Raw genomic sequence first — 56,911 nt, 5'->3', positions numbered from 1 at the left:
GTGGCGCTTTATGTATCGCAACCGTCTGGAAAAACTGCACTGGGAAGTGCTGGAGCAAGATCGCGTGGTGCTCGAAAGCCTGGCGCCGAACGCCCGCGATCACGAATACCTGTATCAGCATGACGTCGGCCTTTCCCGTCTGCGGCGGATGATGCAAAAAGCGGCGAAAGAGCAGCTGGCCGCGCGCGAAGAGCAGCAGGGAGCGGCCTGATGAACGGGCTGTTAACCGGCAAACGTATCGTGATTACCGGCGCGGCGCGCGGTCTGGGCTTTCATTTTGCCAAAGCCTGCGCGGAGCAGGGCGCTGACGTCGTGATGTGCGACATCCTGCAGGGCGAACTGGCGGAGAGCGCTCATCGTCTATGCGAGCAGGGTTATCGCATTGAATCACAGGCGATCGATCTGGCCGATGCTTCATCCATCGAGGGGGCGTTCCTCGCGATCGGCGAACGAGGAAAGATCGACGGCCTGGTCAATAACGCGGCGATGGCCACCGGCGTCGGCGGTAAAGACATGATCGACTACGATCCGGATCTGTGGGATCGGGTGATGTCGGTAAACGTCAAAGGCACCTGGCTGGTGACCCGGGCGGCGGTACCGCTGCTGCGCGAAGGGGCCGGGATCGTCAACGTCGCCTCCGACACCGCGCTATGGGGCGCCCCCCGGCTGATGGCCTACGTTGCCAGCAAAGGGGCGGTGATCGCCATGACGCGCTCGATGGCCCGCGAACTGGGCGAGAAGCGCATACGTATTAACGCCATCGCGCCGGGGCTAACCCGCGTGGAGGCAACGGAATATGTCCCTGCCGAGCGCCATCAGCTGTACGAGAACGGGCGCGCGCTAAGCGGCGCCCAGCAGCCGGAAGATGTGACCGGCTGCGTGGTGTGGCTGTTAAGCGACCTGTCGCGGTTTATCACCGGACAGCTGATCCCGGTCAACGGCGGATTTGTTTTTAACTAAAGAGGCGAGGCGGTATGGCAAACGTTCAGGAAGTGAAATACCTGGTGCCGGGGCTGGAGCGGGGACTGCAGCTGCTGCTGGCATTTGGCGAGCAACATCGCGATCTGACCTTTGCCGAGCTGCATCGGCTGGTGGATATGCCGAAAGCGACCGCCTATCGCGTGGTGCAAACGCTGGAGTATATGGGGTTTCTCGAGCGCAACGCGCGTACCAATACCTTCTCGCTGGGGATGAATGTCCTGCGTCTGGGTTTTGAATATATTGCTTCACTGGATGTGGCGCAGGTCGGCCAGCCGGTGATAGAGCAGCTGCGTGATACCAGTCAGTGCAGCAGTCATCTGGCGATCCGCGACGGTCGGGACATTATTTACATCGCCCGCGTCAGCGCCGCCGGCTCACGGATCAATCAGGTCAGCATCGGTACCCGCCTGCCGGTTCACTGCACCTCGCTGGGCCGCATGTTGCTGACCGATGTCTCGCGCGGCGAGTTTGAGCAGCTGTTTCCCGATGAGCGGCTGCCGGGCAATACGCCGGGGCAACTTCACGATCGCGAAGCGCTATGGCAGATGGTGCAGCAGGATAAAGCGCGTGGCTATGTGATTGGCGAATCTTTCTACCGCCACGGCATCTCCTCTATTGTTTACCCGGTCTACGATCGCAGCGGTCGGGTAGCGGCGGTGGTCAGTATTCTGGTGCCGTCGGATGAGATCCCGCAAAGCGATCGGGAACGGCTGCAAAGCGACGTCAGCCTGGCGGCGGACAAAATTTCTGGCTTTTTAGGCTACCTGTCACAAGCCAGTTAAATCAATAAGTTAACATCAGGCGCTTGAGTGCGTCGGGGATGTTTTACGCCCAAATCAGGGCGACAGAACGGTAAAGAGGCTACGAACGATGAGTGTAACCGGAATTGAAAAGCTGGAATTTGGCGTCGACGACCTGACTCATTGCGCCAGGTTTATGCGTGATTTTGGCCTGGCGGGCGACGCCAGCGGCCAGCGTTTTACTACCTTAAGCGGCGCGCGGGTGGAACTGAACCCGATCCATAGCCCGGATCTGCCGCCGGCCTTTGAAGCGGGTAACACCCTCCGCCGTATGACCTGGGGCGTGGCGGATCGGGCGGCGCTGGATGCTCTGCGGCCCAAACTGTCCCGCCAGCCCGCTTTTCGTGAGATTGATGGTGCCCTGGAGTGCCAGGATCCGAACGGCATGACGCTGCGCGTACAGGTCACTCAGCAAGTCGCGGTGACGCTGAACGTTGAGCCGATTAACCAATGGGGCGATGTGCGCCGGATTGATACGCCCAGCCCGGTATATGACGGCGCGCAGCCGATCAACGTAGGCCACGTGGTGTTCTTCGTCGAAGAGCTGGCGGCGGTCGAGGCCTTCTATCGTGACGTGCTCGGTTTCCAGGTTTCCGATCGCTACATCAATCGTGCGGTATTCCTGCGCTGCGGCGTACGCGGCGGCCACCACAACCTCTTTTTATTGCAGCTCCCCAACCGCAAGCGCGGCCTGAACCACGTGGCCTTTACCGTCCGCGATATCCATGAAGTGATTGGCGGCGGCATCGCGATGAATAAGAACGCGTGGAGCACCTTTATTGGCCCCGGCCGTCACCCGGTCTCTTCCGCCTATTTCTGGTACGTCAACAGCCCGACCGGCGGCGCTTTTGAGTACTACACCAACGATGATTTCCTGACCGAGAACTGGCGCCCGCGCGAGCTGGAACACTCGCTGGTCTCCTTTACCGAGTGGGCGGTGGAAGGTGGGATCGACCACGATACCCGCCGCCAGCAGAAAAAGCCGGAGGCGGTATGACGGCGCGGATAGTCATTATCGGCGGCGGCCAGGCGGGAGGCTGGGCGGCAAAAACCCTGCGTGACGAAGGCTACGACGGTGAGATTTGCGTGGTGGCGGAAGAAGAGTGGGATTTTTACGAGCGTCCGCCGCTGTCAAAAGCGACGCTGCTGGAAGCCGATGCGCCGCTGCCGCGTCTGTTCAGCGAAGAGGTTCAGCAGGCGTTAAACCTTCGCTGGTTCCGCCCGCTGCGCGCTGAGGCCATCGATCGCCAGAGCAAAAGCGTTCATCTGAGCAACGGCGAACAGCTCGGCTATGACCAGCTGCTGATCGCCACCGGCGGTCGTGCCCGCCTGCCCGGCGAAGCCTGGGCGAAACAGCCTCAGGTTTACACGCTTCGCCACTGGCAGGATGCGCAGCGCCTGAAGCAACGGCTGGCGACCACCGCGCGGCTGGCGATTGTCGGCGGCGGCTGGATTGGTCTTGAGATTGCCGCCTCGGCGCGAAAAAGCGGCGTCGCGGTCACCTTATTTGAACAGCAACCGCTGCTGTGTATGCGTTCGGTAAGCGCGGAAGTGTCGCAGGAACTTGAACGGATCCATCGCGATCGGGGCGTCGATATTCGTTGCGGCTGCGGCGCGCTGGAGCTGGAGGATGATGGCGGTCTGCCGGTAATTCACTGCGATGGTCAGCGGGAAATCTTTGATGCGGTGGTGGTAGGGATCGGCGTCGATCTCAATCTCGAACTGGCGCGGGACGCGGAACTGGCGGTCGAGCGCGGGATCGTTGTCAACGCCCTGGGGCAGACCAGCGATTCGGCGATCTTCGCGATCGGAGATGTGGCGCAGCATCACCAGTATGGTCTGTGCATCCAGTCCTGGGCCTTTGCCCAGAATCAGGCGGTGGCGACGGCGAAAGCGATGCGGAACCCGCAGGCGGCCGGCTACGCCGACGCGCCGTGGCTGTGGTCGGATCAATATGCCGACAATATTCAGATCCTCGGCATTCCGCAGCCGGGAACCCGGACGGTGGTTCGCCGCGATCCCAAAGGGCCGCTGTTTTTCTCGATCGATGCTGACGGTCGCCTGACTCAGCTGGTGGCGTTTAACGACGCCCGCACCGTCAAGCTGGCGAAACGCTGGATGGCCACGGGGAGAGATCTTTCCGCCGTACCGCTCGATGACCTGGCCTTTTCGCTGATGTCATTGCGATAAGACCCGCGCACCCTTAAGGGGGAGAGATGACCACATTAGAGACAAACACCGCGCCGCTTGAGGCAGGCGGTGAGGGCGTCCACACGCCTGAAAAAGCGGTCCGCTGGGCGATTCCACTGTCGCTGCTGGCCTGCGTACTGCTGGCGTTCTTCGACAAAATCAGTATTGCCGCGCTGTTTTCCGATAGCCATTTCCAGCAGGCGATGGGGATGGATTTTGACACCACGCGGCTGGGGATTCTGATGAGTGCCTTCCTGCTGAGCTACGGGTTTTCCTCGGTGCTGCTCAGCGGGCTGGGCGACCGTATCGCGCCGCTGCGCCTGCTCACCGGGATGATGATGGTGTGGTGCATTTTAATGGTGATGATGGGCTTCACCCATAACTACACCGTGATGGTCACCCTGCGCATTCTGCTCGGCATTGCCGAAGGACCGCTGTTTCCGCTGGCGTTCGCCATCGTCCGCCACACCTTTCCGCAGCGGCTTCAGGCGCGGGCCACCATGCTGTGGCTGCTCGGGACACCGGTCGGCGCGGCGATTGGTTTTCCGCTGTCGATTTGGTTGCTCAATACCTTTGGCTGGCAGAGCACCTTCTTTGTGATGGCGATGCTGACGGTGCCGGTGCTGATTTTCGTGCGCATCGGCCTGAGCGGGGTGCAGCTGGAGAGCAAAGCGTCCGGCGAAAAGGTCTCCCAGGAGGCGCGCCGCGCGGCGCGACGGGAGCTGTTCGTCAGCCCGCATTTCTGGATGATTTGCGTGTTTAACATCGCCTTTCTGGCCTATCTGTGGGGCATCAACGGCTGGCTGCCGGGCTATCTGATTAAAGGCAAAGGTATCCATCTGGAGCATGCCGGTTGGCTGTCGTCAATGCCGTTTATCGCCATGCTGCTGGGAGAAGTGATCGGCGCCTGGCTCTCCGATCGTCTTGATAAACGCGCGGCTGCCTGCTTTATCTCGTTGGCCGGGGCGGCGGTTGGCCTGGCGGCGGTGATGCACTTCGCCACCCCGCTGACGGTCATTGCGGCGATGAGTTTCAGCACCTTTATGTGGGGCACCGGCGCACCCAATATTTTCGCTCTGCTGGCCAAGGCGACCCATCCCCGGGTCAGCGCCACGGCGGGGGGCATTTTCAACGGGCTAGGGAACTTTGCGGGCGCCCTGTCGCCGGCGGTGATGGGGGCGCTGATCGCCTTCACCCACAGCATGGATTCCGGGCTGATTTTTCTGGCGGTGATGGCGGCGGTGGGCTGCGTCCTGTTACTGCCGCTGCTGAGACGTTACTGAGGATAAAACGATGACTGATTCAACCGTAACTGCAAAACAGGGTATCAAACCGGAACATCTGACGATGGAAGAGTGGGTAGAGTCGCGTATCGCGCGCTTTGAGGGACGGAAATATGACTGGAACGCGCTGAAATTCCAGGCCGATTTCGACCCGAAATATCGTCGCGCCCAGATGCGCTATATCGGCACCGGCGCCACCGGCGTGGCGAGCGATACCAATACCGTCGCGGCGGAAAACTTCACCTTCTCCACCATGGTGCTGCCGGCGAAATGTGAAGGGCCGCTGCACCTGCATGATGATGTGGAGGAGGTGTTCTTCATGCTCAAAGGGCAGATAACGCTGATGATTCAGGATGGCGACAGCTATACCGAAACCGTGCTGCGCGAGCGCGATCTGATCTCCGTCCCGGCGGGTATCTACCGCGGGCTGTTTAACCACGGTGAGGAAGAGGCGCTGATGTGCGTGATGTTGGGCACCCGCAAGCCGAATATCCCGACCTATCCGGAAGATCACCCCCTGTCGAAAGTAAAACGGAATTAAGGAGGCGGTATGACGGGTTTTCGTGAACAAGGGCACGGCACGCCGCTGGTGCTGTTACACGGCATCAGCTCCGGCGCGGCTTCCTGGCATAAACAGATGGCGCTGTCCGGCTATCGCGTGCTGGCCTGGGATATGCCCGGTTATGGCGAAAGCCCGATGCTGCCGGTTGAGCAGGCGAATGCGGGCGATTATGCCGATGCGCTGGCGCGCCTGCTGGACCACGCCGGCGTTGAGCGGGCGGTAGTGGTGGGGCATTCGCTCGGTGCGCTGGTGGCCAGCGCCTTTGCGGCGAAGTATCCCCGCCGCGTGCGCTATCTGGTGTTAGCCGATGTCGCACAGGGGTACGGCCAGGCGGAGCCGGAACAGCGGGAAAAAGTCTGGCAGAGTCGCCAGCAGCTGATTGCGTCAGGCGCAGAACGGCTGGCGCAAAACCGGGCGGCGAAGCTGTTGCATCCCTGTGCGGCGGAGGCCGATGTCGCCACCGTTGCCGCCGGAATGCGCAAGCTGCGTCGTGAGGGCTATCTGGCCGCGGCGTGGATGCTGGCGCACGACGATATTCACCGCTGGCTTGGCGATTATCACGGCCGGTTTGAGGTGTGGTGCGGTGAGCAGGACGCTATCACGCAGCCGGAGCTGGTGCGTGGTCTGGCGCTACGCTACGGCATGGGTTACACGGCGATTCCGCACGCGGGGCACGCCAGCTATCTCGATAATGAAACCTTTTTTAATCAACAGCTTTTACGGGTAGGGGAAGAGGTGCGCGATGAATGCACAAATTGAAGGCCGTGTAGCGGTAGTCACCGGAGGATCGTCAGGGATCGGCTTTGAAACGCTGCGTCTGCTGCTGGGCGAAGGGGCGAAAGTCGCCTTTTGCGGCCGCAATCCCGACCGGCTCGCCAGCGCGCATGCCGCGTTGCAGAACGAGTATCCCGGAGCGGAGGTTTTCTCTTACCGCTGCGACGTCCTGAAAGAAGACGAGGTGCAGGCCTTTGCCGATGCGGTAGCGGACCGTTTTGGCGGCGCGGACATGTTGATCAACAACGCCGGGCAGGGCTACGTGGCGCATTTTGCCGATACCCCGCGCGAGGCGTGGTTGCATGAGGCAGAGCTGAAGCTGTTCGGGGTGATTAACCCGGTAAAAGCCTTTCAGGCGCAGCTGGAGCGCTCGGATATCGCCTCGATTACCTGCGTGAACTCGCTGCTGGCGCTGCAGCCGGAAGAACACATGATCGCCACCTCCGCCGCCCGCGCGGCGCTGCTTAACATGACGCTGACGCTGTCGAAGGAGCTGATTAGCAAAGGCATTCGCGTGAACTCCATTCTGCTCGGCATGGTGGAGTCCGGGCAGTGGCAGCGACGCTTTGAAAACCGCGCGGACAAGCGCCAGAGCTGGCCCGAGTGGACGGCGGATATCGCCCGTAAACGCGGGATCCCAATGGCGCGGCTCGGTAAGCCGCAGGAGCCTGCGCAGGCGCTGCTGTTTTTGGCCTCGCCGCTGGCATCGTTTACCACCGGCGCCGCGCTGGATGTCTCCGGCGGTTTTTGCCGTCACCTGTAAGGAGCCATCATGAAAAAAATTATGCTTATCGGCTATGGCGCCATGGCGCAAGCGGTGATTGAACGGCTGCCCCCGCAGGTCACGTTAGGCTGGATTGTCGCCCGGGAGGCTCACCATGCGGCGATTCGCGCCCGCTTTGGCGATGCGGTGACGGTACTTGACGATCCGCAATCCTGTACGGAAGCCCCGGATCTGGTACTGGAGTGCGCCAGCCAACAGGCGGTCGCGCAATATGGCGAAGCGATTCTCGCGCGCGGCTGGCATCTGGCGGTGATCTCCACCGGCGCGCTGGCCGATAGCGCGCTCGAACAGCGTTTATATCAGGCGGGCGGCAGGCTGACGCTGCTCGCTGGCGCGGTGGCCGGCATTGACGGACTGGCGGCGGCAAAAGAGGGCGGTCTTGAGCGCGTGACCTATCAGTCGCGCAAAAGCCCGGCCAGCTGGCGCGGAAGCTACGCGGAAATGCTCATCGACCTCAATGCGGTCAGCGAAGCGAAAATCTTTTTTGAGGGCAGCGCCCGCGAAGCGGCACGCCTGTTTCCGGCGAATGCCAACGTGGCGGCAACCGTGGCGCTGGGCGGTATCGGCATGGACGACACGCGGGTGCAGCTGATGGTCGATCCGGCCACGCGGCGTAACACCCACACGTTACATGTTGAAGGCGCGTTCGGGGAGTTTCGCCTCGAGCTGAGCGGTCTGCCGCTGGCCGACAATCCTAAAACATCGACCCTGGCGGCACTGAGCGCGGTACGCGCCTGCCGTGAACTGGCGCAACGCTAAGAGGCGGCAATGGACGAATTAACGATTTTTATCGGCGGTCGCTGGCGCCACGGCGGCGGCAATCTGATGCACAGTTACTTTCCGGCGGACGGTTCGATGAACGCAACGCTGCGGGCGGCCAGTCTCGACGATCTGCAGGAAGCGATGACCTGCGCCGAGCGTGCCTGGCGGGAACCAACGTGGCGCAACATGCTGCCCCATCTGCGGGCAAAGATCCTGCATAAAGTGGCGGATATTATCGAATCCCGTCTTGAGGAGTTGGCGCGGATGCAAAGCCGCGACAACGGCAAGCCGCTGGCGGAAGCGCGAGGCCTGGTGATGAGCGCGGCGGGCAGCGCCCGCTACTTCGCCGCCGCCTGCGAGCTGCTGGAAGGAGAGCTGCCGACTCCGCGTCAGGCAGACCTGCTGACCCTGAGCCGCTACGAGCCGCTGGGCGTGGTGGCGGCGATCACCCCGTGGAACTCGCCGATCGCCAGCGAAATGCAAAAAGTGGCGCCGGCGATCGCCGCCGGCAATGCGGTGATCCTCAAACCCGCGGAAGCGACGCCGCTGATGGCGCTGGAGCTGGCGCGGATCTTCGAGCAAGCCGGTTTGCCTGCGGGGCTGCTGAGCGTGCTGCCGGGGAAAGGATCGGTGATTGGCGATGCGCTGGCGCGTCATCCGCTGGTGCGCAAAATTTCGTTTACCGGCGGCACCAGCACCGGACGTCATCTGGCGCACGTCGCGGCGGAAAAGCTGATCCCGGCGTCGCTGGAGCTCGGCGGAAAATCGCCGACCATCGTGCTGGAAGATGCCGATATCGAACAGGCGGCGCGGGGGATCTGCTACGGCATTTTCAGCTCAGGCGGCCAGGCGTGCATCGCCGGTTCGCGGCTGTTTGTGCATGAAAAAGTTTACCCGCAGCTGATGGCGCGGCTGCTGGAGCTGACGCGCGGACTGCGTATTGGCCATCCGTTCAGCGACGATACCCACATCGGGCCGCTGATTAATGAACAGCACCGTGACGGCGTGCTCGCCTACGTCGAACTGGCGAAACGCGAAGGCGGGCGGGTGCTGTGCGGAGGGGAGATTCCGGCCGATCCGGCGCTGGCGGCGGGCAGCTACTTCCAGCCGACGATCGTCGAAGGGCTGACGAATCAGGCGCGGGTCTGTCAGGAAGAGATCTTCGGCCCGGTGCTGGTGGCGATACCCTTCAGCGATGAGGAGACGCTGATCCGCGAAGCCAATGACTCGGTCTATGGTCTGGCGGCGGGGATCTGGACGCGGGATAGCGGGCGCGCCCTGCGCTTAAGCGAACGTCTGGAAGCCGGGACGGTGTGGATCAACACCTATAAGGTTTTCTCTATTTCGACCCCGTTCGGGGGCTTTAAAGAGAGCGGTCTGGGCCGCGAAAAAGGGATTCAGGGGCTGAAAGCCTGGATGCAACAAAAGAGCATTTATCTGGCGACGGGTAATAGCGTGAATCACTGGTGCGATTGAGAGAAGGGTGAGCAATGAGCGAAATGATAACCGTCGGCGAAGCCATCGCCAGAACGCTGGAGCAGTACAACGTTGAGGCTATTTACGGCGTCATCTCTATTCATAACCTGCCGGTTGCCGATGCCATTGGCCAGCGCGGCAATATCCGCTTTGTTCCGGCGCGTGGCGAGGCCGGTTCGGTGACCATGGCCGATGCCCACGGTCGCTTTTCCGGCCTTGGCGTCGCGCTAACCAGCACCGGCGCCGGGGCGGGGAACGCAGTCGGGGCGCTGGTGGAGGCGATGAATGCCGGTACGCCGCTGCTGCATCTGACCGGTCAGGTAGAGAAAACCTGGCTGGATGCGGATACCGGGTTTATTCACGAAACCCGCGATCAGCTGACCTTCCTGAAAGCCAGTTCGAAACGCGCGTATCGCATCAGCAACGCCAACCAGGCGATCGCCATTTTGCACAAGGCGATTCAGGAAGCGCGGACGCCGCCGTGCGGGCCGGTATCGGTGGAGATCCCGATTGATATTCAGGGAGCCAGTATTCCCCTGGCGCTGGTCACCGCCCCGCTGCACATCGCGCCGGCGCCGCCGGTTGCTCAGACAACGGTGGATACCCTGTGGGCGCAGCTCAGGCAGGCGAAACAGCCGCTGCTGTGGCTGGGCGGCGGAGCTATCGGTAGCGAAGCGGCGGTGAAAAAACTGGCGGATGCGGGGATCACCGTGATCTCCAGTACTCACGGGCGCGGCGTGCTGCCGGACAGCCATCGCGCCAGCCTGCGCGCCTTCCATAATTCGCCTTCCGTTGAGGCGCTGATGGCGCAATGTGATTTCACCCTGGTCGCGGGCTCGCGTTTGCGCAGTAACGAAACACGTTCCTGGACGCTGGAACTGCCGTCACCCCGCGTACAGATTGATATCGATCCGGCGGCGGCCAGCCGTAACTATCTGATGGACAATACGCTGATCGCCGATTGTCCGGCTTTACTGGCGGCGCTGGCGGCAAAAGCGCAGGGGCGTGAATGGGGCAATGGTCACTGGGACGCACAGGTAAAAGAGGCGGTGACGCTGGCTGAGCACGGGCTACGTGAACAGTGCGGCGCCTATGCCCGGCTGAATGATGCTATCGAACAGGCGCTGCCTGATGACGGCATTCTGGTCCGCGATATCACCGTCTCCGGCAGCCTGTGGGGCAGTCGCTTGTTCCGTGCAAATGGCCCGCTGATGAACGTGCATTCGCTGGCGGGGGCGATTGGAATGGGGCTGCCGATGGCGATCGGCACGGCGATTGCCAACCCGCAGCGTAAGATAGTTGGCCTGGTCGGCGACGGCGGTCTGAGCCTGAACCTTGGAGAGCTGGCGACGCTGGCGCAGGAAAAAGCTAACGTCACGCTGATTATCATGAACGATGGCGGCTATGGCGTTATGCGCGGTATTCAGGATAAGTATTTCGGCGGTCGCCAGTATTACAACGAACTGCACACGCCGGATTTCACGCTGCTGGCACAGGCTATTGGTCTGCAGGCGTGGAGCGTGGAGCGAGCGGAGGATTTCACCTCGGTGATGACCGAAGCGCTGGCGACGCCGGGGCCGTCGGTGGTAGAGGTCAGGATGGGGCAGATTGGCGCGCTGCGTTTTGCTGGACCGCCGCAGAAGACGCTGTACTAAGCTCTCTTCCCCTCTCTGCGGCGCAGAGAGGGGAAGGGGAGATTATTTAATACCGTCTGCCTTCATGCGATCGCGGATATGCTGAGCACGTTCTTCGGAGGCCGGGTGATCGTCAAACATTGAACTTTGACGCCCGGCTTCCAGTTTAGCCAGCTTCTCGAAGCTGGTGGCCAGTCCGCCCGGATTAATCCCGCGTTTACGCAGCAGGTCGTAGGAGTAGTCGTCCGCTTCGGACTCCTGGCGCTGGGAGAACTGCGAGTTCACCAGCTTTTCGCCCAGATCGCCAAGTTGAGATTGCGACAAGCTGCCGACGATACCGCCCGCCGAGGCGGCGGCGGCGCGAACGGCGTTGGTGCCGAGCGCAACCTGCATACCTTTCTTCACGTGGCCGAGGGCGACGTGGCCCATCTCATGGCCGATTACCGCTTCAACTTCGTTATCGTTCATGATGTCCATCAGGCCGCTATAGACGCGGATGCAGCCATTAGCCATCGCGAACGCGTTGACGTCCTTGGTTTCATACACTTTGTAATTCACCGGCTGGCCGTTGATATTGTCGCCCAGCGCGGCGGCGATTTTATTCAGACGCTTGCTGTATTCGCTGCTGGCCGGCGACAGGGTGGCTTTGCTATCCATCTCTTTGCAAGCCTGGTCGCTTAAGCTTTTAACCTGAGCATCGCTCAGGGAATAGGCCTGAAAAGCTTCGGCGCCCGAACTGAGAAGGGCGTTAGAGTCCATGTTCTGACATCCGGTGAGGGTTGCTGCGATCCCAAGGGCAAGAATAGTTGAGCGAATTTTCATTTTTATCTTCCACACTCGTTCGATGATCTGACTGAAAAAGGCAACAATAAGGCTGTCGCATCCTGTACAAATTATAAAGACTATTGCGCGGCGCGGGCGAGAGGATTCCGGGGCAGCACAACGTGTTCCGGAGATTTCTTAAACCACAAAAGGATGCTCCATGTACATGCTTTCGCGCTTGGGTTACATTGTTGACACTTTTTTCTGGCGTAGCCCAAAACGCGCTCTCGTCAAGTCGTTAAGGGTATGGCCTTCAACAGTCCGAACTGGAGTCAAAATGTCCTCACGTAAAGAGCTTGCTAACGCTATTCGTGCGCTGAGCATGGATGCTGTACAGAAAGCCAAATCCGGCCACCCGGGTGCCCCGATGGGTATGGCTGACATTGCCGAAGTCCTGTGGCGTGATTTCATGAACCATAACCCGCAGAACCCGGCCTGGGCCGACCGCGACCGCTTTGTGCTGTCCAACGGCCACGGCTCCATGCTGATTTACAGCCTGCTGCACCTCACCGGTTATGATCTGCCGATCGAAGAGCTGAAAAACTTCCGTCAGCTGCTCTCTAAGACGCCGGGCCACCCGGAAGTGGGCTACACCGCTGGCGTAGAAACCACCACCGGCCCGCTGGGTCAGGGTATTGCTAACGCCGTGGGCATGGCTATCGCGGAAAAAACGCTGGCCGCGCAGTTCAACCGTCCGGGCCACGATATCGTTGACCACTTCACCTACGCCTTCATGGGCGACGGCTGCATGATGGAAGGGATCTCTCACGAGGTCTGCTCCCTGGCCGGTACCCTGAAACTGGGTAAACTGGTGGCGTTCTATGATGACAACGGTATCTCCATCGACGGTCATGTGGAAGGCTGGTTCACCGACGACACCGCTAAACGTTTCGAAGCCTACGGCTGGCACGTGGTGCGCGGCGTTGACGGTCACGACGCAGACGCCATCAAACGTGCGGTAGAAGAAGCGCGTGCGGTCACCGACAAACCGTCCCTGCTGATGTGCAAAACCATCATTGGCTTCGGTTCCCCGAACAAAGCGGGCACCCACGATTCTCACGGCGCGCCGCTGGGCGATGCAGAGATTGCGCTGACCCGCGAACAGCTGGGCTGGAAATACGCGCCGTTCGACATCCCGTCTGAAATCTACGCACAGTGGGATGCCAAAGAAGCAGGCCAGGCGAAAGAAGCGGCCTGGAACGAGAAGTTCGCTGCTTATGCGAAAGCCTTCCCTCAGGAAGCCGCTGAATTCACCCGTCGTATGAAGGGCGAAATGCCGACTGACTTCGACGCCAAAGCCAGTGAATTTATCGCTAAGCTGCAGGCTAACCCGGCGAAAATCGCCAGCCGTAAAGCGTCGCAGAATGCGATTGAAGCGTTTGGCCCGCTGCTGCCGGAATTCCTCGGCGGCTCTGCTGACCTGGCGCCGTCCAACCTGACTCTGTGGTCTGGTTCGAAAGCGATTAACGAAGACACCGCCGGTAACTATATCCATTACGGCGTGCGTGAATTCGGCATGACCGCGATTGCCAACGGGATCTCCCTGCACGGTGGCTTCCTGCCGTACACCTCCACCTTCCTGATGTTCGTGGAATATGCCCGTAACGCGGTGCGTATGGCGGCGCTGATGAAACAGCGTCAGGTGATGGTCTACACCCACGACTCCATCGGTCTGGGCGAAGATGGCCCGACGCACCAGCCGGTAGAGCAGGTGGCGTCCCTGCGCGTGACCCCGAACATGTCCACATGGCGTCCGTGTGACCAGGTGGAATCGGCGGTGGCGTGGAAATATGGCGTTGAACGTCACGACGGCCCGACCGCGCTGATCCTCTCCCGTCAGAACCTGGCGCAGCAGGATCGTACTCCTGAGCAGCTGGCGAACATCGCTCGCGGTGGCTACGTGCTGAAAGAGTGCGCCGGTCAGCCGGAGCTGATCTTCATTGCCACCGGCTCTGAAGTGGAGCTGGCGGTGGCCGCGTGGGACAAACTGACTGCCGAAGGGGTGAAGGCGCGCGTGGTCTCCATGCCGTCTACCGACGCGTTCGACAAGCAGGATGCGGCGTACCGTGAATCAGTGCTGCCGAAAGCGGTCTCTGCTCGCGTGGCCATTGAAGCCGGCATCGCCGACTACTGGTTCAAATATGTCGGCCTGAATGGCGCTATCGTTGGCATGACCACCTTCGGTGAGTCTGCGCCGGCAGAGCAGCTGTTCGAAGAGTTCGGCTTCACCGTCGACAACGTGGTCGCGAAAGCGAAAGCGCTGCTGTAGTCGTTATCTGCCCGCTTATCCGGGCGATAACAGCAGAAAAAGCCGGGCTAAACGCCCGGCTTTTTTTTGACGCCGTTATTCCCGATAGCCGCCGACAGATTGCGTATTATTCCATCCAAAATGTGATGTACGTCAGATAACTCACTTCTTCCGCTGGACAGACATTCCTTTTATTCCTCGTTTCGCTTATTCTAGCTGAAGCGTTTCAGTCGTTTAAATGTTCGACAATTAATCAATCAGTCGCAGTTTGCGACGGGTAAGGTTTCCCTTCGGGCGTTGCTGGATTACTCTGTCAGCCATCTCAAATCAGGGACAACCTTGCAGGAGACCTATGACCATACGCATCGCGATTAATGGCTTCGGTCGCATAGGACGCAACGTGGTTCGCGCTTTATATGAATCCGGGCGTCGTGCGGAAATTACCGTGGTGGCCATCAACGAGCTGGCGGATGCCGCGGGCATCGCGCATTTGTTGAAATATGACACCAGCCATGGGCGCTTTGCCTGGGATGTTCGCCAGGAGAGAGAGCAGCTGTATGTCGGCGATGATGCCATACGTCTGCTGCATGAACCTTCGATTGAGGCGCTGCCCTGGCAGGAGCTGGCGGTTGATATTGTTCTCGATTGTACCGGTGTTTACGGCAGCCGTGAGCATGGCGAAGCCCATATTCGGGCAGGGGCAAAGAAAGTGCTCTTTTCCCATCCCGGCAGCAGCGATCTTGACGCGACCGTTGTATTTGGCGTGAACCATGATGAGTTGCGTACGGAGCATCGTATTGTCTCCAACGCCTCCTGCACGACCAACTGCATTATCCCGGTCATAAAACTGTTAGATGATGCCTACGGCATTGAGTCAGGAACGGTAACGACAATTCACTCCGCCATGCACGATCAACAGGTGATCGACGCTTATCATCCGGATCTGCGCCGTACGCGCGCGGCCAGCCAGTCGATTATTCCGGTCGATACCAAACTCTCTGCGGGGATCACGCGAATTTTCCCGCAGTTTAACGACCGTTTCGAGGCAATTGCGGTCCGCGTACCGACGATTAATGTGACGGCGATTGACCTTAGCGTGACGGTGAAAAAACCTGTAAAGGCTAATGAAGTCAACCAGTTGCTGCAAAAAGCAGCACAAGGTGCATTTCATGGTATAGTTGACTATACGGAATTGCCGTTGGTCTCGATAGATTTCAACCACGACCCACACAGCGCCATCGTTGATGGCACCCAAACCCGGGTCAGTGGTGCTCATCTGATCAAAACATTGGTCTGGTGTGATAATGAATGGGGCTTTGCTAACCGGATGCTCGACACGACGTTAGCGATGGCCGTTATTGGTTTCAGGTGAGACATCCCTGCGCAACATTGTTCGTGATGGAGCGTATGGCGTCTGCAAAACTTTAAGAATCATTGAGAGGATTCACCATGTCTGTAATTAAGATGACCGATCTGGATCTGGCTGGTAAACGCGTTTTTATCCGTGCCGATCTGAACGTACCAGTCAAAGACGGGAAAGTAACCAGCGACGCGCGTATCCGTGCTTCTCTGCCGACCATTGAGCTGGCGCTGAAACAGGGTGCTAAAGTGATGGTCACTTCTCACCTGGGTCGTCCGACCGAAGGCGAGTACAACGAAGAATTCTCTCTGCTGCCGGTTGTTAATTACCTGAAAGACAAACTGTCTAACCCGGTTCGCCTGGTTAAAGATTACCTGGATGGCGTTGAAGTTGCCGCCGGTGAACTGGTCGTTCTGGAAAACGTTCGCTTTAACAAAGGCGAGAAGAAAGACGACGAAGCGCTGTCCAAAAAATACGCGGCGCTGTGCGACGTGTTCGTTATGGACGCCTTCGGTACTGCACACCGTGCGCAGGCCTCTACCCACGGTATCGGTAAATTCGCCGATGTTGCATGTGCTGGCCCGCTGCTGGCCGCTGAACTGGACGCGCTGGGTAAAGCGCTGAAAGAGCCGGCTCGCCCGATGGTTGCCATCGTGGGTGGTTCTAAAGTTTCCACCAAACTGACCGTTCTGGATTCCCTGTCTAAAATCGCTGACCAGCTGATCGTCGGTGGCGGCATCGCCAACACCTTCGTTGCCGCTCAGGGCCACAACGTGGGTAAATCCCTGTACGAAGCTGACCTGGTTGACGAAGCGAAACGCCTGCTGACCACCTGCGATATCCCGGTTCCGACCGACGTTCGCGTGGCAACTGAGTTCTCCGAAACGGCGACCGCGACGCTGAAATCTGTTAACGACATCAAAGATGACGAGCAGATCCTGGACCTGGGCGATGTTTCTGCACAGAAACTGGCTGATATCCTGAAAAACGCTAAAACTATTCTGTGGAATGGTCCGGTTGGCGTATTCGAATTCCCGAACTTCCGTAAAGGGACTGAAATCGTGGCTAACGCCATCGCTGACAGCGAAGGTTTCTCCATCGCCGGCGGTGGTGACACCCTGGCAGCGATTGACCTGTTCGGCATTTCGGACAAAATTTCCTACATCTCCACTGGCGGCGGCGCATTCCTCGAATTCGTGGAAGGTAAAGTCCTGCCAGCAGTAGCTATGCTTGAAGAGCGCGCTAAGAAGTAAGTTTGATCAGGCGGGGAAATCCCGCCTGTTTTACAAATAAAATTCAATTTGTTGCTCTAAATAATTCGTGTTGCCGGAAGGTGGCGACAGCGCGAACGCCAGGTTCTTACGTAACCGGGGTAAGCGAGGTAAGCCAGAGGACTGCCGCACGAATGATGGCGAGCATAAACGGCCGAAGATACAGGACTACGTAACATGTCTAAAATTTTTGATTTCGTAAAACCTGGCGTGATCACTGGTGATGACGTTCAGAAAGTGTTCCAGGTAGCTAAAGAAAATAACTTTGCTCTGCCAGCGGTTAACTGTGTGGGTACTGACTCCATCAACGCCGTTCTGGAAGCTGCTGCAAAAGTTCGTTCTCCGGTTATCGTTCAGTTCTCCAACGGCGGCGCTGCGTTTATCGCGGGCAAAGGCGTGAAAACTGACGTTCCTCAGGGCGCAGCAATCCTGGGTGCTATCTCTGGCGCACATCACGTTCACCAGATGGCTGCACACTACGGCGTGCCGGTTATTCTGCACACCGACCACTGCGCGAAGAAACTGCTGCCGTGGATCGACGGCCTGCTGGACGCGGGTGAGAAACACTTCGCTGCTACCGGCAAACCGCTGTTCTCTTCTCACATGATCGACCTGTCTGAAGAGTCTCTGCACGAAAACATCGAAATCTGCTCTAAATATCTGGCGCGCATGGCCAAAATGGACATGACTCTGGAAATCGAACTGGGTTGCACCGGTGGCGAAGAAGACGGCGTGGACAACAGCCACATGGACGCTTCTGCCCTGTACACTCAGCCGGAAGACGTTGATTACGCGTACACTGAACTGAGCAAAATCAGCCCGCGTTTCACCATCGCCGCTTCCTTCGGTAACGTACACGGCGTGTACAAGCCGGGTAACGTCGTGCTGACTCCGACCATCCTGCGCGATTCTCAGGAATATGTTTCTAAGAAACACAACCTGCCGCACAACAGCCTGAACTTCGTCTTCCACGGCGGTTCCGGTTCTTCCGCTCAGGAAATCAAAGACTCCGTAAGCTACGGCGTTATCAAAATGAACATCGATACCGATACCCAATGGGCAACCTGGGACGGTATCCTGCAGTACTACAAAACCAACGAAGCTTACCTGCAGGGCCAGCTGGGCAACCCGAAAGGCGAAGACCAGCCGAACAAGAAATACTACGATCCGCGCGTATGGCTGCGTGCTGCACAGACGTCCATGGTGACTCGTCTGGAGCAGGCATTTAAAGAGCTGAACGCGATCGACGTTCTGTAAGAAAAATCTGTTTCTTGCGCGAAAGCCCGCTGAATAGCGGGCTTTTTTTATGGCTGAACAACACGATATTTCGCCGAGAATTGTGATCAACTTGGCAAAACATGTGCATATTGTTTAACCTTAGTTAACCTGTCGCTGTACAGGTTTGGTTTTTTATTCCCCCTACGGGTATTCATAAGGAAGATTAAATGGAAGAGTTGAACGTTGGCGATAGCCTACACAACGCCAGTTCCTGGCTGGTGCGCAATCAAGAATTACTGCTGAGCTATGCCGTCAATATCGTTGCCGCTATCGCGATTATCATCATCGGTATGATTGTGGCACGGGTCATCTCTAATACGGTGAACCGACTGATGCTGGCGCGTAAGATTGATGCGACCGTTGCCGATTTTCTGTCCGCCCTGGTGCGCTATGCCGTTGTCGCCTTCACCCTGATTGCGGCATTAGGTCGCGTAGGCGTGCAGACGGCATCGGTGATCGCCGTCCTCGGTGCCGCCGGTTTAGCCGTAGGTCTGGCGCTGCAAGGATCGCTGTCTAACCTGGCCGCTGGCGTACTGCTGGTGATGTTCCGCCCGTTCCGCGCAGGTGAGTATGTCGATCTCGGTGGCGTCGCCGGTACGGTACTGAGCGTGCAGATTTTCTCTACGACCATGCGTACGGCCGACGGTAAAATTGTGGTGGTTCCGAACGGTAAAATTATCGCGGGCAATATCATTAACTTTTCCCGTGAGCCGGCGCGACGCAACGAATTTATTATCGGCGTCTCCTACGATGCCGATATCGATAAGGTCAAGCAGCTGCTCACCCGTATTATCGAATCGGAAGATCGTATCCTCAAAGATCGCGAAATGACAGTACGTCTGCATGAACTGGGGGCGTCGTCGGTGAACTATGTGGTGCGTGTCTGGAGTCTGAGCAGCGATCTGCAAAGCGTATACTGGGATGTGCTGGAGCGTATTAAACGCGAGTTTGACGCCAACGGCATCAGCTTCCCGTACCCGCAGATGGATGTTCATATGGTTCGTCCGCAGGAGAAAGTGGAGTAAGACCGCCGCCGATCCGGAGGCCAGCGATGCTGGCCTTTATTGCCACTTCTGTATTAGCTACTCTTATTAATGATTAAAATTATCAATTTCCTCTAATGATTTTATCGCGCTATATTCCTCTGCATTAACGACCTACCGGAAAAAACACCATGTTATCGTATTACTTTCAGGGGCTTGCCCTGGGAGCGGCTATGATTTTGCCGCTTGGGCCGCAAAATGCGTTTGTGATGAATCAGGGGATTCGCCGACAGTATCATTTGATGATCGCGTTCCTGTGCGCGTTGAGCGATCTGTTGCTGATTTGCGCCGGTATTTTTGGCGGTAGCGCATTGCTGATGCAGTCGCCGTGGCTGCTGGCGCTGGTCACCTGGGGGGGCGTGGCCTTTCTGCTCTGGTACGGTTTCGGCGCCTTGAGAACGGCGCTGAGCAGCAATCTGGAACTGGCCAGTGCGGAAGTCATGAAGCAGGGGCGCTGGAAAATTATCGTCACCATGCTGGCGGTCACCTGGCTTAACCCGCATGTCTATCTCGACACTTTCGTCGTGCTGGGCAGCCTGGGAGGTCAGCTAGCCGTGGAGCCTAAGCGCTGGTTTGCCTTAGGCACCATTAGCGCATCATTCCTGTGGTTCTTTGGCCTGGCCCTGCTGGCGGCGTGGCTGGCACCACGCTTACGTACCGCGCGAGCGCAGCGGATGATTAACGTGCTGGTTGGCCTGGTGATGTGGTTTATTGCGCTGCAGCTGGCGAAAGACGGTTTCCAGCATGTCCAGGCTCTGTTTTACCAGGCTTAGTCCGATGGACTTTCTCCGCGGACGCGTTAAGCTTGCAGACATGCGTCCGTAGACGGGCGACCCAATGTAAGATGGAGAAACGACAGTGAAGTTAAAACTCATGGCCCTGGCGGCAGCAATTGGATTGAGTGCGATGGCAGTACAGGCAAATGAATTGCCGAATGGCCCGCATATTGTAACTTCGGGTACCGCCAGCGTAGCCGCTGTGCCGGATATCGCCACCCTGGCGATTGAAGTGAACGTTGCAGCGAAAGACGCCGCGTCGGCGAAAAAGCAGGCCGACGATCGCGTGGCGCAGTATCTCTCTTTCCTCGAAAAGAACGGCATCGCCAAAAAAGATATTAACTCAGCCAACCTGCGCACCCAGCCTGATTACGACTATCAGAATGGCAAAAGCATCCTGAAAGGCTACCGCGCGGTGCGCACCGTCGAAGTGACGTTGCGTCAGCTGGACAAGCTGAACGGTCTGCTGGATGGCGCGCTGAAAGCGGGTCTGAATGAAGTTCGTTCTGTTTCGCTGGGCGTTGCGCAACCGGATGCCTATAAAGACAAAGCGCGTAAAGCGGCCATTGATGACGCGGTGCATCAGGCGCAAGAGCTGGCGTCAGGTTTCCATAGCAAGCTGGGACCGGTTTATAGCGTTCGCTACCATGTTTCGAACTACCAGCCGAGCCCGATGGTACGCATGATGAAGGCTGCCGATGCGGCCCCGGTTTCGGCGCAGGAAACCTACGAGCAGGCGACCATTCAGTTTGACGATCAGGTCGATGTTGTTTTTGAACTGCAGCCTGCTCAGCCAGCCCCGGCCCCCGCTGCGCCGGCTAAGCAGCCTGATGCGGCACAGTAAGCCATAAAATAAAAAGCCACTTCATCTGAAGTGGCTTTTTTTATCGCCAGCGCTTAGTCCTGACGCAGCACCTTGTGGCCGTAATCGATCAGTGCGTCGGTGACCCGGCGCATCATCCGGCTTTCCGGCGCGAAGCGATGCCAGTAGAGCATCCGACGCTGAAACAGTCCCGGTGTGAGGTCGATAAGCTCGCCGCTGTTGAGCTCTTTTTCAATCTGCAGATGCGGGATCATGCAGCAGGTCGTGCCCTGGCGCGCCAGCTGTACAAAGGCTTCCGAAGAGTTAACGATATGGCACGGGACGCTGCCCGGCGGCAAATCGAAGTTCTGCTGTAAAAACGCCTGATGCATATCATCCAGATGATCGAACGCGACAACCGGCGCTTTCAGCAGCGCCGAGCGGGTTACGCCATTAGGGAAATAGCGTTGCGCAAACTCTTTCGAGGCGACGAACAGATAGTCCAGCGCCCCGAGTTGATCCACCAGGCAGCTCGGCAACGCCTGCGGCTGGATACTCACTGCACCGACCACTTCACCGCGGCGTAAGCGTTCCTGAGTACGCGTTTCATCTTCCACCTGCAGATTGAGGCGGATAGGGGAGTCGGAAAGGACGTTAGACAGCGCGGGCAGCAGCCAGGTGGCCAGACTGTCGGCGTTGACCGCCAGCGACAGCAGCAGCGGCGTCGATCCGGTCTGTTCATCGCCCAGCCACTCCTCTTCCAGCAGCTCAACCTGACGCAGCAGGGCCAGCAGTTTCTGTCCTTGTTCGGTCGGACGCGGCGGCACGGTACGGACCAGCAGCGGTTGGCCGAACATATTTTCCAGCTGTTTAATACGCTGAGAGACGGCGGACTGTGTAATGCAGAGCTTCTGCGCGGCGCGCTCAAACCCACGTTCTCTTATTACCGCATCCAGCGCCTGTAGTGTTCTGTAGTCCGGTCGTTTCATTATTCTGGCGTACCCCTATCACTTTTCATTAACTCGCACTATGACATAAATTCGTTTTTGATGAAGATGAAAAATGGTCTGTTCAGTTGTGTGACCCTGCCGCAGGGACAATTCCCCCCCCGGTGTTCTATAATGCGCCACAGGTATTCACATCTCGGACCATAATCATGACGCAAGATGAACTGAAAAAAGCAGTAGGCTGGGCGGCATTGCAGTATGTACAACCGGGCACCATTGTCGGTGTCGGTACGGGTTCCACGGCCGCGCATTTTATCGATGCGCTGGGCACCATGAAAGGGCAGATTGAAGGCGCTGTTTCCAGCTCTGATGCCTCCACCGAAAAACTGAAAAGCCTCGGCATTCCGGTTTTCGATCTGAACAGCGTGGACCGCCTGGGGATCTATGTTGATGGCGCCGACGAGATTAACGGCCATATGCAGATGATCAAAGGCGGTGGGGCGGCGTTAACACGTGAAAAGATTATCGCCTCGGTAGCAGACAAGTTTATCTGCATCGCCGATGCCTCCAAGCAGGTGGATATTCTGGGCAAATTCCCGCTGCCGGTTGAAGTCATTCCGATGGCGCGTAGCGCCGTCGCGCGCGAGCTGGTGAAGCTGGGCGGCCGTCCGGAGTATCGCCAGGGGGTGGTGACCGATAACGGTAACGTGATTCTTGACGTGTTCGGCCTGGAAATTCTTGATGCCATCGCGCTGGAAAACAAAATTAACGGTATTCCTGGCGTCGTCACCGTCGGCCTGTTTGCCAACCGCGGCGCGGATGTGGCACTGATTGGAACCGCCGATGGCGTAAAAACCATCGTAAAATAATATTATCGGGGGAGCGAATGGCTCCCTCGCAAATATTTTTTCTCCAGGCCAAATTTGGTGACTTCTGTCACATTTATGCGGTCAGCCTTAGTAACAATCTACCTTTTCTTTTCTTTCTGGTGTTTTGTCCTGCCATTTCCCTCTGTGTGATATTTCTTCAGGTCGTCGACGCAAACGTTCATATTGCCGCGATAGTTTTTTTTGATATGTTGCTGAGAAGAACTTTCGTTCGGCACGACATCAGATAAGACAAAACAGGACGGGGAAATGGCTAAGGTATCACTGGAAAAAGACAAAATTAAGTTTCTGCTGGTTGAAGGTGTGCATCAAAAAGCGGTGGAGAATCTTCGCGCGGCAGGTTACACCAACATCGAATTTCATAAAGGCGCGCTGGACAGCGAAGAGCTGAAAGCGTCGATCCGTGATGCCCATTTCATTGGCCTGCGTTCCCGTACTCATCTGACTGAAGAGATCTTCGCCGCTGCGGAAAAACTGGTGGCGGTCGGCTGTTTCTGTATCGGCACCAACCAGGTTGATTTAGACGCCGCAGCGAAACGCGGGATTCCCGTTTTCAACGCGCCATTCTCAAATACCCGTTCCGTTGCCGAGCTGGTCATTGGCGAACTGCTGCTGATGCTGCGCGGCGTACCGGAAGCCAACGCGAAAGCGCACCGCGGCGTGTGGAACAAGCTGGCGGTCGGCAGTTTTGAAGCGCGTGGTAAAAAACTGGGGATTATCGGCTACGGGCACATCGGCACGCAGCTGGGTATTCTGGCTGAATCTCTGGGGATGCACGTCTATTTCTATGATATCGAAAGCAAACTGCCGCTGGGCAATGCTACTCAGGTCCAGCACCTCTCTGACCTGCTGAATATGAGCGATGTGGTCAGTCTGCATGTGCCGGAAAACGCCTCCACCAAAAATATGATGGGCGTAGAAGAGCTGGCGCTGATGAAGCCAGGCGCGCTGCTGATCAACGCCTCGCGCGGTACGGTCGTGGATATCCCGGCGCTGTGCGATGCGCTGGCGCGTAAGCACCTGGCAGGGGCCGCGATTGACGTCTTCCCGACCGAACCAGCGACCAACAGCGATCCGTTCAGCTCACCGCTGTGTGAGTTTGACAACGTGATCCTGACGCCGCACATCGGCGGTTCCACTCAGGAAGCGCAGGAGAATATCGGTCTGGAAGTGGCCGGTAAGCTGGCGAAGTATTCCGATAACGGTTCGACCCTCTCTGCGGTGAACTTCCCGGAAGTGTCGCTGCCGCTGCACGGCGGTCGTCGTTTGCTGCACATCCACGAAAACCGCCCGGGCGTGCTGACCGCTATCAACCAGATCTTTGCCGCACAGAGCATCAACATTGCTGCACAGTATCTGCAAACCACGCCGCAGATGGGCTACGTGGTTATTGATATTGAGGCCGAAGAAGATGTGGCCCAGCAGGCGCTGCAGGCCATGAAGGCGATCCCGGGCACCATCCGCGCTCGTCTGCTGTTCTGATTGACGAAAGGATCCCTGCGGGGATCCCTTTAAATGATGAGCACATCGCTACAGAATACCGGTGTCTTCCTGCTGCTGCTGATCCTGGCATGGACGGGGTTGGGCACCCACGATAGCCTCACCTGGCTGATGGAAGTGACGCCGGTCATTATCATCGTTCCGCTGCTGCTTGTGACGCGTTCACGCTACCCGCTTACGCCGCTTCTCTACACGCTTATCTTCTTCCACGCCATTATTTTGATGGTCGGGGGGATGTATACGTATGCGAAAGTACCGATTGGATTTGATGTGCAGGCGTGGCTGAATTTAAGTCGTAACCCGTACGATAAGCTTGGCCACTTTTTCCAGGGGTTGGTTCCGGCGCTGGCGGCGCGGGAAATTCTACTGCGCGGCGGCTATGTGCGCGGGCGCAAGATGCTTTCGTTTCTGGTGTGCTGCATTGCGCTGGCGATCAGCGCCACCTACGAGCTTATCGAATGGTGGGCGGCACTGGCGATGGGGCAAGGGGCGGATGATTTTCTCGGCACCCAGGGCGATCCGTGGGACACGCAGTCGGATATGTTCTGCGCGCTGCTGGGGGCGCTGACGACGATCTTGTTACTGAGCGGATGGCATAACCGGCAACTGAAGAAGCTCGGGACGCCTTAGCTTACGGCCACTGCCACAGCGCCGAGGGAGTAATCACCGCGGGCAGCGGAATATCCCAGTGCTCGGTTGGCAGCGCGTCGACCTGCTGGCAATCGTGGGCATAGCCAACAGGCTGCAGGGAATAATCCTGCCAGTTCTGCAATGTTCTGTCGTAGAAGCCGCCTCCCATTCCCAGCCGCTGTCCGGCGACATCAAAGGCAACCAGCGGGACTATCAGTACATCGAGCTGGCTTAGCGGCAGGACGTCGCGTACATCGAGCTTCGGCTCGTCGATTTTAAGCCGGTTGGTCACCAGTTCACTGCGCGGGTGATAGTGCAAAAACAGCAGATTTCCCGGGCTGAACGGGTGGAGTACGGGCACATAAACCTGCTTGCCGGCCTGCCACAGCCGATCGATCAGCGGTCGGGTATCGAGTTCGCCATCAAATGACAGAAACAGAGCGACGGTTTGCGCCTGTGCGACGGGCGGGTATGCCATCACGCGATCGGCACCCTGTCGGGCGAACTGCGCCTGCTGTTCTGCCGTCAGCGCACGGCGTTGCTGGCGAATCTGTTGACGAATCCGCTGTCGGGTAGTTTGTGTGTCAGAAAGTTGAGTCATGACGGGTCGCCTGATTTAGCATGAGCACGGTAATACGTGGGTCAGTTGCATGTTGGCGTAGTGTAATACACAAGGTGATAAAAACCGAAAAGGAAGCCACGAGGGATGGAACTGAAAAGAAGGGAATCTCCGAGATGCCGCCGCAGGCTGTAACCCTTGAACCCTTGGTTCAAGGTGAATGCGTCGTCACAGTTTTAAGGCTTCTCGGACGGACCGAGCATGCTCACCAACCATGGAGCGCCACATTCTTGTGGTATGAAATATCGGCTCAGGGGACTGGCCCGCTTGCAAACATCTCAGAGAAATTTTGTTCTTGCGCTTACTCTAACACAGTTAATTGCAAAGTGTTATTCAAACTTCGGCCCGGTTCTTTCGCTTATGCGACCTTGCTCAAGCAACGCTTGTTCGATGGTCTGCTGAAGCATCCGAATACGCTGTTCCATGCTGGAGGCGTAATCGCGGGTTTTCGCTTTTTCCTGAGTCAACTCATAGCTGATGTTCAACGCGGCGATGAAGACCAGCTGCTCAGTATTTGTGACTCTAGTGCGTTCTTTTAAATCTTGCAACCGCTGATTCAGGTCATCAGCTGCCTGATTCAAGGCATCCCTTTGTTCAGGCGGGCAATTCACGCGGAGTGAACGGCCAAAAATTTGGAGATCGACGGGTTGTGCAGACATGCCACCTTCCTGCTGATTGACTGCGCGGCCTTCACGCCCGAATCCGGGACTGCAAAGGGGCGACACTATAGCTACCCTGGTGCGAAGGTACAAGCCCTATTCTGGTTCACCAGGGTCCAAAGTGGTAGCATACCATGAATATTCCTCCCAACGATGACGAATGCGCATGTCTATACAGAACGAAATGCCTGGTTACAACGCCGTAGACCAGTTACTGAACCAACAGGGCGTGGGCTTAACCCCGGCCGAAATGCACGGTTTGATCAGTGGGATCCTGTGCGGCGGCAATAAAGACAGCAGCTGGCAACCGCTGGTGCACGACCTGACTAACGAAGGCCTCGCATTTGGTCACGAGCTGGCCGAGTCTCTGCGCACCATACATTCCGTGACCAGCGACTCGCTGGAAGACGACGGTTTCTTGTTTCAGCTCTATTTACCGGAAGGTGACGCGGTAAGCGTGTTTGAACGCGCCGACGCGCTGGCCGGTTGGGTTAACCATTTCCTGCTCGGTCTGGGCGTCACGCAGCCTAAACTGGATAAAATCAAAGACGAAACCGGCGAAGCTATCGACGACCTGCGTAACATTGCGCAACTGGGGTACGACGAAGACGAAGATCAGGAAGAGCTGGAGATGTCGTTGGAAGAGATTATCGAGTACGTGCGCGTCGCTGCGCTGCTGTGCCACGAAACCTTTTCTCGCCAGCAGCCAACCGCACCGGAAGTTCGCAAGCCAACATTACACTAATGATAATTTGTTGAGGGGGCGTCATGACACAGCAGGAATTTCTTTCTCGTCGCCAGGCATTGCTGGCGCAGATGCAGCCAGGCAGCGCCGCGCTGATTTTCGCCGCACCGGAAGCGGTCCGCAGCGCAGATTCAGAATACCCCTACCGGCAGAACAGCGATTTTTGGTACTTCACGGGATTTAATGAGCCGGAAGCCCTGCTGGTGTTGATTAAAAGCGACGACACCCACAACCATAGCGTGCTGTTTAACCGCGTCCGCGATCTGACCGCAGAGATCTGGTTCGGCCGTCGTCTGGGGCAGGAGGCCGCGCCATCGAAGCTGGGCGTCGACCGCGCTCTGGCGTTCAGCGAAATTAACCAGCAGCTGTTCCAGCTGCTTAACGGCCTCGATGCGATCTATTTTGCCCAGGGCGAATATGCCTACGCTGACAAAATCGTCTTCAACGCGCTGGAAAAACTGCGTAAAGGCGGGCGCCAGAATCTGCAGGCGCCCGGCTCTGTGATTGACTGGCGGCCGATGGTGCATGAGATGCGCCTGTTTAAATCGCCGGAAGAGCTGGAGGTGATGCGCCGCGCTGGTGAAATTTCCGCGCTGGCTCATACCCGCGCAATGCAGAAATGCCGTCCGGGCATGTTCGAATACCAGCTGGAAGGGGAAATTCTGCATGAATTCAACCGCCACGGCGCCCGTTTCCCCTCCTATAACACCATCGTGGGCGGTGGGGAAAACGGCTGTATTCTCCATTACACGGAAAACGAATCCGAGCTGCGCGATGGCGATTTGGTGCTGATTGACGCCGGCTGTGAATACCGCGGCTATGCGGGCGATATCACCCGCACCTTCCCGGTAAACGGGAAATTCAGCCCGGCGCAGCGCGAGATTTACGATATTGTCCTCGCGTCGCTGGAAACCGCGCTGGAGCTTTACCGTCCTGGCACCTCCATTCAGCAGGTTAACCAGCAGGTGGTGCGCATTATGATCACCGGTCTGGTGCGCCTCGGCATCCTGAAAGGGGATGTTGACGAGCTGATGGAGAACAACGCCCACCGTCCATACTTTATGCATGGTCTGAGCCACTGGCTGGGACTCGATGTCCATGATGTTGGCCGCTACGATGTCGATCGCTCGCGTCTCCTTGAGCCGGGCATGGTATTGACCGTTGAACCGGGTCTCTATATTGCCGCCGACGCCGACGTGCCGCCACAGTATCGCGGCATCGGCGTGCGTATTGAAGACGATATCGTCATTACCGAAGACGGCAACGAAAATCTCACCGCCGGCGTGGTGAAAAAAGCCGACGATATTGAGGCGCTGATGGCGGCGGCGCGGCGGTCATGAGCATCCTGATCGTTGGCGGGGGGATGACCGGGGCAACCCTGGCGTTAGCAATCTCGCGCTTAACCCACGGCGCGCTGCCGGTACATCTGGTCGAGGCGGCGCAGCCGGATTCGTCGCAGCATCCGGGGTTTGATGCCCGCGCGATTGCGCTGGCGGCGGGGACCTGCCAGCAGCTGGCGCGTACCGGCATCTGGCAAGGCATTGCCGATTGCGCGACGCCGATTCAGCGTGTTCACGTCAGCGACCGCGGACATGCGGGATTCGTGACCCTTGATGCGCAGGATTACGGCCTGGCGGCGCTTGGCCAGGTGGTAGAATTGCACGATATCGGCCAGCGATTGTTTGCGCAACTGCGCGAAGCGCCGGGCATTACCTTACACTGCCCGGCGAAAGTCGAAGACGTCACCCGGTGGCAGGAGGGAGTCAGCATCACCCTGGATAGCGGCGAGACGATCGAAGGCCGGCTGCTGGTTGCCGCCGATGGTTCGCGCTCCACGCTGGGCGCCCGCTGCGGCATGAGCTGGCAGCAGCAGCCTTACGAGCAGCTGGCGATTATTGCCAACGTCAGCACGGCGTTGCCCCATGAAGGGCGTGCCTTTGAACGCTTCACCGAACATGGTCCGCTGGCCATGCTGCCGATGTCACACGGACGCTGTTCGTTGGTATGGTGTCACCCGCAGTCGCGGCGCGATGAGGTCCTGGGTTGGTCCGATGCGCAATTTTGCGAGCAGCTGCAGCAGGCATTTGGCTGGCGGCTGGGGCGCATCACGCATGCCGGGAAGCGCAGCGTTTATCCCTTGACGTTGACCACCGCTATGCGCCCGGTTTCCCATCGCCTGGCGCTGGTCGGTAATGCGGCGCAGACGCTGCATCCCATCGCCGGGCAGGGCTTTAATCTCGGTCTGCGGGATGTGATGAGCCTGGCGGAAACGCTGGCGCAGGCCTGCGCTAACGGGCAGGACCCCGGCGATTACTCACTTCTTTGTCACTATCAGGCGCGGCGAGCGGATGATAAGGCCGCGACTATCGGCGTGACCGATGGGCTGGTGCATCTGTTTGCTAATCGTTGGGCGCCGCTGGTGGCGGGGCGTAACGTGGGTCTGATGGCGATGGAATTATTTACCCCGGCGCGTGACGCGCTGGCGCAGCGTACCCTTGGTTGGGTTCCTCGTTAAGGAGTTGAACGTGCAAAGTGTTGATGTTGCCATTGTTGGCGGTGGCATGGTGGGCCTGGCGGTAGCCTGCGGTTTGCAGGGGAGCGGGCTGCGGGTTGCGGTGCTGGAACAAGCCGAGCCGCAACCGTTAAACGCCGATGCGCCGCCGGCGCTGCGGGTATCAGCCATTAACGCCGCCAGCGAAAAACTGCTGACCCGGCTGGATGTCTGGCCGGAGATTATCGCCCGGCGCGCCAGCTGTTATCACGGTATGGAAGTGTGGGATAAGGACAGCTTTGGCCACATCAGCTTTGATGACCAGAGTATGGGCTTCAGCCACCTTGGTCATATTATTGAAAATGCGATCGTTCATCATGCGCTGTGGCAAAAGGCGCAGCGTTGCGCCGACGTCACGCTGCTGGCCCCGGCTCAGCTGCAGCAGGTGGCGTGGGGAGAAAACGAAGCATTTCTCAGCTTGCAGGATGGCAAGATGCTGACCGCCAGGCTGGTGGTCGGCGCCGACGGAGCAAACTCCTGGTTGCGCAACAAAGCGGATATACCGCTGACGTTCTGGGACTACCGCCATCATGCGCTGGTTGCCACTATCCGAACCGAAGAACCGCATCAGGCGATTGCCCGTCAGGCGTTTCACGGCGATGGCATTCTGGCGTTTCTGCCGCTGAACGATCCGCATCTGTGTTCGATCGTCTGGTCGCTGTCGCCGCAGGAAGCACAGCGGATGCAGCTGGCCGACGAGGCGGTGTTTAATCAGGCGCTGAATATTGCCTTCGATAACCGGCTTGGCCTGTGCCAGCTTGCAAGCGAGCGTCAGACTTTCCCGTTGACCGGTCGCTACGCGCGCCAGTTCGCCGCGCATCGTCTGGCGCTGGTTGGCGATGCCGCGCACACTATCCACCCGCTGGCCGGCCAGGGGGTAAATCTGGGCTTTATGGATGCAGCGGAACTGATCGATGAACTCCGTCGTCTGCATGCGCAGGGCAAGGATATTGGTCAGTACCTGTATCTACGTCGCTATGAACGTAGCCGTAAGCACAGCGCCGCGCTGATGCTGGCGGGGATGCAGGGCTTCCGCGAAATGTTCTCTGGCAGCCACCCGGCGAAGAAACTGCTGCGCGATATTGGCCTCAAACTGGCGGATACGCTACCGGGCGTCAAACCGCAGTTGATTCGCCAGGCCATGGGCTTAAACGATCTTCCTGCCTGGTTACGTTAAGCGCGTCACACTTCTCTCTCCCGGCCCCGGCGCCGGGTTTTCTCCTCTCATTTGAAATAATCTAATCTCACCCATTTTTTCGCATTAGTTTTATTAATGCCTCTCTTTTTTTGCAACAGAAAACAGGCCTCTTTTTTCGCATAAAATACCATCATGCTCGGTAATATCAGGCCATGATGTTAATTTTATGTGGCATAAATCGCTTTTTTCCAGTCAATAACTCTGTAGTCTTTTTGGCGACTTTTAGTCATAAGCTAATGTGATGTCCTGATTTAGCTTATGGTTTAGCGCCGGGTTCGGTGGTAAGTTCAGGCAAAAGAGAACGTTTGCGTCGGTGCCCGGACATGGCGCCGACGGCGGATTTCGTGGTGCGAAATCGCCCCAATGACATCGCCCAACCCAGTAGCGGGTTCCGTTTTATTCGATGAGGAAAAGATGGCTCAACAGACTCCGTTGTATGAACAACACACGCTGTGCGGCGCTCGCATGGTGGACTTCCATGGCTGGATGATGCCGCTACATTACGGTTCCCAGATTGATGAGCACCACGCGGTGCGGGGCGACGCCGGTATGTTCGATGTCTCGCACATGACCATCGTCGACTTCCACGGCAGCCGCATCCGGGAGTTTCTGCGCTATCTGCTGGCTAACGATGTCGCGAAGCTGACGGTACCCGGCAAAGCGCTGTATACCGGTATGCTTACCGCATCAGCCGGCGTCATCGATGACCTGATTGTCTATTTCCTTACCGAAGATTATTTCCGCCTCGTTGTTAACTCCGCCACCCGTGAAAAAGACCTCGCCTGGATTACTCAACAGGCTGAACCCTATGGTCTTGAAATGACCGTCCGTGACGATCTTTCGCTGATTGCCGTACAGGGGCCACAGGCGAAAGCGAAAGCGGCAACCCTGTTCACCGACGCACAGCGTCAGGCCGTAGAAGGGATGAAACCGTTCTTTGGCGTGCAGGCCGGCGATCTGTTTATTGCGACCACCGGTTATACCGGTGAAGCCGGGTACGAAATCGCCATGCCGAATGAGCAGGCTGCTGATTTCTGGCGTGGCCTGCTGGATGCAGGCGTGAAGCCGTGCGGTCTGGGCGCTCGCGATACCTTGCGTCTGGAAGCGGGGATGAACCTGTATGGCCAGGAGATGGATGAAAGCATCTCTCCGCTGGCTGCAAATATGGGCTGGACCATTGCCTGGGAACCGGCAGATCGCGCGTTCATCGGCCGCGAAGCGCTGGAGCTGCAGCGTGAAAAAGGTACCGAGCAGCTGGTGGGTCTGGTGATGACCGAGAAAGGCGTCCTGCGCGGCGGTTTGCCGGTGCGCTTTAGCGATGCAGACGGTAATCAGAAAGAAGGTATTATCACCAGCGGCACCTTCTCCCCGACGCTGGGCTACAGTATCGCGCTGGCGCGCGTACCGGCCGGTATCGGCGAGACGGCCATTGTGCAGATTCGCAACCGCGAAATGCCGGTAAAAGTGACTAAACCTGTTTTTGTACGCAACGGCAAAGCCGTGGTGTGATTCCCCCTTTTTGGAGATTAATTGATGAGCAACGTACCAGCAGAACTGAAATACAGTAAAGAACACGAATGGCTGCGCAAAGAAGCTGACGGCACCTACACCGTCGGGATCACCGAACATGCCCAGGAACTGCTTGGCGATATGGTTTTCGTCGATCTGCCGGACGTTGGCGCAACCGTTGAAGCGGGTGACGACTGCGCGGTTGCCGAGTCGGTGAAAGCTGCTTCGGATATTTATGCCCCGATTAGCGGCGAGATTGTGGCGGTGAACGAAGAGCTCAACGACTCTCCGGAGCTGGTGAACAGCGACCCGTATGCGGACGGCTGGATATTTAAAATTAAGGCCAGCGATGAAGCGCAGGTTGCGGCTCTGCTTGACGCGGACGCCTATGCGGCGCTGCTGGAAAACGAGTAAATATCTTGCCCCTTCACGCTGCGGGCATCTGCTGCCGGCAGCGTGAATGATTTTTGCCTGTTCAGGTAAGTAAAGACACATACGATTCACTGCACGTTTCAGGAACCATCGCTCATGACTCAGACTTTAGGTCAGCTTGAAAACCGCGGCGCCTTTATTGAACGTCACATCGGTCCGGATGCTCAGCAACAGCAGGAGATGCTGAACACCGTCGGCGCCGATTCGCTTAACGCCCTGATTGGCCAGATTGTGCCGCAGGATATTCAGCTGGCGACACCCCCGCAGGTGGGTGACGCGACTACCGAATTCGCCGCGCTGGCGGAACTGAAGGCGATCGCCGGTCGCAACAAGCGCTTCAAGTCTTACATCGGCATGGGTTACACCGCCGTGCAGCTGCCGCCGGTTATTCAGCGCAATATGCTGGAAAATCCGGGTTGGTATACCGCTTACACCCCTTACCAGCCGGAAGTTTCCCAGGGCCGCCTGGAATCACTGCTGAATTTCCAGCAGGTGACCCTCGATCTGACCGGGCTGGATATCGCCTCCGCGTCACTGCTGGATGAGGCGACCGCCGGCGCTGAAGCGATGGCGATGGCCAAACGCGTCAGCAAACTGAAGAATGCGAACCGCTTCTTCGTTGCCGCCGATGTACATCCGCAGACCCTTGATGTGGTGCGCACCCGCGCCGCAACCTTTGGCTTTGACGTCATCGTTGATGAGGCGGAAAAAGCGCTCGACCATCAGGACGTTTTCGGCGTGCTGCTGCAGCAGGTGGGTACCACCGGCGAAATTCATGACTACAGCAAGCTGATCGCCGATCTGAAAGCACGCAAAGTCGTGGTCAGCGTCGCCGCGGACTTCATGACGCTGGTTCTGTTGACCGCACCGGGCAAACAGGGGGCTGATATCGTCTTCGGCTCCGCCCAGCGTTTTGGCGTGCCGATGGGCTACGGCGGTCCGCATGCGGCCTTCTTTGCCGCAAAAGATGAATTTAAACGCTCGATGCCGGGCCGTATTATCGGCGTATCAAAAGATGCCGCCGGTAACACCGCGCTGCGTATGGCGATGCAGACCCGCGAACAGCATATCCGTCGCGAGAAAGCGAACTCCAATATTTGTACTTCCCAGGTACTGCTGGCAAATATCGCCAGCCTGTACGCGGTGTTCCACGGGCCAGAGGGCCTGAAGCGCATCGCCAGCCGCATCCACCGACTGACCGATATTCTGGCCGACGGGCTGCAGAAAAAAGGGCTCAAGCTGCGCCACGCTCACTACTTCGACACCCTGTGTGTGGACGTGGTCGACAAAGCGGCGGTGCTGGCACGCGCCGAAGCGCTGGAAATTAACCTGCGCAGCGACATCCATAACGCCGTTGGCATCACTCTTGACGAAGCGACAACCCGCGAAGATGTGCTGAACCTGTTCCGCGCTATTATTGGCGACGACCACGGCCTGGATATCGATGCCCTGGATAAAGACGTGGCCCTCGACAGCCGCTCGATCCCGGAAAGCATGCTGCGTAACGATGCGATCCTGACGCACCCGGTGTTCAATCGCTACCACAGCGAAACCGAGATGATGCGCTACATGCACTCGCTGGAGCGTAAAGATCTGGCGCTGAATCAGGCGATGATCCCGCTGGGATCCTGCACCATGAAGCTCAACGCCGCGGCGGAAATGATCCCGATCACCTGGCCTGAGTTTGCCGAGCTGCACCCGTTCTGCCCGGCAGAGCAGGCGGAAGGTTATCATCAGATGATCGCCCAGCTCTCCGACTGGCTGGTAAAACTGACCGGTTACGACGCCGTCTGCATGCAGCCAAACTCCGGCGCACAGGGCGAGTACGCGGGCCTGCTGGCTATTCGCCATTACCACGAAAGCCGCAATGAAGGCCATCGTGATATCTGCCTGATCCCAAGTTCTGCGCACGGCACCAACCCGGCGTCGGCACAGATGGCCGGCATGCAGGTGGTGGTCGTGGCCTGTGATAAAAACGGCAACATCGATCTCGCGGATCTGCGTCTCAAGGCGGAGCAGGCGGGTGAGAACCTCTCCTGCATCATGGTGACCTACCCGTCAACGCACGGCGTGTATGAAGAGACGATCCGCGAAGTGTGCGAAATCGTGCATCAGTTCGGCGGTCAGGTTTACCTCGACGGCGCTAACATGAACGCCCAGGTTGGTATTACTTCTCCGGGCTTTATCGGCGCGGACGTCTCGCACCTTAACCTGCACAAAACCTTCTGCATCCCGCACGGCGGCGGCGGTCCGGGTATGGGGCCGATCGGCGTCAAAGCGCATCTGGCGCCGTTTGTTCCGGGCCATAGCGTGGTACAGATCGAAGGGATGTTGACCCGTCAGGGCGCGGTTTCTGCCGCACCGTTCGGCAGCGCTTCCATTCTGCCAATCAGCTGGATGTATATCCGCATGATGGGCGCCGAAGGGCTGAAACAGGCGAGCCAGGTGGCCATCCTCAATGCCAACTACATCGCTACTCGTCTGAAAGAGGCGTTCCCGGTGCTTTACACCGGTCGCGACGGTCGCGTGGCGCACGAATGTATTCTGGATATTCGTCCTCTGAAAGAAGAGACCGGCATCAGCGAGCTGGATATTGCCAAGCGTCTGATCGACTTCGGCTTCCACGCACCGACGATGTCCTTCCCGGTGGCCGGTACGCTGATGGTTGAGCCGACGGAATCAGAAAGCAAAGTCGAGCTGGACCGCTTCATCGACGCGATGCTGGCGATTCGTGGGGAAATCGACCGCGTGAAAGCGGGCGAGTGGCCGCTGGAAGATAACCCGCTGGTGAACGCCCCGCATACCCAGGGAGAGCTGGTGGCGGAATGGCATCATCCGTATACCCGTGAGCTGGCGGTATTCCCGGCCGGTCTGGCGAATAAATACTGGCCGACGGTGAAGCGTCTGGACGATGTCTACGGTGACCGTAATCTGTTCTGCTCCTGCGTACCGATGAGCGAATACCAGTAATTCACTGACTGGACTATCTTTTAAAGGCGCTTCGGCGCCTTTATTTTTTGGGGGAGAGGATGGCGATAGCACTGATTACCGGCGCCAGCCGCGGAATAGGTAAGGCGACGGCGCTGCTGCTGGCACAGGAAGGGTATACCGTGGTGGTTAACTATCATCACAACATTAGCGCGGCGATGGCGGTGGTCAACGAGATTGTCGTCCTCGGCGGCAAAGCCGTTGCGCTGGGGGCCGATATCAGCGACGAGGCGCAGGTCATGGCGATGTTTGATGGGATCGACCGTCTTGAGGAGCCGCTGACCGCGCTGGTTAACAACGCCGGTATCCTGTTTGCGCAAAGCACCGTGGAAAACCTGACCGCCGGGCGGATTAATCAGGTGCTGAGTACTAATGTCACCGGCTATTTCCTCTGTTGCCGGGAGGCGGTGAAGCGGATGTCATATCGGCACGGCGGGAAAGGCGGGGCGATCGTCAATGTTTCATCGGCGGCATCGCGTCTGGGGGCGCCGGGTGAATATGTGGATTATGCCGCCTCGAAAGGGGCCGTGGATACGCTGACCACCGGACTGTCGCTGGAAGTGGCGGCGCAGGGGATTCGCGTTAACGGCGTGCGTCCCGGCTTTATCTATACTGAGATGCACGCCTCCGGCGGCGAGCCTGGGCGCGTGGATCGGGTAAAAGCGGGGCTGCCGATGCAACGTGGCGGGCAGCCGGAGGAGGTCGCACAGGCCATCGCCTGGCTACTGAGCGAGAAAGCCTCCTATGTGACCGGAAGCTTTCTCGAACTGGCCGGTGGGAAATAGTCCGCTGCCGGAGAGTCCCGGGCGGCGACGTGCGCCCTTCCCGGTCAGCCGTTTTGCGAGCTGATGTTATGACGCCAGCCACAGCCGCAGGCGCATTCCCCAACCGCTGGTCCAGCCGGTGGTGATCGACTTAACCTCGCCGCGAGAGATGACGATAAGCGTTGGCGTGACCTGAACGCCCCACTGGCGAGAAAGTCCGCCGTCGGGGTCGTTAACCGTGGGCAGCGCCATTTTCTTATGCGCCAGCCAGTTGGACAGCATGGCATCATCCCCGGAACGGAGCGCGACGGTCATGACATTGCCGCCGTTGCTCGCCAGCGCCGCTACGGATGGCGTCGTGTAACGGCACACTCCGCACCAGGTCGCCCAGACGTAGATCAGCAGCGGGCGCTGCTGGCTCATGGCGTGCAGATCGACCACGTTACCCTCCAGCGTCTGCAGCGGTGTAGTCGTCAGATTCGGCGGCAGCGCAGGCCGACGCAGATAATCCATCCCCACGATGAGCGCGCCGGCCAGCAGCAGCAGGAGCATCAGCTCGCGCAGCCAGCGGCGTAATTTACTGACCATCGGCTTTTGCCAGCTGTTCTTTCACCAGCCCCTCCAGCTCCTGATAAGGAATCGCGCCGGCGACCATTTGATCGCCGATAATCGTCGCCGGGGTGCCCTGAATATTCAGCACCTGAGACAAAATCAGGTTCATCTTCAGCGAGTCCATTGTTTTATCATCGGTTTTCACCCCATCGGTCGCGGTTTTTTGCTGCGCGGCGAGAATACTCGCATTGTCGTGGTAGCCCTTTTTGGCCATCAGCCGCTGATGCAGCGCCCAGAATTTATCCGGCTGCTGGCGCCATGTGGAGAGCGCGGCTTTGGCGGCGTTAACCGAACTTTGCCCCTTAAACGGCAGCAGTTTTACAATCAGCAGGACATCAGGGTTATCGTGAACGATCTTCTCCAGCATCGGATCGAACTGCTTACAATACGGGCAGTTGTAATCGGTAAACGAGACGATAGTCAGGCGCGGCGCTCTGGCGCCCAGCCGCGGGCTGTCGGGATCGTTAAACAGCAGCTTTGCCAGCTGGTCGTTGGCGGAGGCATCCGCGGGTTCTGCCGGGGCGGCAAGGCTGAAGGTTGAAACGCACAGCAGAAGGAGTGCAGCGATGATTCTCATGATTATTGACCTTTTGCATCGGACAGAGTGGCGAGGAGTTCGTCGCGGCTGAGCAGCGGAGACAGCACGCGGCCCTGGGCTAATCCCGGTCCGTAAATTTGATTGAAGGGAACGGCGGCGCTGCCGCGAGTGGTCAGAAAGCGGCCGATCGCCGCCGACGGGCGACTCCAGTCGCCGCGCAGGGCCACCACGTCTGGTTCAGAGAGGGCGTTCTGAACGTCATCGCGCAACAATACGTTGTATTTATTGGCTTTGCAGGTGACGCACCAGTCGGCGGTGACGTCAATAAACAGTCGCTTATTGCTTGCCAGCGCATCGCTAATCGCCTGTTCGCTGAGCGGCTGCCAGTTCACGCGGTCGCGTCGCGATGTCTGGCCGTCAGGCGGTGACAGAAAAGCGACGACCCCGGTGACAGCTAACGTCAGCACGCCAGCCTTCAGCGTCGTGCGCCAGCGATAGCGCCAGAGCGTCGCCAGCAGCAGCGCGAGGGCCAGCAGAGCCGTCAGGGCGATAACCGGCATCCGACCGATATGCGCCGTCAGCAGGCTGAGCAGCCATACGGATGATCCCAGCATCATCAATCCGAGTATCACGCGCAGGACGTTCATCCAGCGTCCGGGGCGCGGCAGATGCCGGGCGAGACCTGGCCAGGCGGCAACCAGCAGCCACGGCAGACTCATGCCGACCCCCATGGCGAGGAAAATGCCCCACAGCAGCGGCAGCGGCGCGACCAGCGCGACCGAGACAGCGGTACCGAGAAACGGCGCCGTGCACGGCGTGGCCAGTAGCGTTGCGAAAGCGCCCTGGCAGAAATGGCCCATCAGACCCTTGCCGCCGCGGGTCGCCAGAAATGTACTGGTGCCGGAGGAGAGGCGAATCTCAAACAGCCCCAGCAGGCTGGCGCTGAACAGCACCATCACCAGCGCCATCGCGCCGATAAACCATGGGTTCTGAAACTGAATGCCCCAGCCCAGCGCCTGATTCCCCAGGCGAAGCAGAGTCATCATCAACGCCAGCGCCAGAAAGGACGCGACGATGCCGCAAACCGAGGCCAGAAACTGCCGGCGTACGGTTGCGCGCTCGCGCGTCCCGGTCTGCACCAGCGAACCGAGTTTCATGGCCAGTACCGGCAGGACGCAGGGCATAACATTCAGAATCAGCCCGCCGGCAAGGGCCATCAGCAAGACCCACCATAAAGCCGGCGCCTGCGCCGGGAGGCCTTCGCTAACGATCGACGTGCTCTCCTGCGCCAGACCGCTGTCGGCAAGGACCAGCGACAGACGTTTGCCGCTGAGGTCAGGTGCCGCCTCACCCCAGCTGTCGGTGACTGGGATCTGCGCGACCAGCGTCTCGCCGTTCAGTGAGAAGGTGGGTTTGCCGAAATCGACATTCTCCATGCTGTCGATAAACAGCGACGGCTGCCGCCAGCCGGCTTCGCGAACGGCGGTAACCGTGAGCTTTCCGCCGCCATAGGCCGAGGTCAGCCGGGACGTCAGGCCGTCCGGGCGCGGGAGCGTGCCCAGTGCGCGGGTAAAATCATAGCCAAAGCCATCTCCCGCAGCGGTGGTCATATCCAGCGCAAAGGGATAGTCGGTCAGAATGCAGACATTGCTACAGGTGGAAAGTGTCAGCACGCCGCTTAAGATCTGCGGCACCGGTCCGTGGATTTCCAGCGGAAAGCTGACGTTACCGTGGTAGCCCTGGGTGGTGATTCCCGCGACGTCAAATCGCTGCGGCGTTGGCCAGTGCCAGGTGACATCCAGCGGCGTTTTCCAGGCGATAGCGGGCGCAATGCCGCCTTCCCCCGGGGAGCGCCAGTAGGTTTTCCAGCCTTTTTCCAGCGCCACATCAAGCAGCAGGCGCGTTGTGCCGCTATCGTCGTTTTGTGCGCGCAGCCGGACGCTGGCGTGTTGATTCTCAGCGGCGCGTAGCCAGCCGCTGTCGGCGGCCTGGCTGACGGGCAGCCATAGCCAAAGCAGGCAGACCAGCAGTCGCCTGAATACCATAAGCATAAATTTTCTCCGTAAATGATTGATTAACCTGAACTGTCAGGGAAATCCTCATTCACGGAAGACGCACAATCGCAAATGCACCCGTAGCCGGGGAGGGGAAATAACGCGGGGAGGCCAGAGGCGGACAATGCGCGGCGGTATTGCCGCCAGCAGCGTGAGCAGTAGCGCGACGGCAAACAGCGCGCCTTCAAACAGCACCGGCGGGGCGGCGAGCAGTGATTTCGCACTCAGCTCGCAGGGAGTTACCGGCGCTTCGGCCGTATCCTCACCCTGCTGGATCGATTGCGTCACGGCGGTAGCATTCATGACCAGCGCGTGCAGCCCGGCCATACGCTGCGCGGTGCATACCAGCACCACCAGACAGGCAAGGGCTACAAGAAGAATGGCTTTTCGCTGTCGCTTAATCATTTTCGCCTCTGTGATTCACGAGGCTTATCTTATCGGGCGAACGCGTTTTAGCAATGTTAAAGCTGTAAAGAAGTGTCTGTAAGACCGGCAAGCGCCCTCTCCTCTGGCGAGGCGAGGGCGCGACTGAGAGGGAATCAGAGATTTTCGCCGTTGCTGGCAATGACCTCTTTATACCAGTTGAAACTTTTCTTACGCGAGCGGGACATGTCGCCGGTGCCATCGTCATGTTTGTTCACGTAGATAAAGCCGTAGCGTTTGCTGTACTGGCCGGTGGTAAAGGAGACGCAGTCGATACAGCCCCACGGGGTATAGCCCATCAGTTCGACGCCATCGTAAGTCACCGCTTTGATCATCTCTTCCACATGCGCACGCAGGTAGTCGATACGGTAGTCGTCGTTGATGCTGCCGTCTTCTTCAACTTTGTCGTAGGCGCCGAAGCCGTTTTCAACGATAAACAGCGGTTTCTGATAGCGTTCGTACAGTTCGCACAGCGAGTAGCGCAGGCCCACCGGGTCAATCTGCCAGCCCCAGTCGGAGGCTTTGACATGCGGGTTCGGCACGCTGCCTTCGAAGCCGGAGATGGCATCGCCGCTGCCGCCTTCCGCTTTGACCGCGTTGGTCATGTAGTAGCTGAAACCGAGGTAATCGCAGGTGCCTTCACGCAGGATCTGTTCATCGCCCGCTTCCATCACGATGTTAAAACCGCGGCGCTCCCACTCGTTGAGAACATAGGTCGGGTAGTAGCCGCGCAGCTGCACGTCGGTAAAGACGTAGCGTTCACGCATCGACTCCTGGGCGAACATCACGTCTTCCGGCTTACAGGAGAACGGATAGAGCGCCACCATTGCCAGCATGCAACCAACCTGCATCTGCGGATTGATGCGTCGCGCCGCTTTCACCGCCAGCGCGCTGGCAACGAACTGGTGATGCAGCACCTGGTACATGGTCTCTTCCGGGTTTTCGTAGTCGGTATAGACCACGCCGGAACAGCAGTAGCCGAACAGCGGGGCGCGCCAGTTGCGCTGGTTATTGATCTCGTTGAAGGTCATCCAGTATTTTACTTTGTGCTTATAGCGCTCGAAGACCACTTCGGCGAAGCGCACAAAGAAATCCACCACTTTGCGGTTGGTCCAGCCACCGTACTGCTGCACCAGATGCAGCGGCATTTCGAAGTGGGAGAGGGTGATCACCGGCTCGATGTTGTACTTCAACAGCTCATCGAACATGTCGTCATAGAACTTCAGCCCCTCTTCGTTCGGCTGAGTTTCGTCGCCGAGCGGGAAGATGCGGGTCCAGGCGATGGAGGTGCGGAAACATTTGAAGCCCATCTCGGCGAACAGCTTGATGTCTTCTTTGTAGCGGCCGTGGAAATCAATGGCTTCGTGGTTCGGGTAATATTTACCCGGCTCTACCTGGTGGGTAATCTCGCGCGGTACGCCGTGGGCGCCGCCGGTCAGCACGTCGCAAATACTCGGGCCTTTGCCGTCTTTATTCCAGCCGCCTTCCACCTGGTGCGCCGCGACCGCACCGCCCCATAAAAAGTCTTTCGGTAAGGTGATTTTTTTCATCTTTGCTCGTCTCATCAAATAGCATCTGTTTACGAGTCTAACAAAGGGAATATAAATGTCACGATATAACAATTTCCCTCAGCTGGAATATGTTACATCGAAAAAACAGGGTGTTATTTTCAGGCGAGTTTACGTGCTAATTTACGCCCCAGGGACTCCAGAATATAAATAACCGGAATTTGGGTGGTAATATCATACACGCCGCCGATGCGCGTTTGCGGGACGTGCCAGGAGAGGTTGAAGTCTGCCAGCTTCGCCAGTCGGGAGTGTTCATGGCTGGTCACCGACATTACTTTGCAGTTGTGCAGGCTGAACTGGCTGGCGAAGCGGAGAATCTCTTCGGTCTCCCCGGAAACGGAAAGAACGATCGCCAGCGCGTTACGCGCCATGTCGTTGGTGACCGGGAAATAAGGATCGTCGATATGATTGCTGAATTTCCCGACGTTGGAGAAAAAGCGTGCGCCATATTTTGCCAACGCGCCGGAGGTACCGGCGCCAACAAATATAATACGTTCTGACGCGAGAATAATATCGACGGCACGATCGAGTAAATTATCAAATTCGTCATTGTTGACGCTTTTAAAAAAACTCATTATTTCACTGGCACCGATATTTGCCTGTTGTGGCTGGTTCTGCTCGAGATATAATTTAAAGCGGACGCGAAACTCCGAGTAGCCTTCGCACTGCAGTTTGCGACAAAAGCGCAGGACGGTGGTCGTGGAGACCCCGGCGGCTTCTGCCAGCTCGCGGATGGTCATATACATCACTTTGTCACGATTCTTAATGACGTAGTGGTAGACCATCATCTCAAGATTATTGAGACTGGCGATCGCGGCGTGGGAGAACATACTCACAGTAATAACTCACAATTCATAATGACCAGGATGGAATTATATCATGCAGCCGAATGACATAACCTTTTTTCAGCGCTTTCAGGACGACATCCTCGCCGGGCGCAAAACCATCACCATTCGTAATGCCGCCGAGTCGCATTTTAAAACCGGCGACGTGCTGCGCGTTGGCCGCTATGAAGATGACGGCTATTTTTGCACGATAAGCGTGGTGGCGACGTCCACGGTAACGCTCGATACGCTCACGGAACGTCACGCCGAACAGGAGAATATGACCCTCGCGCAGCTGCGTCAGGTCATTGCGGAGATCTATCCAGGCGAAGACCAGTTTTATGTTATTGAATTCAAAAGGCTTTGATAAAACAGCGAACGACTGTTAGTTGAAATTTTAATGTAACATTATGATTTTATAGTATTTACAAATATTAATCTTTTTATTTTAGCTAACAGGTGTTCACTGGAATCATTCTCAGTTACCCTAGGTGAGCATTGAAAGCGTTCTTGTTTTCGGAGTCAAATATGGTTCGCAAACCATTAATCACACAGGGTTATTCTTTGGCAGAGGAAGTCGCCAACAGCATCAGTCACGGTATCGGGCTGGTATTTGGCATCGTTGGCCTCGTCCTCCTGCTGGTGCAGGCGGTCGACAGCAACGCCAGCGCAACGGCGATTACCAGCTATAGCCTGTACGGCGGCAGCATGATTATGCTGTTCCTCGCCTCTACCCTCTATCATGCTATTCCCCATCAGCGAGCCAAGCTGTGGCTGAAAAAATTCGATCACTGCGCCATCTATCTGCTGATAGCGGGAACCTATACGCCTTTTCTACTGGTAGGGCTCAATTCACCGCTTGCGCGCGGCCTGATGGTGGTCATCTGGAGCCTGGCGCTGCTGGGGATCTTGTTTAAGCTCACCATTGCGCACCGCTTTAAGGTCCTCTCACTGGTGACCTATCTGACGATGGGCTGGCTGTCGCTGATCGTGGTTTATCAGCTGGCGATCAAACTGGCGGCTGGGGGGGTAACGCTGCTGGCGGTCGGGGGCGTGGTGTATTCGCTGGGGGTTATCTTCTACGTCTGCAAGCGCATTCCTTATAACCATGCAATCTGGCACGGTTTTGTGCTGGGCGGCAGCGTATGTCACTTCCTGGCCATTTATTTGTACGTCGGTCAGGTATAAATAAGAGGCCGCATCGGCGGGGAATTTCCCGGCGGTGCGGCGCTTGCCGAAACGACAGCACCGCACAGTCCGGGATGTTGCCGCCTGAAGAGCCTGGCAGCGTTAAGGCGATCTTCGCGCTTTAACTCTCTTCCAGTGAATAGGGCAGCGGAACGATGCTTAATGTACCGGCATCATCGCGCACGCGGAAGACGCTGTCTGGTTCCATATCGTTATTCATCACGACCTGCACCAGCAGTTGACCATCATCCAGCAGCACAGCTGCCAGCACGGTGCCGGTCCGGCGCCAGTTCTCACCCATCTTCAGCTCAAGGTCTTCTCCGGCTTCCGGGACGCGGCTCGCTTTCCCGGCCAGATACCACAGGGCGCGTTTGTTCGCACCGCGGAATTTCGCCCGGGCGACCATTTCCTGACCGGTATAGCAGCCTTTCTTAAAGCTGATGCCGCCCAATGCCTGCAGGTTTGTCGCCTGCGGGATGAACTGCGCGCTGTTGGCGCTGTCTATGACCGGCAGGCCGGCTTCGATGTTGAGCGCCAGCCACTGCTGGCTGTTGTTCAACTGCGCATCGCTGCGCAACGCGTCGGTTACGCGGGTGGCGGTTGCCACATCGGTCACCAGCAGAAAGCGCTCCGCCGGATGTTCAAACCACAGCAGGCTGGTCACGCCGTCGGTGACGAGCGGTTTGTCGCTGCCCGGAAGTTCGCTGAACAGCGGCGCCAGCGCGGCGCGGGCCTGGAAACCGGCAACGCCCAGCAGGACGTGTTCATCATCGGCGGCAATGGTCACTTTAGAGAACACCGCATATTTCTTCAGTTCAGCGAGCTGGGAATCGCGCAGGCTGCGGCGTTCAATCCAGGTAAAACCACCGTCGCGGCGGAAAACCCGCAGGTTGCTCCACATCTTGCCCTTGGCATCGCAGTGCGCGGCAAGCAGATGCCGATCGTCGGTTAATGCGCTGACATCGGCGGTAATCTGCCCCTGCAGATACTTCTCGCCATCCTGACCGGTAATCGTTGCCAGCGCCCAGTCATCCAGCGTCATCAGCGTTAACGGCAGACGAGAGGAAGAAGAAGGCTGACGCGGAGGAAAAGGTGTAAAAGCCATAGTCATGTCCTGAATAGCTTAACGCAGAGTGAATAGCTAATGGTAAAAGAGCTATGGTGCAATGCAAGTGCTTTTGGCAGGCCATTTGTGCCCTGAAAGCACAAACGGGGAAACGAAGGATAAAGATAAAGCCATATTTTAAATGTGGTTTTTGTGGAATGGCGTTCTCTGTTCTCGATATTGCTGTAAAGTAAGTGCAAAAAACGGGTTAAACTAACCTATCAACAACGTCTTGTCAGGCAGCGCTTCGGCGACCTGAAGGGCGCGTAAGACTCTCTTTATGCTGGAAGGACAACATGGACATTACGAATAAAGCCCGCATCCACTGGGCATGCCGCAGGGGTATGCGTGAACTTGATATCTCCATCATGCCGTTTTTCGAGTATGAGTACGATACGCTCAGCGATGAAGACAAACAGCTGTTTATCCGTCTGTTAGAAAACGACGATCCGGATCTGTTTAACTGGCTGATGAATCATGGCGAACCGGCTGATGCGCAACTGCAACGGATGGTAAAATTAATCCAGACTCGGAATCGGGAACGTGGTCCTGTGGCAATCTGATTTACGCATCTCCTGGCGCTCACAGTGGTTCTCGCTGCTGCTGCACGGCATTGTGGCGGCTATTGTGCTGCTGATGCCCTGGCCGCTGAGCTACACGCCGCTATGGCTATTGCTGCTGTCGCTGGTGGTGTTCGACAGCGTGCGCAGCCAGCGGCGGATCCACGCCTGTCGGGGGGAAATAAAGCTGATGACCGATTCGCGTTTGCGTTGGCAAAAAGCGGAATGGGAGATTGTCGGCACGCCGTGGGTGATTAATAGCGGGATGTTGCTGCGTCTGCAGGATATGCAAACGCGTCGCCGCCAGCATCTGTGGATCGCTGCAGACAGTATGGACGCCAAAGAGTGGCGAGATCTGCGCCGGTTGGTGTTACAAAAACCGGCACAGGAGTAAAAGCCTGTCAGGCGAACTGCTCAGCCATTTCGCCGAGGATTTGCTCGCACCAGTTCTGGATGCGATCGTCGCTCAGGTCATACTGATTCGTCTCATCGAGCGCCAGGCCAACAAACAGCTGGCCATCGGCGATAATCGGTTTCTGGCTGGTGAATTCGTAACCTTCCGTCGGCCAGTAACCGATAAACTTAACGCCTTTGGCGCTCAGTTTGTCGTGCAGCATTCCCAGTGCGTCAAGGAACCATTCGCCGTAACCCAACTGGTCACCCATGCCATACAGCGCCACAATTTTATCCTGCAGATCCAGTGCGTCCAGCTGTTGCCAGACGGCTTCCCAGTCTTCCTGAATTTCGCCGAAATCCCACGTCGGGATACCGAGAATCAACACGTCATACTGTGTCATCAGGGAAGGGGAATCATCTTTCAGATTATGCAGCGTCACTAATTCCGGGCCGATGATATCGCGGATCTTCTCCGCTGCCATCTCGGTGTAGCAGGTACTGGAGCCGTAAAAAAGACCTATGTTCATGGCGTAAACATCTCAATTCATGCGGTGATTTTGCGGCTAGTTTATCAGAAAGCCGTCGTCAGCCGCATACTTAAGCTGTTCCGCCAGCCGGCCGGGAAAAAACAGCGCCGCCGTTTTTGCCAGCCGGGCCACTTATTTGGGTATACTGAAGCCGTTTTAACGAGCAAAGAGGGCGATGTGAAAGAGGATCTCGCACGAATCGAACAGTTTCTTGATGCCTTGTGGCTGGAGCGCAATCTGGCGGAAAATACGCTGAGCGCCTACCGTCGGGATCTGACGATGGTAGTGGAATGGCTGCATCATCGCGAGTTATCGCTGGTTAGCGCCAGCGGCGAGGATCTTCAGGCGCTGCTGGCCGAGAGACAAACGGGCGGCTATAAAGCCACCAGTACCGCGCGGCTGTTGAGCGCCGTGCGCCGTTTCTTCCAGCACCTCTATCGGGAGAAAATTCGTCCGGATGACCCCAGCGCGCTGCTGGCGTCACCGAAACTGCCGCAGCGGCTGCCGAAAGATCTGAGTGAGGCTCAGGTCGAACGTCTGCTGCAGGCGCCGCTGGTCGAGCAGCCTCTGGAACTCCGCGATAAAGCGATGCTTGAGGTGCTGTACGCGACCGGCCTGCGCGTGTCGGAACTGGTGGGCCTGACGATGAGCGACATCAGCCTGCGTCAGGGCGTCCTGCGGGTGGTGGGTAAAGGGAACAAAGAACGGCTGGTCCCGCTTGGCGAAGAGGCGGTGCTGTGGGTTGAGAATTACCTGGAGTACGGGCGCCCCTGGCTGCTGAACGGCGTGGCATCTGATGTGCTTTTTCCAAGTCAGCGCGCGCAGCAAATGACGCGCCAGACCTTCTGGCATCGGATTAAGCACTATGCCGTGCTGGCCGGAATAGATAGCGCGAAGCTCTCCCCGCACGTTTTACGCCATGCGTTTGCCACGCATTTACTTAACCATGGCGCAGATTTACGCGTGGTACAGATGCTGTTGGGACACAGCGATCTCTCAACGACGCAGATCTACACCCATGTCGCGACCGAGCGTCTGAGACAACTTCATCAACAGCACCACCCGCGGGCGTGAGTGCTGAATAAAAGGACTGAGTATGAAAAAAGGTTTATTGATGTTTACGCTGCTGGCGGCGACGCTGTCCGGTGCGGCCCATGCGGATAACGCGGCTATCAAACAGTCGCTGGCTAAACTGGGCGTACAGAATACGGATATTCAGCCATCGCCGGTTGCCGGAATGAGCACCGTACTGACCGACAGCGGCGTGCTGTATGTGACCGATGACGGTAAACACGTCATCCAGGGGCCGATGTATGATGTCGGCGGCGCACAGCCGGTAAACGTCACCAACGCGCTGCTGGTGGGCAAGCTGAACGCGCTGGAAAAAGAGATGATTATCTATAAAGCGCCGCAGGAAAAACACGTTATCACCGTTTTCACCGACATCACCTGCGGCTACTGCCACAAGCTGCACGAAGAGATGAGCGACTATAACGCGCTGGGAATTACCGTTCGCTACCTGGCCTTCCCGCGCCAGGGCCTGCAAAGCCAGACCGAGCAGGATATGAAAGCCATCTGGTGCGCCAAAGATCGTAACAAAGCGCTGGATGACGCGATGAGCGGTAAAGGTATTCAGCCGGCGAGCTGCCAGGTCGATATCAGCAAACACTACACGCTTGGCGTGCAGTTCGGCGTTAACGGCACGCCGGCGATGGTGCTGAGCAACGGCTACGTGCTTCCGGGTTATCAGGGGCCGAAAGAGCTGAAAGCCTTCCTTGATGAGCATCAAAAACAGACAAGCGGTAAATAATTCGCGTGAAACAACAGATACAACTACGCCGCCGTGAGGTGGTTGAAGGGGCTGAGCTCCCCGCCGACCTGCCGCCGCTGCTGCAGCGGCTGTACGCCAGCCGCGGCGTCCTGCATGCCCAGGAGCTCGAACGCAGCGTCAAAGGCATGCTGCCGTGGACGCAGCTGAACGGCATCGAAAAAGCCGTTGAGATGCTCTACGACGCATTCAGGCAAGAGCGGCATATCGTCGTGGTCGGTGATTTTGACGCCGATGGCGCCACCAGTACCGCGCTGAGCGTGCTGGCGCTGCGCGCGCTGGGCTACAGCAATGTCTCCTATCTGGTGCCAAATCGTTTTGAAGATGGCTACGGGTTAAGCCCCGAAGTAGTCGATCAGGCCCACGCCCGCGGGGCGCAGATGATTATGACCGTGGATAACGGCATCTCTTCCCATGCCGGCGTCGATCGTGCCCACGCATTGGGGATCCCGGTGGTCGTGACCGATCACCATCTACCGGGTGAGACGCTGCCGGCAGCGGAAGCCATTGTGAACCCCAATCTGCGCGACTGCGATTTCCCCTCGAAATCGCTGGCCGGCGTCGGGGTAGCGTTCTATTTGATGCTGGCGCTGCGCACGTTCCTGCGTGATAAAAACTGGTTTGAAGAACGGGGCATCACGCCGCCGAATCTTGCCGAACTGCTGGATCTGGTCGCGCTCGGGACGGTGGCTGACGTTGTGCCGCTGGATGCCAATAACCGCATTCTCACCTGGCAAGGGCTGAGCCGTATCCGTGCCGGTAAGTGCCGTCCGGGGATCAAAGCGCTGCTGGAGATTGCCAACCGCGATCCGCAAAAGCTGGCCGCCAGCGACCTGGGGTTTGCCCTGGGACCGCGGCTGAATGCGGCAGGCCGGCTGGATGATATGTCGGTCGGCGTGGCGCTGCTGTTGTGTGATAACGTCGGCGAAGCGCGGATGCTGGCTAATGAACTGGATGCGCTGAACCAGACGCGCAAAGAGATTGAGCAAGGGATGCAGGCGGAGGCGCTCACGCTGTGCCAGCAGCTGGAACGCAGCGGCGACACGCTGCCCGGGGGGCTGGCGATGTATCATCCGCAGTGGCACCAGGGCGTGGTGGGGATTCTGGCGTCGCGGATTAAAGAGCGTTTCCATCGCCCGGTTATCGCCTTCGCCCCAACCGGCGACGGGCTGTTAAAAGGCTCCGGGCGCTCTATCCAGGGGTTGCACATGCGCGATGCGCTTGAGCGCCTTGATACGCTGCATCCGGGACTGATTCTCAAGTTCGGCGGCCATGCGATGGCGGCGGGGCTGTCGCTGGAAGAGGCGCGTTTTGAGGAGTTTCAGCTGCGTTTCGGCGAACTGGTCACCGAGTGGCTGGATCCGGCGCTGTTGCAGGGAGAAGTGATCTCTGACGGCCCGCTGGAAACGGCTGAGATGAGCATGGACGTTGCGCATCTGCTTCGTGAGGCGGGACCCTGGGGACAGATGTTCCCGGAGCCGCTGTTTGACGGTCGTTTCCGCCTGTTACAGCAGCGCCTGGTGGGCGAGCGACATCTTAAAGTGATGGTCGAACCGGTTGGCGGCGGCCCGCTGCTGGACGGGATTGCCTTCAACGTTGATACTTCGATTTGGCCGGATAACGGCGTACGCGAAGTCACTCTGGCCTATAAGCTCGATATTAATGAGTTCCGAGGCAACCGCAGCCTGCAGCTTATCATTGACCATCTCTGGCCGGTCTGACGAAAAAGCCGTCAACAAACAGGCTGACGGAAAGCCGAAGTATATATAAAAGAGAGCGGGGATCCGGTACAATTCCGCTCTTATCACCGCATTTTGTCGAATCCATTAAAAGAAAATCGATCATGTTTGAAATAAATCCGGTAAAAAACCGCATTCAGGACCTCACGGAGCGCTCTGACGTTCTTAGGGGGTATCTTTGACTACGATGCTAAGAAAGAGCGTCTGGAAGAAGTAAACGCCGAGCTGGAACAGCCGGACGTGTGGAACGAACCTGAGCGCGCACAGGCGCTGGGTAAAGAGCGTTCTTCACTGGAAGCCATCGTCGAGACGTTGGATCAAATGTCCCAGGGGCTGGAAGATGTTTCCGGACTACTGGAGCTGGCTGTCGAAGCCGAAGACGAAGAGACCTTCAACGAAGCCGTTGCCGAACTTGACGTGCTGGAAGAGAAACTGGCGCAGCTTGAGTTCCGCCGCATGTTCTCCGGCGAGTATGACAGCGCCGATTGCTATCTCGATATTCAGGCCGGTTCCGGCGGTACGGAAGCCCAGGACTGGGCCAGCATGCTGACACGTATGTATCTGCGCTGGGCCGAAGCGCGCGGCTTCAAGACCGAGATTATTGAAGAGTCAGAAGGTGAAGTGGCGGGCATTAAGTCCGTGACCATCAAGATTATCGGCGATTACGCCTACGGCTGGCTGCGTACCGAAACCGGCGTCCACCGCCTGGTGCGCAAGAGCCCGTTCGATTCCGGCGGCCGTCGCCACACCTCCTTCAGCTCCGCATTTGTCTATCCGGAAGTGGATGACGATATTGATATCGAAATCAACCCGGCGGACCTGCGCATTGACGTTTACCGCGCCTCCGGTGCGGGTGGTCAGCACGTTAACCGTACGGAATCCGCGGTGCGTATCACCCACATTCCGACCGGCTTAGTGACGCAGTGCCAGAACGACCGTTCACAGCACAAGAACAAAGACCAGGCCATGAAGCAGATGAAAGCCAAGCTTTATGAGCTGGAAATGCAGAAGAAAAATGCCGAGAAGCAGGCGATGGAAGATACCAAATCCGACATCGGCTGGGGCAGCCAGATCCGTTCTTACGTGCTGGATGACTCCCGCATTAAAGATCTGCGCACCGGGGTGGAAACCCGCAATACTCAGGCCGTGCTTGACGGCAGCCTGGATCAATTTATCGAAGCAAGTTTGAAAGCAGGGTTATGAGGAACCAACATGTCTGAACAACAAGCACAGGGCGCTGACGCGGCAATTGACCTTAATAATGAACTGAAAGCCCGTCGTGAAAAGCTGGCTCAGCTTCGTGAGCAGGGTATCCCGTTCCCGAACGATTTCCGTCGTGACCATACCTCTGACCAACTGCACGCTGACTTCGATGCGAAAGAAAACGAAGAGCTGGAAGCACTGAACGTTGAAGTCTCCGTTGCTGGTCGTATGATGACCCGCCGTATTATGGGTAAAGCCTCTTTCGTCACTCTGCAGGATGTCGGCGGCCGCATTCAGCTGTACGTCGCGCGTGACGATCTGCCGGAAGGCGTCTACAACGAGCAGTTCAAAAAATGGGACCTCGGCGATATCATCGCGGCGCGCGGTAAGCTGTTTAAAACCAAAACCGGCGAGCTGTCTATCCACTGCACCGAACTGCGTCTGCTGACCAAAGCCCTGCGCCCGCTGCCGGACAAATTCCACGGCCTGCAGGATCAGGAAGCGCGCTACCGTCAGCGCTACCTGGATCTGATCTCCAACGACGAATCCCGCAAGACCTTTAAGGTTCGCTCCCAGATTCTGGCCGGTATCCGCCAGTTCATGGTCGGTCGCGGCTTTATGGAAGTCGAAACCCCGATGATGCAGGTGATCCCTGGCGGCGCGTCTGCCCGTCCGTTCATCACCCATCACAACGCGCTGGATATGGACATGTACCTGCGTATCGCGCCGGAACTGTATCTGAAGCGTCTGGTTGTGGGCGGCTTCGAACGCGTATTCGAAATCAACCGTAACTTCCGTAACGAAGGCATCTCCGTGCGTCATAACCCAGAGTTCACCATGATGGAACTCTATATGGCGTACGCGGACTATAAAGATCTGATCGAGCTGACCGAATCCCTGTTCCGTACCCTGGCGCAGGATATTCTGGGCAACACCGCGGTTCCTTATGGCGATCAGACCTTCGACTTCGGTAAGCCGTTTGAAAAACTGACCATGCGTGAAGCTATCAAGAAATACCGTCCGGAAACCGAGATGGCGGATCTGGATAACTTCGATTCCGCAAAAGCGATTGCAGAGTCTATCGGCATTCACGTTGAGAAGAGCTGGGGTCTGGGCCGTATCGTGACGGAGATCTTTGAAGAAGTGGCGGAAGCGCACCTGATTCAGCCGACCTTTATCACCGAATACCCGGCGGAAGTCTCTCCGCTGGCGCGTCGTAATGACCAGAACCCGGAAATTACCGACCGCTTTGAGTTCTTTATCGGCGGCCGTGAAATCGGTAACGGCTTCAGCGAGCTCAACGACGCGGAAGATCAGGCGCAGCGCTTCCAGGACCAGGTGAATGCGAAAGCCGCTGGTGACGATGAAGCCATGTTCTACGATGAAGACTACGTGACCGCGCTGGAACACGGCCTGCCGCCGACCGCCGGTCTGGGTATCGGTATTGACCGTATGGTGATGCTGTTTACCAACAGCCATACCATCCGCGACGTCATCCTGTTCCCGGCAATGCGCCCGGTTAAATAAGAGCGACCGTCAAAAACATAACCCCGGCTACAGGCCGGGGTTTTTTTTTGTGCCCCGCTGCGCGAGTCGCGGGAGGATGCGGACTGGCGGCGAAAAACCGCTATCCGGCAAGACCGTTAATAGCGCAGCTGCGCGACATAGTTTCTCAACGCCTGCCGGGCATTATCGTCAGCCGCTTCGAGCACCATCCACGGACTGTAGGCCCACGGGGTGAGCGCCAGCGCTTGCAGTAAATCTTCCAGCTCACACCACTGATAGTCCATGACCTCGTCGCTATTGGCCAGCACCGGACTGATAATGCGTGCGGCGTAAACCGGGCAGACTTCGTTTTCGACAATTCCGTTTGGGGCCACCGCCCGGTAACGAAACGCCGGATGAACGGAGGCGATGTTGGCAATGTTAACGCCCAGTTCAAAACGGCTGCGCCGCGTCACGGCCTGTTCAAACGTCTCTCCGCTCTGGGGATGTCCGCAGACGGAGTTGGTCCAGACCCCGGGCCAGGCTTTTTTACCCAGTGAACGACGCGTCACCAGCAGCTGGCCGCGGTCATTAAACAACCAGCAGGAAAAGGCGAGGTGCAAAGGGGTATTAAGGGTATGGGCGGCATATTTTTCCAGCCTGCCAACAGGCTTATCTTGCTCATCGAGCAAAATGACATGTTCCCCGGTCATGACAACTCCTGATAATAAAAATGACCCGGCATACGCTCGCCTGGTCACACACTCGGCACTAGGGTAGCCGATAACCGCTCGAAAGGCATTACCAAAACACGCTTCGGGCGCTGCAGACGGGGAAACACGAATCCGACAACGCAAGCGTATCGATTGGGGATCTGCCTGCGGGCTGGTATGATAGTTGTCCGTTGTGACGAGATGAGAGCTGTGCTGAGTGCAGGACGCCTGATGAGAAAACGCTTTTTTATCATGATGATGTTGGTCAGCAGCCTGGTGATTGCAGGATGTTCCAGTTCATCTGATTCCGGTTCCGTCTACACCGTGAAACGCGGCGATACGTTGTACCGTATTTCCCGGACAACCGGTACCAGCATTAAAGATCTGGCCCGACTGAATAATATCTCCCCACCGTATACTATTGAGGTTGGACAGCGTCTGAAGCTGAATCCGGCCTCGGGCGCCACAAAGGGCGGTTCATCCGGGAAAAGCAGCGCCGGTAAGCGCACCGCGGCCAGCAAGCCGCCGGCCACGCTGCCGCCGGTCTCCTGGCCACCGGTGGGGCAACGGTGCTGGCGCTGGCCGACCAGCGGTAAAGTTATCCTGCCTTATTCATCAAATGATGGTGGTAATAAGGGGATTGATATTGCCGGCACGCGCGGCCAGCCGGTCTATGCGGCAGGGGCGGGTAAAGTGGTGTACGTCGGTAATCAGCTCCGCGGTTACGGTAATCTGATCATGATTAAACATGGTGAGGATTACATCAGCGCCTATGCCCATAATGACAAAATGATGGTCAATAACGGTCAGAACGTGAAGATTGGCCAGCAGATAGCCACGATGGGAAGTAGCGACGCCGATTCCGTGCGCCTGCATTTCCAGATTCGCTACCGGGCGACGGCTATCGATCCACAGCGCTATTTACCGCCGCAGGGCAGTAAGCCAAAGTGCTAAGAGGTTATTTTATCAGCAGTTAGCGTGATTCAGTCTTGTAAGACGGTGCGTAAGGTCTATAATGGCCCTCGCACCTCAACGCGGGCGTAGTTCAATGGTAGAACGAGAGCTTCCCAAGCTCTATACGAGGGTTCGATTCCCTTCGCCCGCTCCAGAATTTCTCCTGTGATAACATATCTTAGATAACATACTGTTTTTGAAACAAGTTTCTGAAATTGTATTGCATATCAGCCTCTCGTTTTAGCGCTCAAAAATACACCGGCAGTTGTCACGGAAAGTTACGGTTAGATGAACGTTTAACTTAACTCGGCGACGGTTCCAGATTGACGCCGCGATAGCAAAACGCAAACGAAAAAGCCTGACCGGGCATTGTCATTTCATCGACAGATTGATCACCCCCATTTAAACCCGATGTGTGGCCTTATGAGCCATGTAAACCGGTGAATAGCGGTAATGCTCCGGTCGTGACGACAGCTCCGGCTCTGCCAGTGCTTCGCTCGCGCTCCTGACGATACACCAGCATCCTGACAGGGGCATTGTTCTGATAATCAGATGAAGTCGCTCCGCTTGTTGTGTGTCACCAGCGAGGTTTGTTGGTTTCTATTGTCTGAAATCATAAGAGCATAGCCAGCGTGAACGCTGGCTATGCTCTTAGAATGGTGAGGCATTCAGGTAGATTGAGGTTGAGTAGCTCGCCCTATTGGTGAAGCGGTATACGTCGCCTTTCACGTTCAGGTGAATGGCGTCATCACTTATGTCTACCTTTGCGCTTCCGTCAGATGTTGATAAAAAGGAGTGGTACTTATCTCCCACACCTTTCAGGAAAGCGTCTTTGCTAACTTCTGGAGGGACTAAATAAAACTGGTACACAAAGTTTGTCGTAGCACCTGCGCTGCCCTCTGTGACGTATAGTGACACCTTAGAATTGATTTTCTCAACCTTATAAACAGTTTGGTCGATTGGAGAGTTGAGTGCCTTATACACACCGTAGCAAGCCACGATACCCATCAGTATCGCAATCCACCTAAAAACCCGAACGTTTCGCATAGTCTATACCTGCCCTGATCCAGGTCTGGTCCTGAGGGTCATCACCATATGAATTAGGGCCCGGATAATCTGCAAACTCAGCGCTGCTTGTACCTGCGAGAATTTGCGCCGCACCTGCACCACGTAGCAAGATCTGAGCCGGGATACCCGCTGCTGCTCCAACCGCACCATAGTTAAAGTTACCAAAGGCGGCGTATTGGCTGCCACGCTGTTTGTAGTCCCACGGTCCATGATTCCTTACCTGAGAGTAAAACCAAACATAGGTCAGGGCTGACGGGCCACGGTGAAAACGAGCCATCATCATGTTATTGACGATACTCACACCGGGCGGGGTGATAGCAGATATATCATACGGTGGATGGGGGTTGGCTGCTAATGTTGGATACCTCATGCTTGCGCTCGTTCGTTCCAGCTATCGGTGAACATAATGTTACCGTCGCAATGCTTCCAGGTGATCTTCTCATAACGGAACTCGACACACTCAAGGTGGTTATGCTTCTCCTTGCTTGCGTCTTTGGTATCGTGCATCACTGGAGAAATGCCGACAATTTTCACACCTTCTAATAGCATGTTGAAGTATTCCGCTTCCTGTCCTGCGTCGTTGATCTTGTACCATTTGAACTCAGCAGACTTTAGCGTTTGACCAGTGGCAACTGCTTTGTAGAGATAAGGAGAGGAGCTATCAAATTCCTTTTGGATAATCAGTGCGGAGTGCTTGCGAGTTCCGGTGATCTTGCCAGTCATTGGGTTAGTTGGGATGTTTAAGCTGTGGGAGAATCCATTGATCTCAATGCTGCCGTCACGGTCCTGGACGTCGACAGACCCCTTAATGTCTGCGCCGCCGTCATCTTTAAGCCATAGGTAAGCTGGAATAGCCATTTTTCCTTTTCCTCATATTGTTATAAAAATCCATATAAAGAGTATGCCTTTTTATGGGGTGGACAGTAAATGACCAAATGTAAAAAAAACATTAAGTTAGCGTGTGATCTGTCCCCAGCATTAGATACAACGGTCAGTCAGGAATATCTGAACTTTGATTCTGCCCTCTGAGGAGAGCACCATGCACAAGGTCCGGTTTACTAAACAACGGCTTTTCTCGACAAATAGCCATCTGAAATCCGGGTACAGTAGGGTCGGTGTTGTCCATTCCGGAAACTTAATTTGACCCGCGGGAGCCCGTTATCATGTTCAGCCATATGCGTATTGCCAGACCCGTCACCGACCTGGCGCGCGCTTGCACCATGTACAGCCAGGGATTAGAGCTCCAACGAATTGCGGATTTTACCGACCATGCCGGCTTTAGTGGGATAATGGTGGGCCGTCCGGAGCTGGCCTGGCATATTGAGTTCACCCACTGTCACGATCATCCGCGTCAGCCTGCACCGACCGATGAAGATCTGCTCGTGCTCTATTACCCCGATAAAGCAGCCTGGCAGCAGGCGTGCGCCAGAATGACGGCGGCGGGCTTTCGTACGATGAGGTCGTTTAATCCCTACTGGGATACCAACGGCAAAACATTTGTCGATGATGACGGTTATCGGGTGGTGCTTCAGAACCGCGACTGGCCATAGATTGAGGGCTCTCGTGGAACAGAGCGGCGGTTCAGGTGGTCCTGTCGGCGGCAGAACTCCAGGCGTTGAGTGCGGATATTTGCTATTCTGCATCACGTCAGGTTATTGAAGAGATTGAGAAATGGGGTCGTTTATCGTCGTCGTCTGTGTCATATGGCTTTTGTATCTAGGCGTGAAAATGCTGACCCGGACTCTGTATAAAACGGAACCCATAAACGCCAAACCAGAGCGCGATGTCTGGGGGCGCAGGGAAGGTGAAGGTCCGCTGTACCGTCGCGTCAATCGCGCAACGAAAGATGAA

Annotated in this window: 57 protein-coding genes, 1 tRNA gene and 1 other RNA gene (2 of these 59 only partly in view); 43 read left to right on the top strand and 16 right to left on the bottom strand. The window is 57.3% G+C overall.

What is annotated here, in order from left to right; genetic code table 11:
- From ROR01S_RS05875 to ROR01S_RS05820, 12 genes are all read left to right on the top strand, one after another.
- On the top strand, positions 1–211 hold the final stretch of the coding sequence (locus tag ROR01S_RS05875; protein ID WP_064359199.1) for a Rieske 2Fe-2S domain-containing protein. It extends 812 nt beyond the left edge of the window; only the last 211 of its 1,023 coding nucleotides appear in the window; the start codon falls outside the window, past its left edge; it ends in the stop codon at positions 209–211.
- Positions 211–960 carry an SDR family oxidoreductase gene (locus tag ROR01S_RS05870; RefSeq protein ID WP_064359198.1) on the top strand — a complete coding sequence of 250 codons (750 nt, stop codon included), beginning with the start codon at positions 211–213 and terminating at the stop codon, positions 958–960. Before ROR01S_RS05875 ends, ROR01S_RS05870 begins: the two co-directional genes overlap by 1 nt.
- 14 nt (positions 961–974) lie before the next feature.
- Positions 975–1,763, top strand: coding sequence for an IclR family transcriptional regulator (locus ROR01S_RS05865; protein ID WP_004867460.1), 789 nt, complete (start codon positions 975–977; stop codon positions 1,761–1,763).
- An 88-nt stretch (positions 1,764–1,851) separates the two neighbouring features.
- Positions 1,852–2,778, top strand: a complete 927-nt coding sequence (locus ROR01S_RS05860; protein WP_004867458.1) for a VOC family protein — start codon at positions 1,852–1,854, stop codon at positions 2,776–2,778.
- Entirely contained in the window at positions 2,775–3,971 is a 1,197-nt protein-coding gene (locus tag ROR01S_RS05855; protein ID WP_064359197.1) for an NAD(P)/FAD-dependent oxidoreductase, read from the top strand. Before ROR01S_RS05860 ends, ROR01S_RS05855 begins: the two co-directional genes overlap by 4 nt.
- Before the next feature lie 26 nt (positions 3,972–3,997).
- Complete coding sequence (locus ROR01S_RS05850) at positions 3,998–5,254, top strand: MFS transporter (RefSeq protein WP_004867453.1); 1,257 nt, start codon at positions 3,998–4,000, stop codon at positions 5,252–5,254.
- 10 nt (positions 5,255–5,264) lie between these two features.
- Positions 5,265–5,795, top strand: a complete 531-nt coding sequence (locus tag ROR01S_RS05845) for a cupin domain-containing protein (protein WP_004867451.1) — start codon at positions 5,265–5,267, stop codon at positions 5,793–5,795.
- Between the two features lie 9 nt (positions 5,796–5,804).
- Positions 5,805–6,575 (top strand): alpha/beta fold hydrolase, encoded by a 771-nt coding sequence (locus ROR01S_RS05840; protein ID WP_048023408.1) that lies wholly within the window; start codon positions 5,805–5,807, stop codon positions 6,573–6,575.
- The gene (locus tag ROR01S_RS05835; RefSeq protein ID WP_015585763.1) at positions 6,559–7,353 is read left to right on the top strand and encodes an SDR family oxidoreductase; all 795 of its coding nucleotides are present in this window, start codon (positions 6,559–6,561) and stop codon (positions 7,351–7,353) included. Before ROR01S_RS05840 ends, ROR01S_RS05835 begins: the two co-directional genes overlap by 17 nt.
- A gap of 9 nt (positions 7,354–7,362) precedes the next feature.
- Positions 7,363–8,133, top strand: a complete 771-nt coding sequence (locus ROR01S_RS05830) for an aspartate dehydrogenase (RefSeq protein WP_004867444.1) — start codon at positions 7,363–7,365, stop codon at positions 8,131–8,133.
- Between the two features lie 9 nt (positions 8,134–8,142).
- Positions 8,143–9,612 carry an aldehyde dehydrogenase gene (locus tag ROR01S_RS05825; RefSeq protein WP_064359196.1) on the top strand — a complete coding sequence of 490 codons (1,470 nt, stop codon included), beginning with the start codon at positions 8,143–8,145 and terminating at the stop codon, positions 9,610–9,612.
- A gap of 14 nt (positions 9,613–9,626) precedes the next feature.
- Complete coding sequence (locus tag ROR01S_RS05820; protein ID WP_032718233.1) at positions 9,627–11,267, top strand: thiamine pyrophosphate-binding protein; 1,641 nt, start codon at positions 9,627–9,629, stop codon at positions 11,265–11,267.
- Positions 11,268–11,309: 42 nt separating this feature from the next.
- On the opposite strand, the gene loiP is transcribed toward ROR01S_RS05820, so the two are convergent.
- Positions 11,310–12,068, bottom strand: a complete 759-nt coding sequence (loiP, locus tag ROR01S_RS05815) for a metalloprotease LoiP (RefSeq protein WP_004867438.1) — start codon at positions 12,066–12,068, stop codon at positions 11,310–11,312.
- 277 nt (positions 12,069–12,345) lie between these two features.
- On the opposite strand from loiP, the gene tkt reads away from it, so the two are divergent.
- From tkt to ROR01S_RS05780, 7 genes are all read left to right on the top strand, one after another.
- Positions 12,346–14,337 carry a transketolase gene (gene tkt / locus ROR01S_RS05810; protein ID WP_064359195.1) on the top strand — a complete coding sequence of 664 codons (1,992 nt, stop codon included), beginning with the start codon at positions 12,346–12,348 and terminating at the stop codon, positions 14,335–14,337.
- Positions 14,338–14,668: 331 nt separating this feature from the next.
- Entirely contained in the window at positions 14,669–15,688 is a 1,020-nt protein-coding gene (gene epd, locus ROR01S_RS05805; protein ID WP_015585767.1) for an erythrose-4-phosphate dehydrogenase, read from the top strand.
- 77 nt (positions 15,689–15,765) lie between these two features.
- Positions 15,766–16,929, top strand: coding sequence for a phosphoglycerate kinase (gene pgk / locus ROR01S_RS05800; RefSeq protein WP_004867431.1), 1,164 nt, complete (start codon positions 15,766–15,768; stop codon positions 16,927–16,929).
- A 195-nt stretch (positions 16,930–17,124) separates the two neighbouring features.
- Positions 17,125–18,204, top strand: a complete 1,080-nt coding sequence (gene fbaA / locus ROR01S_RS05795; protein ID WP_004867428.1) for a class II fructose-bisphosphate aldolase — start codon at positions 17,125–17,127, stop codon at positions 18,202–18,204.
- Positions 18,205–18,392: 188 nt separating this feature from the next.
- Positions 18,393–19,250, top strand: a complete 858-nt coding sequence (gene mscS, locus ROR01S_RS05790) for a small-conductance mechanosensitive channel MscS (protein ID WP_004867425.1) — start codon at positions 18,393–18,395, stop codon at positions 19,248–19,250.
- A 149-nt stretch (positions 19,251–19,399) separates the two neighbouring features.
- Complete coding sequence (argO, locus tag ROR01S_RS05785; RefSeq protein WP_015585768.1) at positions 19,400–20,041, top strand: arginine exporter ArgO; 642 nt, start codon at positions 19,400–19,402, stop codon at positions 20,039–20,041.
- An 85-nt stretch (positions 20,042–20,126) separates the two neighbouring features.
- Positions 20,127–20,888, top strand: a complete 762-nt coding sequence (locus tag ROR01S_RS05780; RefSeq protein ID WP_015585769.1) for an oxidative stress defense protein — start codon at positions 20,127–20,129, stop codon at positions 20,886–20,888.
- A gap of 53 nt (positions 20,889–20,941) precedes the next feature.
- Here the strand turns inward: ROR01S_RS05780 and argP are convergent, their stop codons facing one another.
- The gene (gene argP / locus ROR01S_RS05775; RefSeq protein ID WP_004867418.1) at positions 20,942–21,835 is read right to left on the bottom strand and encodes a DNA-binding transcriptional regulator ArgP; all 894 of its coding nucleotides are present in this window, start codon (positions 21,833–21,835) and stop codon (positions 20,942–20,944) included.
- Between the two features lie 167 nt (positions 21,836–22,002).
- Here argP and rpiA point away from each other — a divergent pair, with 167 nt between their 5' ends.
- The 3 genes from rpiA to ROR01S_RS05755 all read left to right on the top strand — a co-directional run bounded on the left by rpiA (position 22,003) and on the right by ROR01S_RS05755 (position 24,810).
- The gene (gene rpiA / locus ROR01S_RS05770) at positions 22,003–22,662 is read left to right on the top strand and encodes a ribose-5-phosphate isomerase RpiA (RefSeq protein WP_004867416.1); all 660 of its coding nucleotides are present in this window, start codon (positions 22,003–22,005) and stop codon (positions 22,660–22,662) included.
- Between the two features lie 267 nt (positions 22,663–22,929).
- The gene (serA, locus tag ROR01S_RS05760) at positions 22,930–24,162 is read left to right on the top strand and encodes a phosphoglycerate dehydrogenase (protein ID WP_004867414.1); all 1,233 of its coding nucleotides are present in this window, start codon (positions 22,930–22,932) and stop codon (positions 24,160–24,162) included.
- A gap of 33 nt (positions 24,163–24,195) precedes the next feature.
- Positions 24,196–24,810 (top strand): DUF2238 domain-containing protein, encoded by a 615-nt coding sequence (locus tag ROR01S_RS05755; protein ID WP_032690801.1) that lies wholly within the window; start codon positions 24,196–24,198, stop codon positions 24,808–24,810.
- Between the two features lies 1 nt (position 24,811).
- Here the strand turns inward: ROR01S_RS05755 and ROR01S_RS05750 are convergent, their stop codons facing one another.
- The 3 genes from ROR01S_RS05750 to zapA all read right to left on the bottom strand — a co-directional run bounded on the left by ROR01S_RS05750 (position 24,812) and on the right by zapA (position 26,088).
- Entirely contained in the window at positions 24,812–25,411 is a 600-nt protein-coding gene (locus ROR01S_RS05750; RefSeq protein WP_064359194.1) for a 5-formyltetrahydrofolate cyclo-ligase, read from the bottom strand.
- 122 nt (positions 25,412–25,533) lie between these two features.
- A non-coding RNA gene (gene ssrS, locus ROR01S_RS05745) (6S RNA) lies at positions 25,534–25,717 on the bottom strand.
- Between the two features lie 41 nt (positions 25,718–25,758).
- Entirely contained in the window at positions 25,759–26,088 is a 330-nt protein-coding gene (gene zapA / locus ROR01S_RS05740; RefSeq protein ID WP_004867406.1) for a cell division protein ZapA, read from the bottom strand.
- A gap of 166 nt (positions 26,089–26,254) precedes the next feature.
- Here zapA and ROR01S_RS05735 point away from each other — a divergent pair, with 166 nt between their 5' ends.
- The 8 genes from ROR01S_RS05735 (at position 26,255) to ROR01S_RS05700 (ending at position 36,296) form a co-directional block, all read left to right on the top strand.
- Positions 26,255–26,833, top strand: coding sequence for a YecA/YgfB family protein (locus ROR01S_RS05735; protein WP_015585772.1), 579 nt, complete (start codon positions 26,255–26,257; stop codon positions 26,831–26,833).
- Between the two features lie 23 nt (positions 26,834–26,856).
- Positions 26,857–28,173 carry a Xaa-Pro aminopeptidase gene (pepP, locus tag ROR01S_RS05730; protein ID WP_015585773.1) on the top strand — a complete coding sequence of 439 codons (1,317 nt, stop codon included), beginning with the start codon at positions 26,857–26,859 and terminating at the stop codon, positions 28,171–28,173.
- Positions 28,170–29,348, top strand: coding sequence for a 2-octaprenyl-6-methoxyphenyl hydroxylase (gene ubiH / locus ROR01S_RS05725; protein ID WP_004867400.1), 1,179 nt, complete (start codon positions 28,170–28,172; stop codon positions 29,346–29,348). Before pepP ends, ubiH begins: the two co-directional genes overlap by 4 nt.
- Positions 29,349–29,358: 10 nt before the next feature.
- Positions 29,359–30,561 carry an FAD-dependent 2-octaprenylphenol hydroxylase gene (ubiI, locus tag ROR01S_RS05720; protein WP_004867398.1) on the top strand — a complete coding sequence of 401 codons (1,203 nt, stop codon included), beginning with the start codon at positions 29,359–29,361 and terminating at the stop codon, positions 30,559–30,561.
- Positions 30,562–30,996: 435 nt separating this feature from the next.
- On the top strand, positions 30,997–32,091 hold the full coding sequence (gene gcvT / locus ROR01S_RS05715; protein ID WP_015585775.1) for a glycine cleavage system aminomethyltransferase GcvT: 1,095 nt from the start codon (positions 30,997–30,999) through the stop codon (positions 32,089–32,091).
- Between the two features lie 24 nt (positions 32,092–32,115).
- Positions 32,116–32,505: a glycine cleavage system protein GcvH gene (gcvH, locus tag ROR01S_RS05710; RefSeq protein WP_004867393.1), complete on the top strand. Its 390-nt coding sequence runs from the start codon at positions 32,116–32,118 to the stop codon at positions 32,503–32,505.
- 114 nt (positions 32,506–32,619) lie between these two features.
- Complete coding sequence (gene gcvP / locus ROR01S_RS05705; RefSeq protein WP_015585776.1) at positions 32,620–35,493, top strand: aminomethyl-transferring glycine dehydrogenase; 2,874 nt, start codon at positions 32,620–32,622, stop codon at positions 35,491–35,493.
- Between the two features lie 59 nt (positions 35,494–35,552).
- A complete protein-coding gene (locus tag ROR01S_RS05700) occupies positions 35,553–36,296 on the top strand; it encodes an SDR family oxidoreductase (protein WP_015585777.1) in 744 nt (247 codons plus the stop codon).
- 66 nt (positions 36,297–36,362) lie between these two features.
- Here the strand turns inward: ROR01S_RS05700 and ROR01S_RS05695 are convergent, their stop codons facing one another.
- The 6 genes from ROR01S_RS05695 to ROR01S_RS05670 form a co-directional block, all read right to left on the bottom strand.
- Positions 36,363–36,863 (bottom strand): protein disulfide oxidoreductase, encoded by a 501-nt coding sequence (locus ROR01S_RS05695; RefSeq protein WP_064359193.1) that lies wholly within the window; start codon positions 36,861–36,863, stop codon positions 36,363–36,365.
- On the bottom strand, positions 36,853–37,464 hold the full coding sequence (locus tag ROR01S_RS05690; RefSeq protein ID WP_015585779.1) for a DsbA family protein: 612 nt from the start codon (positions 37,462–37,464) through the stop codon (positions 36,853–36,855). The genes ROR01S_RS05695 and ROR01S_RS05690 overlap by 11 nt, the downstream gene beginning before the upstream one ends.
- Positions 37,465–37,466: 2 nt before the next feature.
- Positions 37,467–39,476, bottom strand: a complete 2,010-nt coding sequence (locus ROR01S_RS05685) for a protein-disulfide reductase DsbD family protein (protein ID WP_064359192.1) — start codon at positions 39,474–39,476, stop codon at positions 37,467–37,469.
- A 48-nt stretch (positions 39,477–39,524) separates the two neighbouring features.
- Positions 39,525–39,884: a hypothetical protein gene (locus ROR01S_RS05680; RefSeq protein ID WP_004867377.1), complete on the bottom strand. Its 360-nt coding sequence runs from the start codon at positions 39,882–39,884 to the stop codon at positions 39,525–39,527.
- A 134-nt stretch (positions 39,885–40,018) separates the two neighbouring features.
- Positions 40,019–41,452, bottom strand: coding sequence for a 6-phospho-beta-glucosidase (locus tag ROR01S_RS05675; protein ID WP_004867372.1), 1,434 nt, complete (start codon positions 41,450–41,452; stop codon positions 40,019–40,021).
- Between the two features lie 119 nt (positions 41,453–41,571).
- Positions 41,572–42,300, bottom strand: a complete 729-nt coding sequence (locus tag ROR01S_RS05670) for a MurR/RpiR family transcriptional regulator (protein WP_004867368.1) — start codon at positions 42,298–42,300, stop codon at positions 41,572–41,574.
- 49 nt (positions 42,301–42,349) lie between these two features.
- Here ROR01S_RS05670 and yqfB point away from each other — a divergent pair, with 49 nt between their 5' ends.
- Together yqfB and trhA are read left to right on the top strand one after the other, a co-directional pair.
- Positions 42,350–42,661: a N(4)-acetylcytidine aminohydrolase gene (yqfB, locus tag ROR01S_RS05665; protein ID WP_004867365.1), complete on the top strand. Its 312-nt coding sequence runs from the start codon at positions 42,350–42,352 to the stop codon at positions 42,659–42,661.
- 161 nt (positions 42,662–42,822) lie between these two features.
- Positions 42,823–43,482 (top strand): PAQR family membrane homeostasis protein TrhA, encoded by a 660-nt coding sequence (trhA, locus tag ROR01S_RS05660; protein ID WP_004867362.1) that lies wholly within the window; start codon positions 42,823–42,825, stop codon positions 43,480–43,482.
- Positions 43,483–43,603: 121 nt separating this feature from the next.
- Here trhA and ygfZ read toward each other — a convergent pair whose 3' ends face one another.
- Positions 43,604–44,587: a tRNA-modifying protein YgfZ gene (gene ygfZ, locus ROR01S_RS05655; RefSeq protein WP_004867359.1), complete on the bottom strand. Its 984-nt coding sequence runs from the start codon at positions 44,585–44,587 to the stop codon at positions 43,604–43,606.
- Positions 44,588–44,883: 296 nt separating this feature from the next.
- On the opposite strand from ygfZ, the gene sdhE reads away from it, so the two are divergent.
- Both sdhE and ROR01S_RS05645 read left to right on the top strand, forming a co-directional pair.
- A complete protein-coding gene (gene sdhE, locus ROR01S_RS05650; protein ID WP_004867358.1) occupies positions 44,884–45,150 on the top strand; it encodes an FAD assembly factor SdhE in 267 nt (88 codons plus the stop codon).
- Positions 45,131–45,541 (top strand): protein YgfX, encoded by a 411-nt coding sequence (locus tag ROR01S_RS05645; RefSeq protein ID WP_004867355.1) that lies wholly within the window; start codon positions 45,131–45,133, stop codon positions 45,539–45,541. Before sdhE ends, ROR01S_RS05645 begins: the two co-directional genes overlap by 20 nt.
- Before the next feature lie 7 nt (positions 45,542–45,548).
- Here the strand turns inward: ROR01S_RS05645 and fldB are convergent, their stop codons facing one another.
- Positions 45,549–46,070, bottom strand: coding sequence for a flavodoxin FldB (gene fldB, locus ROR01S_RS05640; RefSeq protein ID WP_004867353.1), 522 nt, complete (start codon positions 46,068–46,070; stop codon positions 45,549–45,551).
- A 177-nt stretch (positions 46,071–46,247) separates the two neighbouring features.
- On the opposite strand from fldB, the gene xerD reads away from it, so the two are divergent.
- From xerD to lysS, 5 genes are all read left to right on the top strand, one after another.
- On the top strand, positions 46,248–47,144 hold the full coding sequence (gene xerD, locus ROR01S_RS05635) for a site-specific tyrosine recombinase XerD (protein ID WP_015585784.1): 897 nt from the start codon (positions 46,248–46,250) through the stop codon (positions 47,142–47,144).
- A gap of 22 nt (positions 47,145–47,166) precedes the next feature.
- Positions 47,167–47,880 (top strand): bifunctional protein-disulfide isomerase/oxidoreductase DsbC, encoded by a 714-nt coding sequence (gene dsbC / locus ROR01S_RS05630; protein WP_004867349.1) that lies wholly within the window; start codon positions 47,167–47,169, stop codon positions 47,878–47,880.
- Between the two features lie 5 nt (positions 47,881–47,885).
- The gene (recJ, locus tag ROR01S_RS05625) at positions 47,886–49,619 is read left to right on the top strand and encodes a single-stranded-DNA-specific exonuclease RecJ (protein WP_064356671.1); all 1,734 of its coding nucleotides are present in this window, start codon (positions 47,886–47,888) and stop codon (positions 49,617–49,619) included.
- A gap of 122 nt (positions 49,620–49,741) precedes the next feature.
- A protein-coding gene (gene prfB, locus ROR01S_RS05620; protein ID WP_099001586.1) for a peptide chain release factor 2 occupies positions 49,742–50,840 on the top strand; the annotation gives its coding sequence in 2 pieces (ribosomal slippage) (positions 49,742–49,816 and positions 49,818–50,840; 1,098 coding nt in all).
- A gap of 9 nt (positions 50,841–50,849) precedes the next feature.
- Entirely contained in the window at positions 50,850–52,367 is a 1,518-nt protein-coding gene (lysS, locus tag ROR01S_RS05615) for a lysine--tRNA ligase (protein WP_004867343.1), read from the top strand.
- 116 nt (positions 52,368–52,483) lie between these two features.
- On the opposite strand, the gene idi is transcribed toward lysS, so the two are convergent.
- A complete protein-coding gene (idi, locus tag ROR01S_RS05610) occupies positions 52,484–53,038 on the bottom strand; it encodes an isopentenyl-diphosphate Delta-isomerase (RefSeq protein WP_004867340.1) in 555 nt (184 codons plus the stop codon).
- A gap of 231 nt (positions 53,039–53,269) precedes the next feature.
- On the opposite strand from idi, the gene actS reads away from it, so the two are divergent.
- Complete coding sequence (gene actS / locus ROR01S_RS05605) at positions 53,270–53,992, top strand: amidase activator ActS (RefSeq protein ID WP_064356672.1); 723 nt, start codon at positions 53,270–53,272, stop codon at positions 53,990–53,992.
- 80 nt (positions 53,993–54,072) lie between these two features.
- A tRNA-Gly gene (locus ROR01S_RS05600) sits at positions 54,073–54,146 on the top strand.
- Between the two features lie 870 nt (positions 54,147–55,016).
- Here ROR01S_RS05600 and ROR01S_RS25795 read toward each other — a convergent pair.
- Complete coding sequence (locus ROR01S_RS25795; protein WP_015585790.1) at positions 55,017–55,430, bottom strand: polymorphic toxin type 44 domain-containing protein; 414 nt, start codon at positions 55,428–55,430, stop codon at positions 55,017–55,019.
- Positions 55,427–55,918, bottom strand: coding sequence for an Hcp family type VI secretion system effector (locus ROR01S_RS05590; protein ID WP_064359191.1), 492 nt, complete (start codon positions 55,916–55,918; stop codon positions 55,427–55,429). The genes ROR01S_RS25795 and ROR01S_RS05590 overlap by 4 nt, the downstream gene beginning before the upstream one ends.
- Positions 55,919–56,223: 305 nt before the next feature.
- Here ROR01S_RS05590 and ROR01S_RS05585 point away from each other — a divergent pair, with 305 nt between their 5' ends.
- A complete protein-coding gene (locus ROR01S_RS05585; protein ID WP_004867336.1) occupies positions 56,224–56,610 on the top strand; it encodes a VOC family protein in 387 nt (128 codons plus the stop codon).
- A gap of 121 nt (positions 56,611–56,731) precedes the next feature.
- On the top strand, positions 56,732–56,911 hold the start of the coding sequence (locus ROR01S_RS05580) for an HNH endonuclease (protein WP_004867334.1). It continues 315 nt past the right edge of the window; 180 of the gene's 495 nt are visible here — the first part of the coding sequence; it begins with the start codon at positions 56,732–56,734; its stop codon lies off the right edge, out of view.

This window comes from Klebsiella ornithinolytica NBRC 105727 = ATCC 31898 (assembly GCF_001598295.1).
Classification (GTDB): domain Bacteria; phylum Pseudomonadota; class Gammaproteobacteria; order Enterobacterales; family Enterobacteriaceae; genus Klebsiella; species Klebsiella ornithinolytica.
This window is presented reverse-complemented; position numbering and strand designations above follow the sequence as displayed.

Coding starts and splice junctions, on each gene's coding strand:
- ROR01S_RS05750 (WP_064359194.1), bottom strand. CDS start 25,411: ATGACTCAACTTTCTGACACACAAACTACCCGACAGCGGATTCGTCAA.
- ROR01S_RS05825 (WP_064359196.1), top strand. CDS start 8,143: ATGGACGAATTAACGATTTTTATCGGCGGTCGCTGGCGCCACGGCGGC.
- gcvT (WP_015585775.1), top strand. CDS start 30,997: ATGGCTCAACAGACTCCGTTGTATGAACAACACACGCTGTGCGGCGCT.
- serA (WP_004867414.1), top strand. CDS start 22,930: ATGGCTAAGGTATCACTGGAAAAAGACAAAATTAAGTTTCTGCTGGTT.
- ROR01S_RS05735 (WP_015585772.1), top strand. CDS start 26,255: ATGTCTATACAGAACGAAATGCCTGGTTACAACGCCGTAGACCAGTTA.
- yqfB (WP_004867365.1), top strand. CDS start 42,350: ATGCAGCCGAATGACATAACCTTTTTTCAGCGCTTTCAGGACGACATC.
- ROR01S_RS25795 (WP_015585790.1), bottom strand. CDS start 55,430: ATGAGGTATCCAACATTAGCAGCCAACCCCCATCCACCGTATGATATA.
- ROR01S_RS05855 (WP_064359197.1), top strand. CDS start 2,775: ATGACGGCGCGGATAGTCATTATCGGCGGCGGCCAGGCGGGAGGCTGG.
- rpiA (WP_004867416.1), top strand. CDS start 22,003: ATGACGCAAGATGAACTGAAAAAAGCAGTAGGCTGGGCGGCATTGCAG.
- ygfZ (WP_004867359.1), bottom strand. CDS start 44,587: ATGGCTTTTACACCTTTTCCTCCGCGTCAGCCTTCTTCTTCCTCTCGT.
- ROR01S_RS05830 (WP_004867444.1), top strand. CDS start 7,363: ATGAAAAAAATTATGCTTATCGGCTATGGCGCCATGGCGCAAGCGGTG.
- argP (WP_004867418.1), bottom strand. CDS start 21,835: ATGAAACGACCGGACTACAGAACACTACAGGCGCTGGATGCGGTAATA.
- gcvP (WP_015585776.1), top strand. CDS start 32,620: ATGACTCAGACTTTAGGTCAGCTTGAAAACCGCGGCGCCTTTATTGAA.
- ROR01S_RS05870 (WP_064359198.1), top strand. CDS start 211: ATGAACGGGCTGTTAACCGGCAAACGTATCGTGATTACCGGCGCGGCG.
- ROR01S_RS05860 (WP_004867458.1), top strand. CDS start 1,852: ATGAGTGTAACCGGAATTGAAAAGCTGGAATTTGGCGTCGACGACCTG.
- actS (WP_064356672.1), top strand. CDS start 53,270: ATGAGAAAACGCTTTTTTATCATGATGATGTTGGTCAGCAGCCTGGTG.
- fbaA (WP_004867428.1), top strand. CDS start 17,125: ATGTCTAAAATTTTTGATTTCGTAAAACCTGGCGTGATCACTGGTGAT.
- sdhE (WP_004867358.1), top strand. CDS start 44,884: ATGGACATTACGAATAAAGCCCGCATCCACTGGGCATGCCGCAGGGGT.
- ROR01S_RS05845 (WP_004867451.1), top strand. CDS start 5,265: ATGACTGATTCAACCGTAACTGCAAAACAGGGTATCAAACCGGAACAT.
- ROR01S_RS05840 (WP_048023408.1), top strand. CDS start 5,805: ATGACGGGTTTTCGTGAACAAGGGCACGGCACGCCGCTGGTGCTGTTA.
- epd (WP_015585767.1), top strand. CDS start 14,669: ATGACCATACGCATCGCGATTAATGGCTTCGGTCGCATAGGACGCAAC.
- gcvH (WP_004867393.1), top strand. CDS start 32,116: ATGAGCAACGTACCAGCAGAACTGAAATACAGTAAAGAACACGAATGG.
- mscS (WP_004867425.1), top strand. CDS start 18,393: ATGGAAGAGTTGAACGTTGGCGATAGCCTACACAACGCCAGTTCCTGG.
- fldB (WP_004867353.1), bottom strand. CDS start 46,070: ATGAACATAGGTCTTTTTTACGGCTCCAGTACCTGCTACACCGAGATG.
- trhA (WP_004867362.1), top strand. CDS start 42,823: ATGGTTCGCAAACCATTAATCACACAGGGTTATTCTTTGGCAGAGGAA.
- zapA (WP_004867406.1), bottom strand. CDS start 26,088: ATGTCTGCACAACCCGTCGATCTCCAAATTTTTGGCCGTTCACTCCGC.
- ROR01S_RS05865 (WP_004867460.1), top strand. CDS start 975: ATGGCAAACGTTCAGGAAGTGAAATACCTGGTGCCGGGGCTGGAGCGG.
- tkt (WP_064359195.1), top strand. CDS start 12,346: ATGTCCTCACGTAAAGAGCTTGCTAACGCTATTCGTGCGCTGAGCATG.
- ROR01S_RS05850 (WP_004867453.1), top strand. CDS start 3,998: ATGACCACATTAGAGACAAACACCGCGCCGCTTGAGGCAGGCGGTGAG.
- ROR01S_RS05820 (WP_032718233.1), top strand. CDS start 9,627: ATGAGCGAAATGATAACCGTCGGCGAAGCCATCGCCAGAACGCTGGAG.
- argO (WP_015585768.1), top strand. CDS start 19,400: ATGTTATCGTATTACTTTCAGGGGCTTGCCCTGGGAGCGGCTATGATT.
- ROR01S_RS05755 (WP_032690801.1), top strand. CDS start 24,196: ATGATGAGCACATCGCTACAGAATACCGGTGTCTTCCTGCTGCTGCTG.
- dsbC (WP_004867349.1), top strand. CDS start 47,167: ATGAAAAAAGGTTTATTGATGTTTACGCTGCTGGCGGCGACGCTGTCC.
- ROR01S_RS05585 (WP_004867336.1), top strand. CDS start 56,224: ATGTTCAGCCATATGCGTATTGCCAGACCCGTCACCGACCTGGCGCGC.
- ROR01S_RS05700 (WP_015585777.1), top strand. CDS start 35,553: ATGGCGATAGCACTGATTACCGGCGCCAGCCGCGGAATAGGTAAGGCG.
- ROR01S_RS05695 (WP_064359193.1), bottom strand. CDS start 36,863: ATGGTCAGTAAATTACGCCGCTGGCTGCGCGAGCTGATGCTCCTGCTG.
- loiP (WP_004867438.1), bottom strand. CDS start 12,068: ATGAAAATTCGCTCAACTATTCTTGCCCTTGGGATCGCAGCAACCCTC.
- ROR01S_RS05685 (WP_064359192.1), bottom strand. CDS start 39,476: ATGCTTATGGTATTCAGGCGACTGCTGGTCTGCCTGCTTTGGCTATGG.
- pepP (WP_015585773.1), top strand. CDS start 26,857: ATGACACAGCAGGAATTTCTTTCTCGTCGCCAGGCATTGCTGGCGCAG.
- lysS (WP_004867343.1), top strand. CDS start 50,850: ATGTCTGAACAACAAGCACAGGGCGCTGACGCGGCAATTGACCTTAAT.
- idi (WP_004867340.1), bottom strand. CDS start 53,038: ATGACCGGGGAACATGTCATTTTGCTCGATGAGCAAGATAAGCCTGTT.
- ROR01S_RS05670 (WP_004867368.1), bottom strand. CDS start 42,300: ATGTTCTCCCACGCCGCGATCGCCAGTCTCAATAATCTTGAGATGATG.
- ubiH (WP_004867400.1), top strand. CDS start 28,170: ATGAGCATCCTGATCGTTGGCGGGGGGATGACCGGGGCAACCCTGGCG.
- ROR01S_RS05690 (WP_015585779.1), bottom strand. CDS start 37,464: ATGAGAATCATCGCTGCACTCCTTCTGCTGTGCGTTTCAACCTTCAGC.
- ROR01S_RS05680 (WP_004867377.1), bottom strand. CDS start 39,884: ATGATTAAGCGACAGCGAAAAGCCATTCTTCTTGTAGCCCTTGCCTGT.
- ROR01S_RS05590 (WP_064359191.1), bottom strand. CDS start 55,918: ATGGCTATTCCAGCTTACCTATGGCTTAAAGATGACGGCGGCGCAGAC.
- ROR01S_RS05675 (WP_004867372.1), bottom strand. CDS start 41,452: ATGAAAAAAATCACCTTACCGAAAGACTTTTTATGGGGCGGTGCGGTC.
- ROR01S_RS05835 (WP_015585763.1), top strand. CDS start 6,559: ATGAATGCACAAATTGAAGGCCGTGTAGCGGTAGTCACCGGAGGATCG.
- pgk (WP_004867431.1), top strand. CDS start 15,766: ATGTCTGTAATTAAGATGACCGATCTGGATCTGGCTGGTAAACGCGTT.